The organism is Vibrio sp. ER1A (assembly GCF_000733315.1).
Lineage (GTDB): Bacteria > Pseudomonadota > Gammaproteobacteria > Enterobacterales > Vibrionaceae > Vibrio > Vibrio mediterranei.
Genome location: NZ_JPJA01000092.1, coordinates 661,144 through 710,291, shown reverse-complemented (window position 1 = coordinate 710,291; position 49,148 = coordinate 661,144). Strand labels below are relative to the sequence as shown.

At 44.3% G+C, this 49,148-nt stretch carries 40 protein-coding genes and 1 pseudogene; 15 read left to right on the top strand and 26 right to left on the bottom strand.

Annotated elements, in window-relative coordinates; translation table 11 throughout:
• Both glgC and topA read right to left on the bottom strand, forming a co-directional pair.
• The coding region (gene glgC, locus HW45_RS21565) for a glucose-1-phosphate adenylyltransferase (RefSeq protein WP_081875872.1) at positions 1-965 on the bottom strand (965 nt) is incomplete at its 3' end.
• A 537-nt stretch (positions 966-1,502) separates the two neighbouring features.
• Positions 1,503-4,130 (bottom strand): type I DNA topoisomerase, encoded by a 2,628-nt coding sequence (gene topA / locus HW45_RS21560; RefSeq protein ID WP_038229594.1) that lies wholly within the window; start codon positions 4,128-4,130, stop codon positions 1,503-1,505.
• 332 nt (positions 4,131-4,462) lie between these two features.
• On the opposite strand from topA, the gene HW45_RS21555 reads away from it, so the two are divergent.
• Complete coding sequence (locus tag HW45_RS21555; protein WP_031494484.1) at positions 4,463-4,711, top strand: YciN family protein; 249 nt, start codon at positions 4,463-4,465, stop codon at positions 4,709-4,711.
• Between the two features lie 40 nt (positions 4,712-4,751).
• On the opposite strand, the gene aroA is transcribed toward HW45_RS21555, so the two are convergent.
• Positions 4,752-6,032, bottom strand: coding sequence for a 3-phosphoshikimate 1-carboxyvinyltransferase (gene aroA / locus HW45_RS21550; RefSeq protein ID WP_038229592.1), 1,281 nt, complete (start codon positions 6,030-6,032; stop codon positions 4,752-4,754).
• Positions 6,033-6,259: 227 nt separating this feature from the next.
• Between aroA and aat the strand changes: the two genes are divergently transcribed.
• From aat to infA, 3 genes are all read left to right on the top strand, one after another.
• On the top strand, positions 6,260-6,985 hold the full coding sequence (aat, locus tag HW45_RS21545; RefSeq protein ID WP_038229590.1) for a leucyl/phenylalanyl-tRNA--protein transferase: 726 nt from the start codon (positions 6,260-6,262) through the stop codon (positions 6,983-6,985).
• Positions 6,985-7,683 (top strand): arginyltransferase, encoded by a 699-nt coding sequence (locus tag HW45_RS21540; protein WP_038229588.1) that lies wholly within the window; start codon positions 6,985-6,987, stop codon positions 7,681-7,683. The genes aat and HW45_RS21540 overlap by 1 nt, the downstream gene beginning before the upstream one ends.
• An 80-nt stretch (positions 7,684-7,763) precedes the next feature.
• Positions 7,764-7,982 (top strand): translation initiation factor IF-1, encoded by a 219-nt coding sequence (gene infA / locus HW45_RS21535; protein WP_006075347.1) that lies wholly within the window; start codon positions 7,764-7,766, stop codon positions 7,980-7,982.
• Positions 7,983-8,067: 85 nt separating this feature from the next.
• Here infA and clpA read toward each other — a convergent pair whose 3' ends face one another.
• Together clpA and clpS are read right to left on the bottom strand one after the other, a co-directional pair.
• Positions 8,068-10,350, bottom strand: coding sequence for an ATP-dependent Clp protease ATP-binding subunit ClpA (gene clpA / locus HW45_RS21530; protein ID WP_006075346.1), 2,283 nt, complete (start codon positions 10,348-10,350; stop codon positions 8,068-8,070).
• A gap of 41 nt (positions 10,351-10,391) precedes the next feature.
• A complete protein-coding gene (gene clpS, locus HW45_RS21525) occupies positions 10,392-10,712 on the bottom strand; it encodes an ATP-dependent Clp protease adapter ClpS (protein WP_031494481.1) in 321 nt (106 codons plus the stop codon).
• A gap of 563 nt (positions 10,713-11,275) precedes the next feature.
• On the opposite strand from clpS, the gene cspD reads away from it, so the two are divergent.
• Entirely contained in the window at positions 11,276-11,497 is a 222-nt protein-coding gene (gene cspD, locus HW45_RS21520; protein ID WP_006075342.1) for a cold shock domain-containing protein CspD, read from the top strand.
• A gap of 97 nt (positions 11,498-11,594) precedes the next feature.
• Here cspD and HW45_RS21515 read toward each other — a convergent pair whose 3' ends face one another.
• The gene (locus HW45_RS21515; protein ID WP_038229586.1) at positions 11,595-13,817 is read right to left on the bottom strand and encodes an NADP-dependent isocitrate dehydrogenase; all 2,223 of its coding nucleotides are present in this window, start codon (positions 13,815-13,817) and stop codon (positions 11,595-11,597) included.
• Positions 13,818-14,130: 313 nt separating this feature from the next.
• Here HW45_RS21515 and HW45_RS21510 point away from each other — a divergent pair, with 313 nt between their 5' ends.
• The gene (locus tag HW45_RS21510; RefSeq protein WP_038229584.1) at positions 14,131-14,853 is read left to right on the top strand and encodes a pseudouridine synthase; all 723 of its coding nucleotides are present in this window, start codon (positions 14,131-14,133) and stop codon (positions 14,851-14,853) included.
• 18 nt (positions 14,854-14,871) lie between these two features.
• On the opposite strand, the gene kdsB is transcribed toward HW45_RS21510, so the two are convergent.
• From kdsB to HW45_RS21485, 5 genes are read right to left on the bottom strand one after another with little or no spacing between them, the layout of a single operon-like run.
• Positions 14,872-15,627 (bottom strand): 3-deoxy-manno-octulosonate cytidylyltransferase, encoded by a 756-nt coding sequence (gene kdsB, locus HW45_RS21505; RefSeq protein WP_038229583.1) that lies wholly within the window; start codon positions 15,625-15,627, stop codon positions 14,872-14,874.
• Positions 15,627-15,806, bottom strand: coding sequence for a Trm112 family protein (locus HW45_RS21500; RefSeq protein WP_038229582.1), 180 nt, complete (start codon positions 15,804-15,806; stop codon positions 15,627-15,629). The genes kdsB and HW45_RS21500 overlap by 1 nt, the downstream gene beginning before the upstream one ends.
• Positions 15,787-16,797: a tetraacyldisaccharide 4'-kinase gene (gene lpxK / locus HW45_RS21495; protein WP_038229581.1), complete on the bottom strand. Its 1,011-nt coding sequence runs from the start codon at positions 16,795-16,797 to the stop codon at positions 15,787-15,789. Before lpxK ends, HW45_RS21500 begins: the two co-directional genes overlap by 20 nt.
• Positions 16,794-18,548, bottom strand: a complete 1,755-nt coding sequence (gene msbA / locus HW45_RS21490; RefSeq protein ID WP_038229578.1) for a lipid A ABC transporter ATP-binding protein/permease MsbA — start codon at positions 18,546-18,548, stop codon at positions 16,794-16,796. Before msbA ends, lpxK begins: the two co-directional genes overlap by 4 nt.
• A 31-nt stretch (positions 18,549-18,579) precedes the next feature.
• Positions 18,580-20,862, bottom strand: a complete 2,283-nt coding sequence (locus HW45_RS21485; protein WP_038229577.1) for a DNA internalization-related competence protein ComEC/Rec2 — start codon at positions 20,860-20,862, stop codon at positions 18,580-18,582.
• A gap of 8 nt (positions 20,863-20,870) precedes the next feature.
• Here HW45_RS21485 and HW45_RS21480 point away from each other — a divergent pair, with 8 nt between their 5' ends.
• Positions 20,871-21,380, top strand: a complete 510-nt coding sequence (locus tag HW45_RS21480) for a DUF2062 domain-containing protein (RefSeq protein ID WP_006075333.1) — start codon at positions 20,871-20,873, stop codon at positions 21,378-21,380.
• A 136-nt stretch (positions 21,381-21,516) separates the two neighbouring features.
• Here the strand turns inward: HW45_RS21480 and lolE are convergent, their stop codons facing one another.
• From lolE to lolC, 3 genes are read right to left on the bottom strand one after another with little or no spacing between them, the layout of a single operon-like run.
• Complete coding sequence (lolE, locus tag HW45_RS21475; protein ID WP_038229575.1) at positions 21,517-22,755, bottom strand: lipoprotein-releasing ABC transporter permease subunit LolE; 1,239 nt, start codon at positions 22,753-22,755, stop codon at positions 21,517-21,519.
• Positions 22,756-22,769: 14 nt separating this feature from the next.
• A complete protein-coding gene (gene lolD, locus HW45_RS21470) occupies positions 22,770-23,459 on the bottom strand; it encodes a lipoprotein-releasing ABC transporter ATP-binding protein LolD (RefSeq protein ID WP_038229573.1) in 690 nt (229 codons plus the stop codon).
• On the bottom strand, positions 23,452-24,660 hold the full coding sequence (lolC, locus tag HW45_RS21465; RefSeq protein ID WP_038229692.1) for a lipoprotein-releasing ABC transporter permease subunit LolC: 1,209 nt from the start codon (positions 24,658-24,660) through the stop codon (positions 23,452-23,454). Before lolC ends, lolD begins: the two co-directional genes overlap by 8 nt.
• A gap of 174 nt (positions 24,661-24,834) precedes the next feature.
• On the opposite strand from lolC, the gene HW45_RS21460 reads away from it, so the two are divergent.
• The 4 genes from HW45_RS21460 to HW45_RS21445 all read left to right on the top strand — a co-directional run bounded on the left by HW45_RS21460 (position 24,835) and on the right by HW45_RS21445 (position 30,381).
• On the top strand, positions 24,835-25,404 hold the full coding sequence (locus HW45_RS21460; protein WP_038229570.1) for a hypothetical protein: 570 nt from the start codon (positions 24,835-24,837) through the stop codon (positions 25,402-25,404).
• Positions 25,405-25,409: 5 nt separating this feature from the next.
• On the top strand, positions 25,410-28,868 hold the full coding sequence (mfd, locus tag HW45_RS21455; protein ID WP_038229568.1) for a transcription-repair coupling factor: 3,459 nt from the start codon (positions 25,410-25,412) through the stop codon (positions 28,866-28,868).
• Positions 28,869-28,976: 108 nt separating this feature from the next.
• Positions 28,977-29,777, top strand: coding sequence for a peptidoglycan binding protein CsiV (locus tag HW45_RS21450; RefSeq protein ID WP_038229565.1), 801 nt, complete (start codon positions 28,977-28,979; stop codon positions 29,775-29,777).
• A 58-nt stretch (positions 29,778-29,835) separates the two neighbouring features.
• Positions 29,836-30,381 carry a GNAT family N-acetyltransferase gene (locus HW45_RS21445; RefSeq protein ID WP_038229563.1) on the top strand — a complete coding sequence of 182 codons (546 nt, stop codon included), beginning with the start codon at positions 29,836-29,838 and terminating at the stop codon, positions 30,379-30,381.
• A 63-nt stretch (positions 30,382-30,444) separates the two neighbouring features.
• On the opposite strand, the gene HW45_RS21440 is transcribed toward HW45_RS21445, so the two are convergent.
• The 8 genes from HW45_RS21440 to hinT form a co-directional block, all read right to left on the bottom strand.
• The gene (locus HW45_RS21440) at positions 30,445-31,734 is read right to left on the bottom strand and encodes an NAD(P)/FAD-dependent oxidoreductase (RefSeq protein ID WP_038229561.1); all 1,290 of its coding nucleotides are present in this window, start codon (positions 31,732-31,734) and stop codon (positions 30,445-30,447) included.
• Positions 31,735-32,130: 396 nt separating this feature from the next.
• Positions 32,131-33,192: an Ig-like domain-containing protein gene (locus tag HW45_RS21435; protein WP_038229559.1), complete on the bottom strand. Its 1,062-nt coding sequence runs from the start codon at positions 33,190-33,192 to the stop codon at positions 32,131-32,133.
• 187 nt (positions 33,193-33,379) lie between these two features.
• A complete protein-coding gene (ycfP, locus tag HW45_RS21430) occupies positions 33,380-33,919 on the bottom strand; it encodes an alpha/beta hydrolase YcfP (RefSeq protein ID WP_006072986.1) in 540 nt (179 codons plus the stop codon).
• 115 nt (positions 33,920-34,034) lie between these two features.
• On the bottom strand, positions 34,035-34,877 hold the full coding sequence (locus HW45_RS21425; RefSeq protein WP_038229558.1) for a phosphotransferase: 843 nt from the start codon (positions 34,875-34,877) through the stop codon (positions 34,035-34,037).
• Between the two features lie 10 nt (positions 34,878-34,887).
• A complete protein-coding gene (lpoB, locus tag HW45_RS21420; RefSeq protein ID WP_006072984.1) occupies positions 34,888-35,478 on the bottom strand; it encodes a penicillin-binding protein activator LpoB in 591 nt (196 codons plus the stop codon).
• A 40-nt stretch (positions 35,479-35,518) separates the two neighbouring features.
• Complete coding sequence (locus HW45_RS21415) at positions 35,519-35,911, bottom strand: YcfL family protein (RefSeq protein WP_038229556.1); 393 nt, start codon at positions 35,909-35,911, stop codon at positions 35,519-35,521.
• Entirely contained in the window at positions 35,911-37,314 is a 1,404-nt protein-coding gene (locus HW45_RS21410; protein ID WP_038229555.1) for a COG3014 family protein, read from the bottom strand. The genes HW45_RS21415 and HW45_RS21410 overlap by 1 nt, the downstream gene beginning before the upstream one ends.
• 77 nt (positions 37,315-37,391) lie before the next feature.
• Positions 37,392-37,742: a purine nucleoside phosphoramidase gene (gene hinT / locus HW45_RS21405; RefSeq protein ID WP_038229554.1), complete on the bottom strand. Its 351-nt coding sequence runs from the start codon at positions 37,740-37,742 to the stop codon at positions 37,392-37,394.
• Between the two features lie 417 nt (positions 37,743-38,159).
• On the opposite strand from hinT, the gene HW45_RS21400 reads away from it, so the two are divergent.
• Together HW45_RS21400 and HW45_RS21395 are read left to right on the top strand one after the other, a co-directional pair.
• Entirely contained in the window at positions 38,160-40,151 is a 1,992-nt protein-coding gene (locus HW45_RS21400) for a methyl-accepting chemotaxis protein (protein WP_038229553.1), read from the top strand.
• A gap of 209 nt (positions 40,152-40,360) precedes the next feature.
• On the top strand, positions 40,361-41,533 hold the full coding sequence (locus HW45_RS21395) for a DUF1887 family protein (protein ID WP_006072978.1): 1,173 nt from the start codon (positions 40,361-40,363) through the stop codon (positions 41,531-41,533).
• Between the two features lie 58 nt (positions 41,534-41,591).
• Here HW45_RS21395 and HW45_RS21390 read toward each other — a convergent pair whose 3' ends face one another.
• Positions 41,592-42,836 (bottom strand): MFS transporter, encoded by a 1,245-nt coding sequence (locus tag HW45_RS21390; protein ID WP_038229551.1) that lies wholly within the window; start codon positions 42,834-42,836, stop codon positions 41,592-41,594.
• A 364-nt stretch (positions 42,837-43,200) separates the two neighbouring features.
• Between HW45_RS21390 and HW45_RS21385 the strand changes: the two genes are divergently transcribed.
• Complete coding sequence (locus HW45_RS21385; RefSeq protein WP_006072976.1) at positions 43,201-44,082, top strand: LysR family transcriptional regulator; 882 nt, start codon at positions 43,201-43,203, stop codon at positions 44,080-44,082.
• Positions 44,083-44,156: 74 nt separating this feature from the next.
• Here the strand turns inward: HW45_RS21385 and HW45_RS21380 are convergent, their stop codons facing one another.
• The 3 genes from HW45_RS21380 to HW45_RS21370 all read right to left on the bottom strand — a co-directional run bounded on the left by HW45_RS21380 (position 44,157) and on the right by HW45_RS21370 (position 47,650).
• On the bottom strand, positions 44,157-45,533 hold the full coding sequence (locus tag HW45_RS21380) for an aldehyde dehydrogenase (RefSeq protein WP_038229549.1): 1,377 nt from the start codon (positions 45,531-45,533) through the stop codon (positions 44,157-44,159).
• Between the two features lie 80 nt (positions 45,534-45,613).
• Positions 45,614-46,678 (bottom strand): butyrate kinase, encoded by a 1,065-nt coding sequence (gene buk / locus HW45_RS21375; RefSeq protein ID WP_006072974.1) that lies wholly within the window; start codon positions 46,676-46,678, stop codon positions 45,614-45,616.
• A gap of 36 nt (positions 46,679-46,714) precedes the next feature.
• The gene (locus HW45_RS21370) at positions 46,715-47,650 is read right to left on the bottom strand and encodes a bifunctional enoyl-CoA hydratase/phosphate acetyltransferase (protein ID WP_038229547.1); all 936 of its coding nucleotides are present in this window, start codon (positions 47,648-47,650) and stop codon (positions 46,715-46,717) included.
• Between the two features lie 683 nt (positions 47,651-48,333).
• Between HW45_RS21370 and HW45_RS21365 the strand changes: the two are divergent.
• A pseudogene (locus HW45_RS21365) lies at positions 48,334-49,148 on the top strand (diaminopimelate decarboxylase family protein); the annotation flags it as partial.

Here is a 49,148-nt window from a genome sequence, read left to right as displayed (position 1 = left end):
CTCGCGGGTGAATAGTTACCAGCAATCAAGCTGTCAGTAATTTTGATTTTTTGATGCTCAGCGTCAACGAAAGTTGCTGGCGGTAACGGAGGATAATAAGTGTGAAGCGGCCATTTACGGTTGTATAGCGAAAACTGAGCATCTTCCTGAAGAAGATCCATGTGAGCCGCCCAGTACGAGTCGATCGTACCTACATCACGCCAGTAAGTAGTGTCTTTCTCACCGCTGATTTTGTTGGTAGAGAAATCATAAACATAGACATCTCCTTCAGGGAACATCTTAGGAATGATATCTTTACCAAAATCATGGCTAGACTCAGTATTCTCGGCATCTATACGTAGCTCATTGCAGAGACTTTCTGCTTCAAAGATATAGTTGCCCATAGACACTAACGCCATATCAGGGTGACCAGGGATTGATTTCGGGTTTTGTGGCTTTTCTTCAAAGCCAATCATTTTGCCTTCTTCATCAACTTCAATCACACCAAATTCAGACGCTTCCGCTAATGGCATTCGCAGTGCTGAAACGGTTAGTTTCGCTTCCTTGCGTTTGTGAAAGTCTAGCATCTGACGAATGTCCATTTTATAGATATGGTCAGAACCAAAGATACATACATGCTCAGGATTGGCTAACTCGATAAAACGAACGTTTTGATAAATCGCATCCGCAGTACCTTCATACCAACGTTTACCATCACGCATTTGTGCAGGAATGGGGTCAATGAATCGATCGGTGATTCCCGTCAGATTCCAACCCTTGCGCATGTGTTGATAGAGTGATTGAGACTTAAATTGAGTGAGGACATAAATTCGCATTAAGTCAGCATTGATAAAGTTGTTCAGAGCGAAGTCAATCAGACGATAGCTTCCTCCAAATGGTACCGCAGGTTTGCTACGTGATTCGGTTAAAGGACGTAGGCGAGAGCCTTCTCCACCAGCAAGAATCATTCCCAATACACCAGCCATTGATATCTCCGTTTTATTACAGCTTTTTCCATTTATTGTCGGGTAGTTAAATTACATTTGGGGGTACCCGACTTCTTTATTAACGGATGACAATGTCGATTATTTCATCGACCATTCAAACGTTGAATCTTGTATATAAAATAGGTTTTAGGCCAAGTTGTTTAATTATTAGCCTTGAGCCAACCATTTTTTTAATATGGTTTTTATCTAAATTATCGTTTTGAAATAAGAATACAATGCATCATGACGCATTATTTGGCATTGAACACAGTTGCATCAAAACTTATGCCTTTAGTCACAGAATGGCATACCGACATCACCTTATCAACACATATTGTTAACATGTAATTCACCTCAACTACGCTTTAGTGAAAACTGCCTGAAAAACAATAAGCTAAACTGCTATGACCAGTTCAATAGATATATAAAGATAATGAATGTACTAAATATATACAGTCATTTACAAAATGAAGGATTTAATAGCGAGGATAAAAAAACAGCACTCAAATGAGTGCTGTTAATTAGAAAGTTCAGAGATTATTTTTTAGGCTTTTTACGCTTATCGGTAATTTCCCATTTACCATCAACATATAGCCCAGTCCAACCCGATGGTTTACCATCGATTTCAGAACGAACATAATTCTCTTTCGTCTTACGACTGAAACGAACTACCGTTGGTCTACCGTCTGGATCTTCTGTTGGTGCATCCGCAAGATAGTGGAACTTCGGCGATAAACGTTCTTTGTATTTCGCAAGTTCACTTACAAGCGGTGCGCGAGTCTCACGAGATTTAGGAAAGTTGCTAGCAGCCATAAATAGGCCTGATGCACCATCACGCAGTACAAAGTAAGCATCCGAGTTTTCACAAGGAAGCTCTGGGAAATGAACTGGGTCTTCCTTAGGAGGTGCTATTTCACCGTTTTTAAGGATCTTACGGGTGTTTTTACAGGTCTCACTGGTGCAGTCCATGTACTTACCAAAACGGCCGTTCTTAAGTACCATTTCAGAGCCACACTTGTCACATTCGACCGTCGGGCCATCATAACCTTTAACTTTAAACTCACCCTGTTCAACCACATGGCCTTCACAATTTGGGTTATTACCGCAAACATGAAGCTTACGCTTATCATCAATCAGATAAGCATCCATTGCCGTCTCACAAATTGGGCAACGTTTCTTAGCACGCAGAGCTGCCGTTTCGACGTCTTCTTCAAGAACGTTAATAATGCCTTCTTCATCACCCAAGTTAATCGTCGTTTTACAACGCTCTTTAGGTGGTAAAGCATAGCCAGAACAGCCCAAGAATACGCCAGTTGAAGCAGTACGAATACCCATAGGACGTGAACATGTAGGACATTCAATTTCTGTCATAACGATATGATTTGGCTTCATACCGCCATGCTCTTCGTCTTGCTCAGCTTTGCCTAAATCAGTAGTGAACTCTTCGAAGAATTCGTTCAATACATTTTTCCAGCTTGCATCACCTTCGGCGATTTGATCGAGCTTCTGCTCCATGCGAGCAGTAAAGTCGTAGTTCATCAAATCAGTGAAGCTGTCATCAAGACGATCGGTCACTATCTCACCCATCTTCTCAGCATAGAAACGACGCTGGTCAACTTTTACATAACCACGATCTTGAATCGTTGAGATGATTGATGCATAAGTAGAAGGACGACCAATTCCACGTTTCTCTAGCTCTTTAACTAAAGCCGCTTCGGTGTAACGTGCAGGTGGCTTGGTAAAGTGTTGCTTAGGATCTAACGCAACAAGGTCAAGCTTATCGCCCAGCTGTACTGCAGGAAGGATAGCATCTTCGTTTTTTCCCATTGGACGCTGAACACGAGTCCAACCATCAAACTTAAGAATACGTCCCTTCGCTTTCAACGTATACTCATCAGCTTTCACGCTGATCGTTGTGGAATCGTACTTCGCTGGTGTCATTTGACAAGCCACGAACTGATTCCAGATAAGTGCATATAGCTTATGAGCGTCGGCTTCCATACCTGAAAGATCATCAACTTTCACGTTAACGTCTGAAGGACGAATCGCTTCGTGCGCTTCCTGAGCACCTTCTTTGCTTCCGTAGAAGTTTGGTTTTTCAGGAAGATAGGCACCACCAAACTCACTATCAATATAGCCACGGACTGCATCAACGGCTTCTGCACTCAAGTTGGTAGAGTCGGTACGCATATAGGTGATATAACCCGCTTCATACAGCCTTTGAGCCAACATCATGGTCTTTTTAACACCATAACCTAGGCGCGTACTTGCAGCCTGCTGCAGCGTAGAAGTGATGTAAGGTGCTGATGGCTTACTTTGAGTTGGACGGTCTTCACGTTTACAAACTTCGTACGTCGCCTTATCCAATACAGAAACAGCGGCTTGCGCTTCTGTTTCATTAGATGGTTTGAACGCCTTGCCCGCTTTTTGAGCAACTAGTAGACGGAAATCTGTCTTATCCGAAGTTTTAGTATCCGCATGAATATCCCAAAATTCTTCTGGGATAAACGCATTAATTTCACGCTCACGCTCTACGAGAAGCTTAACGGCAACTGACTGGACCCGACCAGCAGATAGGCCTCGTGCGACCTTCTTCCAAAGAAGCGGAGACACCATAAAACCAACAACACGGTCTAAGAAACGTCGTGCTTGCTGTGCATTCACGCCATCCATATTCAGTTCACCAGGATCTTGGAATGCCTGTTGGATCGCGTTTTTGGTAATTTCGTTAAATACTACTCGTTTATATCGCTCTTCATCGCCACCGATGATCTCACGAAGGTGCCATGCGATAGCCTCTCCTTCGCGGTCCAAATCGGTTGCGAGATAAACATGGTCAGCGTCTTTCGCAAGTTTTTGTAGCTCGGCAACTACTTTTTCTTTGCCAGGCAATACTTGATAGTTTGCTGCCCAATCATCATATGGGTTAATACCCATTTTTTTAATTAGCGCTTTGCGGTCTTTTTCTTTTTTAATACGTGCTTTTTCTTCAGCACTTAAGCCTTTTGTAGAGACAGCTGCTGCTTTTTTACCAGTACTTTGCCCTGCAGTTGGTAAGTCACGCACGTGACCTACACTCGACTTCACGATAAAGTCTTTACCGAGGTATTTGTTAATGGTTTTAGCCTTAGCGGGTGACTCCACTATAACCAGTGACTTTCCCATAATGACACTAACGTCCTATATCACATTGCGACATTTAATCGCACGATGTTCGAAATTTATGCTTCTTTTTACTATTGAGCGAGAACAAAAGAAGATCAACCAGTTTTTTTGCAATTAGATTCTGATTGCTCGACAAATGTCCGATCAAATAGAACTCATCGCTTGAAAAATGGCGCAATATTAAACGCCATTTAAGATTGTTGCCTAGCAACATTCACCAAAATTTGTTGCTTATCACAAATTGCTGCTAACTATAGCCGAGATATTTGTCCTTGCAAAATGTGTTGGCACTCATACACTACGCGGTAATGTTTTATATAGAGGACATCAATATGTCACAGAAAACCGCCATCACAGAGTTTGATTTGTTGCTCATCGCCAACCAAATCATTCAGGAACATGATGATTTCATTGAAGGAATGCGTGCAGACAGCGTCGAAGAAAAAGACGGTGTCCTAGTTTTCAAAGGTAACTACTTCCTCGATGATAAAGGGCTACCAACCGAGAAAACAACGGCGGTATTTAATATGTTTAAATACCTTGCACACCACCTTTCGAAAGAGTTTACTCTACAGAACTAAATAATAACGCCCCGATTCAGGGGCGTTATTGTTCACTATGTTACTGGCTTAAATCTGCCAATTTATCAAAGTAGTCAGGGAACGTTTTTGACGTACACTTAGGATCGTTGATCGTCACTGGTGTGTCACTCAACGCAACGAGAGAGAAACACATTGCCATTCGGTGATCATCATACGTGTCAATCGCAGCATGTTTTAGGGCATCAGTTGGCTCGACGATAATATAGTCTTCTCCTTCTTCTACTGTGGCACCTACTTTTCTCAATTCGGTAGCCATAGCCGCAAGACGATCTGTTTCTTTTACTCGCCAGTTGTATACGTTACGAATTGCAGTTGTGCCCTTTGCAAAGAGTGCCGTCGTAGCAATAGTCATGGCAGCATCAGGGATATGATTATAGTCCATATCAATACCCACTAATTCACCTTTACGACACAGAATGTAGTCATCACCCCATTCAATCTCTGCGCCCATTTTTTCTAGCGCGTCGGCAAATCGAATATCACCCTGAATACTGTTCTTACCAATACCCGTCACCTTTATCTCACCGCCCTTGATGGCTGCAGCAGCAAGGAAATAGGAGGCTGAAGACGCATCCCCTTCTACCAAAAACTGGCCTGGAGACTGGTATTGTTGACCACACTTAATAATAAACTGTTGATAGTCACGATTTTCAACTTTAACACCAAACTGCTCCATTATATGCAGCGTAATATCGATATATGGTTTTGATACCAATTCACCGACAATTTCGATGGTGACATCAGCCTTCGCCAATGGTGCAGACATCAAGAATGCTGTTAAAAACTGACTGGAAATGGAACCATCAATTTTGACTAGTCCACCTGTCAAACCGGTACCAACGATCTTTAGAGGCGGATAGTTTTCTGCTTCTAGATATTCGACGTCCGCACCAGCTTGCTTAAGCGCATCAACCAAGTGACCAATGGGTCTTTCCTTCATCCTTGGTTCGCCAGTAAGAACATATTCGCCTTCACCAAGGCAAAGCGCAGCTGCTAGAGGACGCATCGCAGTACCTGCATTGCCAAGAAATAGTTCTTTTGGTTCCGAGACACTGAATGGTTGACCTAAACCTTTAACGATGCATTGAGTTTTGTCTTCGGATAACTGATACTCGACACCCAAACTGGTGAGGGCGTTAAGCATATGACGAATATCATCACTATCTAGAAGATTGGTGAGTGTGGTCGTACCTTCTGCCAACGCAGCAAGCAATAAAGCACGATTCGAGACACTTTTTGAACCTGGAAGGTTAACCGTTCCGGATACTTTTTGGATGGGTTGGAGTGTTAAGCTTTCCATTAGTTGAATCTAATCCTTTGTAGACACTTCAGTCCTTGTAATGAAGCGTCTTAAATAATTCTTGGTAGTTGCAGCGTAACTAAAATACAAGGTAAACACCAGAGCTAATACACCTCTAGATGGTCAATATCTCGACACTCAGTACTAGCCGGCTAGTACTAATGAAAATTAATAAATGAGTCGGTATTGCTTATAATTAATAGAAAGGAACGCAACATTACAGCACTATGACGATCTACCTGACAGAACTAGACAGCAATGACTTTACATTCCCCTCTCCTTTCGAAGCGCTTGATGAGCCAAATGGCTTACTAGCGTTTGGCGGTGATCTCAACCCACAACGACTGCTGTCTGCCTATCAACATGGCGTTTTCCCTTGGTTTGGTCCAAATGAACCACTGCTATGGTGGAGTCCAGCCCCGAGAGCCGTATTTGATCCATCTCTTTTCCGTCCATCAAAAAGCCTGCGTAAATTTCAGCGCAAAACAAATTATCGAGTCACGATGAATACATGTACATCGCAAGTCATTGAATATTGCGCAAGTACACGTCCTATCGAAGAAACTTGGTTAAATGAGGATATGCGTTCTGCGTATGGAGAGTTAGCGAAAAAAGGCCACTGTCATTCCGTCGAAGTTTGGAACCATAATGCCCTAGTCGGCGGCCTTTACGGACTTTCCATTGGCCAAGTCTTTTGTGGCGAATCGATGTTTTCTCTGGAAACTAATGCTTCCAAGATCGCTCTTTGGTACTTTTGTCATCACTTTAAAAGCCATGGAGGCAAACTCATCGACTGCCAAGTTATGAACCCGCACTTGAACTCACTAGGAGCACAAGAACTGACCCGTGAACAGTTTATAGCGGCTTTGCATAATTTACGTGAACAAACCGTACAAGATTCCTGTTTTTCTCAACAAGAGCTATCATTTCCTATACAACAGGAGATGAGTTGATGAACATGGCTGTCCAACAGATCCGAATTGGTCTGAGTCGCAAACAAGCTTGTAGTTACTTGCCTGCTCAACAAGAGCGAGTCGCTATAGTTTTGGAGAAAGAACTGCATGAAGCCAATCAATACGAAATGTTATTGGCTAATGGCTTTAGAAGAAGTGGTGACGCCATTTATAAGCCTCAATGTGACCATTGCAGTGCCTGTCATGCGCTCAGAGTAGCTATCGATGATTTTAAGCTATCTAAGAGCCAGAAACGCCTGCTAGCCAAAACCAAATCATTTCGCTGGGAGATCAGACCAACATTAGATGAAGAATGGTTTGACCTTTATTCTCGGTATATTGAGAAACGTCATTCAACAGGCAGTATGTATCCTCCAAGACAGCAAGAGTTTTTTGAGTTTGCACAGTGTTCATGGATGACCTTGCACTATCTGCACATCTTTGACGATGATAAGCTGATAGGGATCGCCATCACCGATATTCTCTCTGATAGCGCCAGTGCTTTTTACACCTTCTTCGACCCTGACTACACGTTGTCTCTCGGCACATACGCTGTTTTGTGTCAAATCGAATACTGCCAACGATATAACAAACAATGGCTCTATTTGGGCTACCAAATCGATGATTGTTCAGCAATGAACTACAAAACACGGTTCCAACGTCATCAAAGGCTAGTAAATCAGCGATGGCGAGGGTAGAATACACCGCAACTTTACTTATTAAGATTTTAACGGCACAATGCCTGCCGTTAAAACGCCGCATTTCGAAAGAGGATTAAATGGCTAAAGAAGACGTAATTGAGATGCAAGGTACAGTCCTTGATACTCTACCAAACACAATGTTCCGTGTTGAACTAGAAAACGGTCACGTAGTTACTGCGCACATCTCTGGTAAAATGCGTAAAAACTACATCCGTATCCTTACTGGTGACAAAGTAACTGTAGAGATGACTCCATACGACCTAACTAAAGGCCGCATCGTCTTCCGTGCTCGTTAATCTCAACGTTTAACCGAACACAAAAAAACGGAGCTTAGGCTCCGTTTTTTGTTATCGACTCACTAACGATTCAGATGAAGAAGCGCTAGTGATGCGCTTCTGCTTCTTCCTTAGCGCCTACATACTCAAACGCTAAATCATCGTCTTTAAGGGACACTTTCACTGTTCCGCCATCAACCAACGAACCAAATAAGAGTTCATTCGCCAGTGGCTTCTTAAGCTTATCTTGGATAACACGACCCATAGGTCTTGCACCCATTGTCTTGTCGTAACCCTTAATCGCAAGCCAATCGCGGGCATCATCTGACACTTCTAACGAAACGCCTCGAGAATCCAACTGCGCTTGAAGCTCGACAATAAACTTATCAACCACTTGATGTATAACCGTGTCATCTAGGCTGTTGAACCAGATGATACCATCAAGGCGGTTGCGGAACTCCGGAGTGAACACACGTTTAATGGCACCCATAGCGTCTGGCTTGTGATCTTGTTGAATCAGACCAATAGATTTCTTCTCAGTCTCAGCAACACCTGCGTTACTCGTCATTACCAATATCACATTGCGGAAGTCAGCTTTTCGGCCATTGTTATCCGTTAGCGTGCCGTTATCCATGACTTGCAGTAGCAAGTTGAAGATATCAGGGTGCGCCTTCTCAATCTCATCCAGTAATACTACAGAGTGCGGATGCTTGATAACCGCGTCGGTTAACAAACCACCTTGATCGTAGCCCACATAACCTGGAGGAGCACCGATTAAACGGCTTACTGAGTGACGTTCACCATACTCCGACATGTCAAAACGAAGCAGTTCGATACCCAATAGCTTAGACAATTGAACGGTCACTTCTGTTTTACCAACCCCAGTTGGGCCAGCAAACAAGAATGAGCCAACAGGTCTATCATCATTACCTAATCCAGCGCGAGTCATCTTGATTGCTTCACAAAGCACGTCAATGGCTTTGTCTTGACCAAAGACCAGCATCTTCATCTTGTCATCAAGGTTTTGAAGAATATCCTTGTCTGAAGAAGATACAGACTTCTCTGGAATGCGCGCCATCTTGGCAACCATCGCTTCGATATCTGCCACACCAACCGTTTTCTTACGACGGCTTACCGGAACCAAACGACTGCGAGCGCCCGCCTCATCGATAACGTCAATAGCCTTATCAGGTAAATGGCGCTCGTTGATGTACTTCGCTGACAATTCAACGGCAGCACGCAACGCTTTGTTAGTGTAACGAACCTCATGGTGCTCTTCATATTTAGGCTTAAGACCCATCAAGATCTTAGTCGTATCATCTAAAGAGGGTTCCACTACATCAATTTTCTGGAATCGACGTGATAGTGCACGCTCTTTATCAAAAATGTTGCTGTATTCTTGGTAAGTTGTAGAGCCAATACAGCGCAATTTGCCGCTGCTTAGAAGAGGTTTAATAAGGTTTGCTGCGTCTACTTGTCCACCAGAAGCCGCACCCGCACCGATAATTGTATGGATCTCATCAATGAATAGAATGGCGTCATCTTCTTTTTCCAGTTGCTTGAGAATTGCTTTGAAGCGTTTCTCGAAATCACCACGGTATTTAGTACCCGCAAGTAGCGAGCCGATATCGAGAGAGTAAATAACACTGTTTTGGATAACATCAGGCACTTGACCTTCAACGATTCTCCAAGCCAAACCTTCAGCGATAGCAGTTTTACCAACACCGGCCTCACCCACCAACAGTGGGTTGTTCTTACGACGACGGCATAGCACTTGAATCGTACGCTCAAGCTCTTTATCACGGCCAATAAGAGGGTCTATGTTGCCCGCTTTCGCCACTTGGTTCAGATTCGTTGCAAAGCTTTCAAGACGATCTTCACCGTTGGCTTCTTCAATATTCTCACTACCACCACCAAGAGAGCCACTCGATGGTTCGTCACCAGTTGGACCGATGTTTTTGGTGATGCCGTGAGAAATAAAATTAACGATATCTAAACGGCTAATGTCATTTTTCTTAAGAAGGTAAGCAGCATGTGATTCTTGTTCACTAAAAATCGCTACTAAGACGTTAGCGCCTGTTACTTCACTGCGCCCAGAAGACTGTACATGGAATACGGCGCGTTGAAGAACACGTTGGAAACTTAAAGTAGGTTGTGTTTCTCGCGTGTCGTCGGCATCAGGGATAAGAGGAGTTGTTTGATCAATGAAAATGTCGAGCTCATTACGCAGATTCTCTAAATTTGCGTTACAAGCAGTTAGTGCCTCTTTAGCCGAGTCATTTTCCAACAAAGCTAAAAGGAGATGCTCTACGGTCATGAATTCATGTCTTTTGTCACGTGCACGAGCAAATGCGCCGTTCAGACTCGATTCTAATTCTTTATTAAGCATAAGTACCTCCTAAGGAATGACAAACGTCATTCATGCGAAAATTAGGCTTTTTCCATGGTACACAAAAGTGGGTGTTCATTTTCCCTTGAATACATGGTCACTTGAGCAACTTTCGTTTCCGCGACTTCAGATGTGTAGGTGCCACAGACAGCTTTACCTTCATAATGCACCGCTAACATCACTTGAGTCGCTTTATCTTCGTTGAGTGAAAAAAAGCGTTCCAAGATTTCTACTACAAAGTCCATCGGCGTATAGTCATCGTTGTTTAACACAACGTTGTACATTGCCGGCGGCTCAACCTTAGTTTTTTCTTTCTCCAGTAAGTCTGAGTCTGGAGTCACCCATTCAAAATTTTTACTCATGGCCAAATGTTGAGAGTTTTCTTTTAATTTCAAAACACTGTGCTGAGTTTCAATGCTCAAAGCTTCGCTAGAAACACCTAAGACCCAACACTCAAAAAACATCTCTATTAAGAGACTAATGCACCAATTGTATCGCTGCAAACAAAACAATGCTATTAGTGTGTGTCACATATGAGCCAAGTTGAAAAAAACTTTCGCCTCCCTCATAAATAGAATACATGAAGCTCATGCAAACAGAAGATAGATTTTACACTTTTGTTAAAACCAAAGCGCATATGTATAGAATATGTAGTTATTTATACGACTTTCCTATTGACTCCGCTCAATGTTTGACTACAGTGGTTAATTAGTGACTAAAATTTAACAAGTTTTGCATCGGTATTCCCCACAGAGTAAGAATACCCTTACAGCAAAAAACACATTCAAAACGGATGAATGTGGAATAGAGCCACGACTTAGGTTGTGGTTAGTTAGTTTGAATCACAGCAAAGAAGAAGCAAACACGATTGGTCAGTGTCTTCAAAGCGACTTCAGTAACAAAAAATGCATGAGGGATGTATAGCATGGCTACAGGTACAGTAAAATGGTTTAACAACGCCAAAGGATTTGGGTTTATTTGTCCAGAAGGCGAAGATGGTGACATTTTCGCACACTACTCCACGATTAAGATGGATGGCTACCGTACTCTGAAAGCGGGTCAACAAGTGAATTACGAAGTAGAAGAAGGGCCAAAGGGCTACCACGCTAGCTCAGTTACGCCTGTCGAAGGTGACATAGCGAAGTAGTTTCACAAAACAATCACCCATTACAGAAGACACGACCTATTAAAAAAACCACCTTTCGGTGGTTTTTTTATGCCTTTCACAATTCGATGTTTAGCGATTAGCCAACAATGTTATTCAATGTAGAGCTTGGACGCATTAACGTTGAAGTCTTCACATCGTCAAATTGATAGTAACCACCAAGGTCGCCTGCAACGCCTTGAGCACTGTTTAGCTCAGAAACAATAACACTCTCGTTTGACGCAAGGTGCTCTGCAATTGGCGCGAACTCATCTGCTAGTGCTTTGTCTTCTGTTTGAAGAGCTAATGCTTGAGCCCAGTATAGAGCTAGGTAGTAGTGAGAACCACGGTTGTCTAACTCACCAACGCGACGTGATGGCGATTTGTTGTTGTCTAAGAACTTGCCTGTTGCTTCATCAAGTGCTTTCGCTAGTACATTCGCTTTTTCTTTACCAGAAACGACCGCCAGATGCTCTAGAGACGCTGCTAGTGCTAAGAATTCACCTAAAGAGTCCCAACGTAAGTGATTTTCTTTTTGAACCTGTTGAACGTGCTTAGGCGCAGAGCCACCAGCGCCTGTTTCAAATAGGCCGCCACCGTTCATCAATGGAACAATAGATAGCATCTTCGCTGATGTGCCAAGTTCAAGAATTGGGAACAAGTCTGTTAGGTAATCACGTAAAACGTTACCAGTGACAGAAATGGTGTCTTCACCTTTCTTGATTCGGTCTAGTGAGAACAGTGTTGCTTCCAGAGGAGCCTTCACATAAATTTCTAGACCTGACGTATCGTGCTCTGGAAGATATTGATTCACTTTTTTGATCAACTCAGCATCGTGGGCACGGTTTTCGTCGAGCCAGAATACCGCAGGCGTGCTTGATGCACGAGCGCGTGTCACAGCCAGTTTCACCCAATCTTGAATCGGTGCGTCTTTCACCTGACACATACGGAAGATATCGCCTTCTTCAACTGACTGCTCGATAAGCACATTACCGGCTGTATCGATAACTTCGACTTTGCCATCACCTTTTAGAATGAAAGTCTTATCGTGTGAACCGTACTCTTCTGCTTTTTGAGCCATCAGACCTACGTTTGGCACACTACCCATCGTCGTTGGATCAAATGCACCATTCTCTTTACAGAAGTCGATAACTGCTTGATAAATACTTGCATAGCTACGATCAGGGATCATTGCTTTGGTATCTTTCTGCTTACCATCCGGGCCCCACATTTGGCCAGATGAACGAAGCATCGCTGGCATAGAAGCATCAACGATAATGTCACTTGGTACGTGTAGGTTGGTAATACCACGGTCAGAATCAACCATTGCAAGTGCAGGTTGAGTTTCATAAACAGCTGCTAGATCGGCTTCAATCTCAGCTTTTTGAGCGGCTGGTAGTGAGGCGATTTTTGCGTATACATCACCAATACCGTTGTTTACATCAACACCTAGCTCTTCAAATAGCTGACCGTGTTTTGCAAATACATCTTTGTAGTAAACTTTAACTGCGTGACCAAAAATAACTGGGTCAGAGACCTTCATCATCGTCGCTTTCATGTGCAATGAAAGCAGAACATCTTGCTGTTTCGCTTCTGCAATTTGCTCTTCAAAGAAAGACACCAATGCCTTCTTGTTCATTACAGATGCGTCGATGATTTCACCCGCTTGTAGAGCAACCTTCTCTTTAAGAACGCTGGTCTCGCCAGTAGCTGAAGTAAATTGAATCTTCACATCCGTCGCATCAGCAACAGTGACCGATTTTTCACTACCGAAGAAGTCTTTATCTGCCATGCTAGAAACATGAGACTTAGAATCTTTCGACCATGCTCCCATTGAATGCGGGTTTTTCTTAGCATAGTTCTTAACAGATAGCGGTGCGCGTCGGTCTGAGTTACCTTCACGTAAAACCGGGTTTACCGCACTGCCTTTGATCTTGTCATAAGTCGCTTTGATAGCTTCTTGTTCTGGCGTGCTTGGCTCTTCTGGGTAGTTTGGTAAATCATAGCCATTTGCTTGAAGTTCTTTAATAGCAGCCTGTAGCTGTGGGATAGACGCAGAGATATTTGGTAGCTTGATAATGTTCGCTTCTGGTGTTTTCGCCAGCTCACCAAGTTCAGCTAGTGCATCACCAATACGTTGCTCTTCTTTTAGGTATTCAGGGAAGTTAGCAATAATACGCCCTGCTAGTGAAATGTCTCTCGTTTCAACACTGATACCAGATGAAGCAGTAAATGACTGAATGATTGGCAGCAACGAGTATGTTGCGAGCGCTGGAGCTTCATCAGTAATGGTATAGATAATTGTCGGCTTTTCTGTAGGCATGAAATTTCCCTATCGTTCTAATTGGGTATGAGTACCCTTATTAATCAACGTGCCTTCATCAAGGACACGTAAACGTTATGACGGAACGCGATTGAGTGGTTGATACAAAAAGTTTGTACATGAAAACCCTCTCAATTGGGCTTTTTTTGTTCAGTCAAACGAAATCCTAAGCACTTATAATTAAACAAATTTGGGTAATTAGTCTATTATCTTGTGCGTTATTCCTGTTTTTGAGCGCGCTTATGATAGCTCAAAACAACCGTAGACAAAACTACACCACACAGTTTGTTTACATTTTTGCAAGGTAGTTAACATGACGAATAAAACAGCGGCACCTCGTAGTAAGTCGAAAAGCCGCGCTGCTTCTACACGTTTCAAACAGCACTCAGGTCCAGGAAGTAGACCGCGAAAGTCCACTTCTAAACCGGCGGTTAAACGAAAACCAGACACCAACCGAAGCAGACTACCCATTGAAGAACGTAAAGTTATCCTCTTCAACAAACCTTATGACACTTTAAGTCAATTCACAGACGGTGACGGACGTAAAACCCTTGCCGATTACATACCTGTCAAAGATGTATACGCCGCCGGACGCCTCGACAGAGACAGCGAAGGGCTGATGGTTCTTACCAACGATGGTATTTTGCAAGCTAGACTGACTCAACCAAAATCCAAGTCAGAAAAAACCTATTGGGTTCAGGTCGATGGAGCGCCCAGTGAGGATGACTTAGATAAACTGCGACGTGGTGTAGTGCTTAAAGATGGGCCTACATTGCCTGCGAAAGTAAGCCTTATGGAAACGCCTGAAGTTTGGGAGCGTCACCCACCTGTGCGCTTTCGTGCCAACATTCCTACCACATGGTTAAGCATTACAATTATTGAAGGAAGAAATCGACAAGTGCGTCGAATGACAGCCAATATTGGTTTCCCAACATTAAGGCTTATTCGTGCTTCGATGGCTGGGTTTGAGATTGGAAACCTGCAACCGGGTGATTGGTTGGAAATCCCCACCAATCACCCGGCTTTAAAGAGATAAGTAATTTAAGCAAAGCTCTTATTGCTGAGCGACAATCGCCCTAACATGCTCAAGATCTTCAGGAGTATCTACCCCCGCTGGTGGTGCTTCCTGAGCTGCTGCAACGTGGATTTTCTCTCCATACCAAAGCACTCGAAGCTGCTCTAGGCACTCAATTCGTTCAAGTGCACTCGGCTCCCATTCTACATAAGTCTTAATAAACCCAGCACGATAAGCATAGATGCCAATGTGTCTCAGTAGAGGGCTAGTTGCATGTTTTTTCGGCTCTGAAGCGTAAGCATCACGATCCCAAGGTATCGTTGCTCTACTGAAGTACAGCGCATAACCTTGCTCATCCGTCACTACTTTTACCGCATTCGGGTTAAAGACTTCCGATTCATTCTCAATCGTTACACCGAGGGTAGCCATTGGCGCCGTGCTGCTCTCAAGATTATTAGCGACTTGCTTAATAATGCATGCTGGAATCAAAGGTTCATCACCTTGCACATTCACAACGATGTGATCGGGTGCGATTTTCATTGACGCTACCACTTCCGCTAAACGCTCGGTGCCAGACTCGTGAGTCGGAGAAGTCATACAAACTTCGGCACCAAATTGTTTTGCTGCGAGCTCCACTCTTTGATCGTCGGTTGCAATGATTACGCGATCGGCACCAGATTGTAGCGACTTCTCATAAACGTGCTGGATCATCGGTTTGCCACCAATATCCGCTAACGGCTTACCTGGTAAACGAGAAGATTCATACCTTGCTGGGATAATGACGGTAAAAGACATTAGCGTCCCTCTTCCATACTCATGTGTCTCGCTTCAGGCTCTAGTAAAACCGGAATACCCTCTTTAATCGGATAAGCAAGACGATCAAGCTTACAGATAAGCTCTTGCTTATCTTTATCAAAAGTGAGTTTTCCTTTACATACTGGGCATGCCACGATTTCAAGAAGTCTGTGATCCATAACTTTCTATTACCTTGTTTATTTTTTTGAGTATTTCACTACCATCCTGCTCGGTAAATTGAGCAGTGACAGGTAAATACCACCAATTGTTTTGTGCAAATGAACGACATTTTACGGCATCTTTCTCCGTCATAATGACGTTATCAGACCCATCACTTAGGGCATATAATTGTTCCGGTTGAAAATCTTTATGGTCTGCAAAGCCTTGGCTGCGCACTACATCTGCATCAAGATCATTCAACGTATTAAAAAAACGTGGAGGATGGCCAATACCAGCAAACGCAGTGAGTTGCCCTAGCTCGGTCACAGCTTTACGCTCATTGGTTGTTAGATTGATAGCAAGCTCAGGCTGTAATTCAAAACGCTTCTCTTGCCCTAAACCAGGCTCCCCGCCATTGGTAACAATAAGGTCTACTTCTTCCAAGCGAGACAGCGTTTCTCGTAGTGGTCCTAGTGGAATAGATTGCTCATTACCAAAGCGGCGTACTCCATCAACCACTACAATTTCCATTGCTCTATCAAGCGCATAGTGCTGTAGACCATCATCGGTGATAATCACATCAACACCAAGACTTTCTAGTGCCTTGACTGCATTCGATCTTACCGGATCGACAACAACAGGGACTTTGGTTCTTTCATAAATAAGCTTCGGCTCATCGCCACAGGCTTTAGTACTGGTCTGGGTTTCCACTTGCAAAGGATAATGGTTAGATTTACCCCCGTAACCTCGAGAGACTACTCCAGGTTTGAAACCCTGACGTTGCAAATTCTCAACCAGCCAAATAACGATCGGAGTCTTACCATTACCACCAGCGGTAATATTGCCAACGACAATCACAGGCACAGAAGCGCGGTAGCAATCTTTTGAACCATCACTGAAAGCCTTCCTGCGTCGCTTCGCAATCGCTCTATATAACGCACTAAGTGGCCACAAAAGCGGCCACCATAAATAGTTTAGTGGATTACGACCAAACCACAGTTTCTCTATCACTCGTTGTCACCAAACTGAATTTTATGCAGTTGAGCGTACGCACCTTTATGTGTAAGTAACGTATTGTGATCACCTCGTTCGATGATCTCACCGTCATCAACAACGAGAATTTCGTCAGCTTCTTCGATTGTTGATAAGCGGTGAGCTATCACCAACACCGTTTTATCCTTTTGAAGTTCATCCAACGCAGATTGAATCGCTCGCTCAGATTCAGTATCGAGTGCAGAAGTCGCCTCATCCAAAATCAGAACGGGTGCATCACGCAACAGAGCTCGTGCAATCGCGATACGTTGTCTCTGACCGCCAGACAAGCTTGCGCCATTTTCTCCAATCACGGTATCAAGCCCGTTGTCGAGACCATTAATGAACTCCATAGCATGAGCTAATTTCGCCGCGTGCTCGATTTGCTCTCGGCTATATTCTCCATCAGTTGCATAGGCAATGTTGTTGGCAATAGTATCGTTAAACAAATGAACATTTTGAGAAACCAATCCGAAATGCTTACGCAAGTTGGTCAGCTTGATATCATCAATCTTGTGACCGTCAAGTTCAATATGTCCGCTATCGACGTCATAGAAGCGTGTAAACAAGTTCGCGATGGTACTTTTACCCGAACCCGAACGCCCTACAAGCGCAATGGTTTTACCCGCAGGAAGATCAAAACTAACATGACGTAACGCTGGCTTTTCGGTTCCCTGATAAGTAAAAGTGATATCGTTAACTTTAATGTCGCCTTTCACTTTCGACAGCTCAACTTTACCAGTATCGCGCTCCGTATCTAGGTCCATTAACCCAAATAAAGTTTGGCTTGCTGCCATACCACGCTGGAACTCAGCCGTAACACCAGTCAGTGCTTTCAATGGACGCATCAATGAGAACATAGCCGAGAAAATAACCGTAAAAGTACCCGCGGTAAGTTGCTCACGAATCTCATCGAAACTCGCCAAATAAAGGACCGCAACCAATGCTAATGAGGCAATCATTTGAATCACAGGATTCGCTACCGCTGAGGCTGCTACCATCTTCATGGTTTGCTGCCTCATTTGGTTACTCATCTGATCAAAACGCTCTTTCTCAACTTGCTGACCACCGTAACTCAACACTACCTTATGACCTTTTAGCATCTGCTCGGCTGAGGTGGTCATATGTCCCATCGAGGTTTGCATGTTGCGAGAGATCTTTCTAAAACGCTTAGATACAAAGCTAATCGCCCAAGCTACGACAGGAGCGACAGCGAAAAGAACCAGAGATAACTGCCAGCTGCTCCAGAACATCAGTATCAATAGACCAATGATACTTGCTCCTTCTCGAACAATACTGACTAACGAGCGACTCGTCGCTCCTGCAACTTGTTCTGAGTCATAAGTAATCCGAGAGAGCAGTCCACCAGTTGACTCTTTATCGAAAAAGGAAACTGGCATGTGCATAAAGTGACTGAATATTTTGCGTCGTAGTTCCATGACGACTTTGCCGGATACCCAACTCAAACAGTAGGTCGAGACAAATCCACTGGTACCACGTATGAACATCATTCCAAGAATGATTAAAGGAAGGATTTTCAAGAAATTCGATTCGACATCACCAAAGCCTTCATCAAGTAGAGGCTTAAGTAGTGATAGCATGTAGGTATCTGCAGCAGCATTGATCACCAGTGCGATCACCGCAACGACGAGACCCGCTTTGTACTCTCGAATATAAGTCCAAAGACGCTTAAAGGTCTGCAGCGTCGTTTCATCTTGATTTAGCGACATAATTATTGTTCGTTTTCTTTTATCTATCTGTTCATTCTACTCTGCTTCGCAACATCTGCCTATACCAAGGGTCGAGGTTCTGGTTACGAAGCGTTGAAACGGTTAATTCTCCATCAAAAAAGACGAAATTAACCTGCCCCTGCTTACCTGTTTCATACCATTGAGCACCTCGTTCTAGGTATCGTTGTTTAACCAATTCGTTAGGCAGTTGCCAGTGGGAACGAAATTTCGTAGAGGCCACAACGTGCTCAGCCTGAATCAATTGTGTCAAAAACGTAGAAGAGGAGGTCCGGCTGCCATGATGAGGAACACTCATAACATCAACATCTATTTCAGAGAGTGTTCTGGCGATCAATATTTCACTGACTTTCTCAATATCGCCTGTAAGCAATATTCGATGAACTGAATTGTCTCCCTGAACAAAACTAATCAGAACCACACAAGAGTGTGGGTTGTAAGCTCTATCCACTCTCTTCGGAGGCCACAGTGCCTCAAATCGAACTGCCTTCCATTGCCAAGTTCTACCTCGAATACAGAGTTGCTCTTCTGTCAATCCATCAGGCTTCTTGACCCAATCAGGCTTCCAATAATTACGGAGTTCAATTTCACCACCAGCGTGGTCATTATCAGCATGACTAATAATAACTCCATGCAGGTCTCTAACTCCTATAGCTAAAAGATTGGGAGTCACTACTGCGCTCGCCATAGAGAAAGTTGGGCTCGCGCGTCCTGTATCATAAAGTACCGCTTGTTCTCCCTGTTTGATGGCAACAGAGAGCCCGTGGGCTACATCAAAAAAGTGGACACTAACTTTTTGCCCGCTTTGTTTTAATGGCAATGTGACAGCACATAATATCAGTAATAGTGCCAGCCACTTCAATGACACTACTTTTCTCAGGACCAACGTGAAAATTAAAGGTATTGCATAGAAAGCAAAATAAGCTGGAGCGTTAAGCCAGAACCAGTTTGATAGGTTCAAAGAGTAATCAAAGGGCATCATCAGCATATCGACCAATGCCCAGATGAAATTCCCCTTCTCCGACAGTACGGTCACTACAGTCGCTAAGAGCAATAAAGGAACGACTAAAAAACTAAACCATGGGACAAACAACAAGTTATAGAAAGGCGATGCGACAGCAACCCCTTGAAATAAGCTGACCACAATTGGAATGAACAGTAAGCAGAGCAAAATATGGGTATACAACACAGTGCGAACACCAAATTGATAGGAAACAACCGAGTTGGTCACCATGAGTGCGGAGACAGCGAGAAAGGAAAGCCAAAAACTGGCACTTGCGGAAGAAAAAGGCATCAAGGTGAGTATGAGAGAGGCCGCTACTAATAAAGTGGTCATACTCATTATCCGGATGTGAATAATGCAAAGCGAGTTGACAATGACAAGCATGAGTAGAGCGCGAACTGTTGATGTAGCAAACCCACCTAAAGCAGCATAAAAAAACGCTAACACCAACCCTGTAAAGATGCCTAACAATAAACAGAACGGTGTCGTTTTATAACGTAGTTCTGTCGGTAGGAGCAAGGTCACGACCAGCAGTGTTCCCCGCCCGACAAGATAGCCAACGGCAAAAACTATTCCAATATGTAGACCAGAGATAGCAACTAGATGAGACAGTCCGCTCTGTTTTAATCGCAACCAGTCTTCAGCCGCGAGTTTGCTTCTGTCACCGAAAATTAACGCTAAATAATAACCTTGATGTAGGCTGTTTGCGGTCACAGACGTTACCAACCGATGTATTTTCGAACGCCAATCATACGTACTACGAACCATAAAATGACTGTCATCCGATAGAACACCATCGGCTAAAAACCGATTAGAAAAATAGTATCGCTCTTTGTCGAAGCCAACCTGATTAAGAACACCAACAACGGGTTTGAGTTGAACCAAAGCTTGAAGTTCATCGCCCATCGTTAATGCTATCGGTGCATATAACTTAACGCTAGGTCTCTCAAAGAATGACAATTTTTCTCCATTAATCGATAAAATCGTCAATTCAACCTCATATCCACGAGTTATTTTTTTAAAATAGCTGTCAACTCGTCCTTTTATGGTAATATCTGTGCCAAATCGGTAAAGCACCTCCGATTGGTGCTTGTAAAGATTCCCTTGTATCAAAGCCACGGACATTGCAATAAAAACCACTGCGATTATCGAGCAGCGTTTTATTAGTAAGGCTATGCTAATTAAGGATGTAGGAATCAACCAGTAGTAATGAGGCATCATTGGCCACCACGCAACACTGATAAGTGTTAGTGAAAAAACCAACGGTGCAACAATGCCTGTTAAGAGAGTCATGTTTCCCTATGCCAAGAAAGTTCATTAAACGTTTCATGCCCGATCACGAGATGATCAAGCGACAAAAGGCATTGAAAGTGTTCGGCAATGTCCTCTATAACCCAAACCTTTGGTGTTTAAATCGACGCTCAGCGGCAGGCGCTTTTGCGGTTGGTTTGTTTATGGCTTTTGTCCCTCTACCAAGCCAAATGATTATGGCGGCAGGGTTAGCTATCCTGTTTGGTGTTAACCTTCCATTATCGGTTGCACTTGTTTGGATTAGTAACCCTGTGACCATGCCAGTACTGTTTTATTTTGCGTACAAGATCGGCGCGTTTTGCTTGAATACGCCTCCACAGCCATTCCATTTTGAGTTGTCTTGGCAGTATTTATCCGACCAAATGACCACCATTGGCCCCCCGTTCCTCTTAGGATGCGCCATATGTGGTATTGTTGCTTCTGTTGCTGGGTATTTCGGCATTCGTGGCCTTTGGCGTTACTCTGTGGTTCGCAGTTGGCAGCAACGCGCTACAAGATAACGTTAGCTTGGAACCGACAACAGAGTCGTAAACAGAAACTACGAGTGTGACGACACTTCTAAGTAACAAGACTGTCGACCAAATATGAAAAAGCCCGTCAATGAATATCATTGACGGGCTTTTTCTTGAGATTAAATTACTTGGCGCTCAGCACTGAAGCAGGGTTTAACTGACTTGCCTTTGTTGCTGGATACCATGTCGCAATCAGACTTAACACCGTTGCAGTCCCCGCAACTAAAGCCACATCACTCCAAACCAACTCAGATGGCAGAAAGTCTACAAAGTAAATGTCGCCAGATAAAAACTTATGACCAATGAGAGACTCGAGGCCAGAAACTAATGGCGTGAGATTCAGTGCAACTAAACTGCCCAGCATACCACCGACAATACTACCCACTACGCCAGAAAATACACCTTGCCAGATAAAGATGCGTTTTATGAGGCCATCTGTGGCGCCCATCGTGCGTAATATTGCAATTTCAGATGCGCGATCTTTTACCGCCATCATTAGCGTTGAAACAATATTGAAGCACGCAACACCAATAACCAAAACCATCACCAAATACATAATGGTACGAACTAACTGAATATCTCGATATAGGAAACCATATTTCTGTTTCCAGCTACGTAAATAGACGTACTCCGTTAAGGTATTACCCACCTCTCTAACAATCAAAGGGGCATTGAATACGTCATCTACTTTTATAGAAACGCCAGTAACTTGATTACCTAGTCGAGCATACTGCTGAGCATCTGCTAATGGAACAATCGCCAAGCTATGGTCAATCTGTCCATTTAACTCGAGCAAACCAGAGACTTGGACTCGAACTCTTCTTGGCGCTTGCACTTTGCTGGTGTTACTAGTGGTTGGGATCATTAACGTTACGTAGTCACCTACTTTTGCATCCACTTGATCTGCGACCCCTTTGCCGAGAATCACTTGCTGCTCACCGGCATGAAAACTTTGCCAAGCTGTGCCTTTGACAAAGCCCGGTAGTGTCGACACTTTGGTTTCAAGCTCAGGGTCAACGCCACGAATTTCAACAGCTTTGAGTAGGCTGCCCTTTTCAACCAGCGCTGTCATTCGAATATAGGGCGCAGCCGCCTCCACTTTTGAATGTTCCATTGCCGAGTCCATCACCTTTTGCCAGTTTTTGATAGGAGCATTCACACCTTCAAACTCACCATGGGCAATTACGGATAACACTCTATTCTTCAGCTCGCGCTCAAAGCCATTCATCGCAGACAAACCAATGACAATCACCGCCACCCCAACAGCGATGCCAACAATGGATGAAATCGAAATAAACGACACCATTTTGTTACGTTGTTTGGCTTTGCTAAAACGTTTACCAATAAAAAACGATAGTGACACGTTAGCTCCTTGAATTACGCAATTTTGGCATCGAGTAGCAGGCCGTCTTGCATATGCATCTGCCTATCCATTTTCGCGGCTAACTCATTATCATGAGTCACCACTAGAAAAGCGGTTCCGTATTCTTGGTTAAGTGTTCGCATCAAGTCATATATAGATAAAGCCGTCGTGTGGTCAAGGTTACCGGTCGGCTCGTCAGCCAACACCAACGCAGGCTTATTGACCAAGGCTCTAGCGATGGCAACTCGTTGGCGCTCTCCCCCCGAAAGCTCAGAAGGTCGGTGCTCTAAACGATGTTTTAGCCCCACTCGCTCAAGTAATGCACTCGCTTCGGCCTTCGCTAGTTTAGTTCCCATACCACCAATAAGTAACGGCATCGCCACGTTTTCTACCGCTGTAAAGTCACTGAGTAGATGATGGAACTGATATACGAACCCTAAGTGCTCATTACGAAGCTTGGCTTGTTGGTTGCTGCTTAAAGTCAGTAGAGGCTCACCAAGGAAAGTAACCTCCCCTTCCGTTGCCTCATCCAAAGCACCTAGTACGTGAAGTAGCGTTGATTTACCGGAGCCAGAAGAACCAATTATAGACACCAACTCACCTTTGGAGATCTCAAAACTCACGCCTTTAAGTACCTCGGTATCCACCGCCCCATCGTGATACGTTTTTCGGATGTTTTGACAGGCGATTAACGGACTACTCATATCTTAAAGCCTCTGCTGGTTTAACGGATGATGCTCGGAAAGAAGGAAACAATGTGGCTGCTAGACTCAGCAACACAGCACAAATAACAACGACAATAATTTGGCTAGGATTCACCACTATCGGTAACTGTCCGCCAAAGCTAAATAAAGCGACACCCATGACTTCCAGTAGGCTATTAAGGTTGTTTGCCAACAACACGCCAAGAATGCCACCAACAATGGCTCCGAGTGCGCCACTGCTGGCACCCTGAACCATAAAGATGGCGAGCACTTGACGATCAGTCATGCCTTGCGTTTTCAAAATGGCAACTTCTGATTGTTTCTCCATCACCACCATAATCAGTGCGGAAATAATATTGAACGCCGCTACGCCGATAATGAGCCCGAGCATCAGCCCCATCATATTCTTTTCCATTTTTACAGCTTGGAACAATTCGCCACGTTGATCACGCCAGTCACTCCATAACCAACCGTCCGGCAATGGCTGCTCACTTAAACTGGAGACCACAAACGGGTCATTGAAGAACAGTCTCCACCCACTCGCTTCATCGGCTTTGTAACGCATCAACTTGGCGGCATCTTTCAAATGAGTTACGACTAACTGACCATCCACATCAGAGCCGGTGCTATAAAGCCCAGCAACAGTGAACATTCGCTGACTTGGGATTCGACCAAGCGGCGTATACTGGCTAGCACTGGTAACCATTAGTCTTACTTTATCGCCAACGCGCACATCGAGCTCTCTGGCAAGCGTATGACCCAACAAAACCTGATACTTTCCTGCTTGCAAATTATCTAAGCTGCCACTTACCAGACGATAGCGAATCGGATCATCAGTTTCGGGCTCAATTCCAATCATAATGGCAGCAGACAATCCTTGATGGCTTTGAACCACAGCCTCACTGCGGACAATAGGGGCCGCTGGCTGACTAGTAGCAAAGCTATTAAGCAACGCATCTGGCTTGTCATTTAAGTCAACTCGACCTGAATCATGTGAAATAACCGCTTGAGGCAAAACGCCAAGAATTCGACCTTTCAGTTGAGCTTCAAATCCGTTCATTACTGAGAGAACAGTAACAAGCGACAAAACACCGATAGTGATTCCTGCGGTCGACATATAGGACACGAACCGACTAAAGCGATCGCCAGAGCGACCTCTTAGGTAACGTAATCCAATAAAAACGGGCAAAGGGTGAAACATAATAATGGCCATGGGACGAAATCTATGAGTAATGTAACCAGAAAACCCATTGGGTTGTAGCCCCGATTGTAAATTTCCTTTTAAATTACGTACTTTTGACCTTTCATTCGGTCATTTTCTTGATAACTCAGACATACACAGAGATAATTAATTCAAGTCGATTAGGAAAAATGTATGCAGCAGAACGAATTCTTCACCGTAAATGGACCTTTAAAAGCCAACATTGAGCCACTAGCACCTGGTAGTACTCTACCCGACCTAGACCAATACATTGCTGAAATTCCAGCTCCATTTATGGCATCGAGTGAATTTAGTCTACTCGATCAGCAAAATGATGCTGCAAAGCACGAACTGAATCAACATAACCTCAAGCACGTTGCCGAGTTAATTGAACAGCAAAACAGCAAGCTTAATTTGCTGCTTAATTATATTATTTCGCAACAAGATGACCCTGCACAACGCCATGTCACTCACAGTTTTGGCGCAGGTCAACTTACCTACATCGCTTCAGAAGCACCGAAAGTTGGTCAAATAGCCAAGGTGAAGCTTTTCCTAGATCACCCACCTGCTGGTATTTATTGTTATGCAGAAGTCACCGATATACAGAACTCCGAATCAGGCCAACTGGCTACGTTGAGTTTTGTACGAATCCTTGAAGAACACCAAGACCTACTAATTAAAGCTGCTTTGTACCAACAACAGAAATTGCTTCGACAGCGCTCGCTAGACAGAGACAACCAATAAATACTATGAGTAATTGTCAACTACTTCCTCTTAATGCACCAACGGGTGCCGGTGATAAAAAGTTTCTCGGTAACCTGATTGGTGGCGCATTAGCCCTTGCTATCAGCGAGCATGCTAACGCCTATACTGATCATACTTTACTGGTTGTGCCAGACCCACAGCTTGCTCTTAAACTTCAAGGTGAACTAGAACAGTTCTTTCCAGGAGAGGTTGCGCTATTTCCTGACTGGGAAACCTTGCCATACGATAATTTCTCGCCACATCAGGATATAATTTCAGATCGTATTGCACGGCTATACGCCCTACCGCAAAAGTCAAAAGGGATCACTATCGTCCCGGTAAGCACTTTGTTGCAAAGGCAAAGTCCTCGCGATTTCTTAATGCAACATACCTTGATGGTAAAAACTGGTGATTTGTTTTCACTGGATAAACTACGTCTACAGCTAGAAAACTCTGGCTACCGACATGTAGACCAAGTGTTTGGTCCCGGTGAATATGCAAGTAGGGGTTCAATTCTCGATCTCTTCCCCATGGGAAGCTCTGCGCCTTATCGCATTGATTTCTTTGACGATGAAATCGACACTATTCGCACCTTTGATCCGGAAAACCAACGTTCCATCGAAGATATTAGCGAGATTCGACTCCTCCCAGCTCATGAGTTTCCTACGACAAAAGACGCGATTGAAGAGTTTCGTGTTCGCTGGAGACAACAATTCGACGCAAGGCGCGAACCAGAGTCAGTCTACATGCAGGTAACAAAAGGCACTTGGCCAGCGGGTATAGAGTATTGGCAGCCTCTGTTCTTTGAGCATACTGAAACGCTATTTGATTACATCAGTCAAGACTCCCAAATTATTGCGGTGGGTGATATTGAGTCCGCCATAGATACCTTTTTGTCTGACGTGGAAACACGTTATGAGCAGCGAAAGGTCGACCCTTTGCGCCCACTGTTAGAACCGAGTGCGCTTTGGCTGCAAAAAGATGAGTTCTATTCACAGCTAAAAGCCTATCCACAATTGCTGTGCTCCGTTGATTCCGTGGATGAAAAAGCAGGACGCGTCAATGCTCCCGTCGAAGCACTTCCTGATTTAGCAGTACAGCATCAATTAAAAGAGCCGATGGTTCAAATCCGTCAGTTTACGGAGCAGTACGCTGGTAAAGTGATTTTCTCGGTGGAATCTGAGGGCCGTCGAGAGGCGCTACTCGAATTACTGCATCGCATAAAACTGAGGCCACAAGAGAAAGAACATTTTCTCGATGCGCTGAAGAGCGACGATAAGTTCACACTTGTTATTGGTCAATGTGAACATGGTTTTGCTTATCAACAGCAGTTCGCACTGATCTGCGAAAGTGACATGCTCGGCGATCGCGTTATTCAACGACGCAAGAAAGAAAAACGCTCGATTAATAGTGACACCGTCATTCGCAACCTTGCTGAGCTCAAACCAGGCCAGCCCGTTGTTCATATTGACCACGGTATTGGCCGCTACGTCGGCTTGCAAACACTCGAAGCCGGTGGCATGACGACAGAATACGTCACACTCGAATATCAGAACGACGCCAAGCTGTACGTCCCTGTCGCTTCACTGAACTTAATTGGACGCTACTCTGGTGGCGCGGAAGAATCGGCACCACTCAACAAATTAGGCAGTGAATCTTGGGCTAAAGCCCGTAGAAAAGCCGCTGAAAAAGTGCGTGATGTCGCGGCAGAGTTGCTCGATGTATACGCCAAGCGCGAGTTAAAACCTGGCTTTAAATTCAGCTTAGATCGTGACCAATATGCGACCTTTAAAGCTGGTTTCCCATTTGAAGAAACTGACGACCAAGCACAGGCCATCAATGCTGTCATGTCTGATATGTGTCAGCCTAAAGCCATGGATCGTTTGGTTTGTGGTGATGTTGGCTTCGGAAAAACAGAAGTCGCAATGCGCGCAGCATTTGTGGCAACCGACAACGGTAAACAAGTCGCAGTGCTGGTTCCTACCACACTGCTGGCACAGCAACATTTTGAGAACTTCCGCGATCGATTTGCCAACCTGCCTATCCGGGTTGAAGTCTTGTCGCGCTTTAAATCGGCCAAAGAGCAAAAAGCCATCCTACAAGACGTCGCCGATGGAAAAGTGGATATTGTCGTTGGCACCCACAAACTGCTCTCTAGTGACATTCGGTTTAAAGATCTTGGCCTACTCATCGTTGATGAAGAACATCGATTTGGTGTGAGGCAAAAAGAAAAAGTGAAAGCGATGCGTGCCGATGTCGACATTCTGACCTTAACAGCAACGCCTATTCCACGAACACTGAATATGGCCATGAGTGGCATGCGCGATCTTTCCATCATTGCTACACCGCCAGCGAGACGTCTTGCCATTAAGACCTTTGTGCGTCAAAGCGAAGACAGTGTTGTACGCGAAGCAATACTTCGTGAAATCATGCGTGGTGGTCAGGTCTATTTCCTTCACAATCAGGTTGAAACCATTGAAAAGGTCGCGGCAGACTTAGAAAAGTTAGTCCCCGAAGCACGCGTCACAGTTGCCCACGGCCAGATGCGTGAACGTGAACTAGAGCGAGTTATGAATGATTTCTATCATCAACGTTTTAATTTACTAGTATGTACGACCATCATTGAGACGGGCATCGACGTGCCAACCGCTAACACCATCATCATGGATCGTGCTGATAACCTTGGCTTAGCGCAGCTTCACCAACTTCGTGGACGTGTGGGTCGCTCACACCATCAGGCGTATGCTTATCTGCTGACTCCTCATCCAAAAGCCATGACAAAAGATGCAGTGAAGCGATTAGACGCTATCGCCTCGCTCGAAGATCTTGGGGCCGGCTTTACTCTAGCGACTCATGACCTTGAAATTCGTGGCGCTGGAGAGCTTTTAGGAGATGAACAGAGTGGCCAAATTCAGTCCGTTGGATTCTCACTCTATATGGAAATGTTAGAGCAAGCCGTGGAAGCGCTAAAAGAAGGCAAAGAGCCCTCTTTGGACGATCTACTTCGCGAACAAACGGAAGTGGAATTACGTATCCCCGCTTTGCTCCCTGATGACTATATTCCGGATATCAATACTCGTCTATCCATGTATAAACGAATCGCAAGCGTTGTAGATAACGAAGAACTCGACGAGCTAAAAGTGGAACTTATTGATCGATTTGGCCTGCTGCCAGATGCTGCCAAACACCTTCTTGCCGTCTCACAAATGAAGCTTCGTGGTAGAGCACTGAAAGTTAAAAAAGTAGAAGCCCATGATAAAGGTGGCTATATTGAATTTTATCCGGATGCTGACATTAACCCAGCCTTCTTGGTTAAACTACTTCAAGCGCAGCCAACGAAATTTGCGATGGAAGGGCCAACTAAGTTCAAGTTTATGGAAGCGCTAACCGATAGGCGTAAACGCTTAAGCTACCTCAATAATATGCTTGACGAGTTTGAGGCCAATCGACTTCCTAACGCATAATTGCTTACAGCTGCAACGATTTTTCACCGTGAAATGTTTCAGCAACATCCTGTATTAATTGATATAATGGGATTGCACTCAATGATAGTGGCAATCAATGGAGAAACAATGAAAAAACTGATCCCACTGCTACTCCTATTGGTTTCTATGCCAAGTTTGGCGCAGAGACAATTTGATATAGAAGTGATCGTTTTCAAACGTGCGGTAAACCCTGAAAAAGTAAACGAGTCTTGGCCAAACACCATGCCGCAAATAGACTTTAGCCGCGCTGGTTCAATGAACGATGCCAGTTATCGCGCGTCGAAAGGCGTTCAGATGCTGCCTTACTCTTCATACCAATTGAATGATGAAGCGGCAAAACTAAAAAATCATGCAGGCTATACGGTGCTCATGCACAAAGCATGGCGCCAAGGCGATAACGGTAGAGGCTCTGCTCCAATTTTCCATATTCGTGCAGGGAAAGATTACTCAGCTGGTTTTAATGCCGATGGAACAGAGAAGGGCAGCAACAGCAACACCACAAGCCCGGTTGATGGCGTAACGGAAGTGGCCATAGATAAACCGTTGTACGAGCTTGACGGTAAACTACAGATATACGTGCAGCATTATTTGTATGCTGAAGCCCAACTAGACCTTCGCTCGCCAAGCACAAAAGAGGTGATTGTTACTGATTCAGTCACGGCAACAGAACCGATGGAGCCGTCTGTTGACAATTCTGTAGCGACAGGGACTGCAGATAGTAACGTCATTGCTGGCAACTTACAGGCCATAGAGCCTCAACGTGAAGTTCAAACCTTTCTCAAGGACTATCGATTTGAGCAGAAACGTCGCATGAGAAGTAGTGAAACGCACTACCTAGACCATCCGTTAATGGGCATGATCATCCAAGTTCGAAGAGTACAGAACTAATCCAGAAAGGGCCTAAAATAAGGCCCTTTTTTCAATTCCTGTTCCATTCCAAGGCATTATGAATACACATTACACTATCTACACAAAAAGATTATGCCTTCGACTATTGAATCTTAACGATGCCGAGCAACTGACAGTCGCAATCCAAGAATCTCCCTCATTGCATCAATGGATAGATTGGTGTCATAAAGACTTTACTCAACATGAAGCGATGGATTTCATTGGCGCGACTCGAGTTAACTGGGTGAAAGCCGTGGCATTTGGCTTTGCATTGTTTGACCGAAAAACCGAACAGTTTCTAGGTATGGTGGCGCTCAATGAGTTTTATCATACCTTCAACATGGGAAGCCTCGGCTATTGGCTAAGAGACGATGCTCAAAAGCAGGGCTATGCCTTGGAAGCGCTCGATGCGTTGGTGGAATTCAGTTTTGCCAATTTATTACTCACCCGACTAGAAATTGTTTGCGACCCAGACAATACCGCTAGCCATAGGCTTGCTGAACGTATCGGAGCAACCTACGAATGTTTAGCGCAGAATCGCTTTATTTTTGATGGTAAACCAAAAGCTGGACTGGTCTATTCCCTCATTCCCCCTACCCGATGAACCAGTGGCTCTGAGATAAAAAAAGAGGCGCTTTTCAGCGCCTCTCTCTGTAATCACTAGGTATTAGTGCAATTTCAAGTTTGGTCTCAATACACGGTTAATACGACCAACCAACATCATTAATCCGGTCTTTAACACGCCATGTAACGCCATTTGGTGCATACGATAAAGCGAAATATAAACCACACGAGCGATTCGGCCTTCTACCATCATAGAGCCCTTGGTTAGGTTACCCATTAAACTACCTACCGTTGAGAATCGACTCAATGATACTAAGGAGCCGTGATCATTGTATACGTAAGGCTTTAATTCTCTGTCTGTCAGTTTAGCAACAATGTTACTAAACGCACGACTCGCCATTTGGTGCGCAGCTTGAGCACGTGGTGGCGCAAATTTACCATCAGCTTGGGTACACTGAGCCAAGTCACCGATAACGAAAATATCGTCATCACGCGTGGTTTGCAGCGTGTCTTTTACTACTAACTGGTTGATACGGTTAGTTTCCAAACCGGCAATATCTTTCATAAAGTCTGGCGCTTTGATTCCTGCCGCCCAAACCATTATTTGTGCCGGGATTTTTTCGCCATCTTTAGTAGTTAAGCCATCTTTGTCCGCTTGAGTCACCATAGTGGCAGTGCGAACAGTTACACCCAGTTTTGTCAGTTCAGAATGCGCTGCGCTTGAAATACGTGGAGGAAGCGCTGGAAGAATGCGCTCACCCGCTTCAATTAAGTTTACGTTCAGCTTACTCGAATCCAGGTCACCGAAACCATAAGTACGAAGCTCTTTGACCGCGTTATGCAGTTCAGCAGACAGCTCTACACCTGTTGCACCAGCACCAACGATCGCAATATCGACAGTACCGTGACCATTTTTCGCATGCAGTTTTAGGAACTCATTGTTCATCTCTGTACGGAAACGGTGTGCCTGTTCTGGGCTATCTAAGAAGATGCAGTTCTCACGAACACCAGGAGTATTGAAGTCGTTTGATGTTGAGCCAATCGCAAGCACTAAGATGTCATAAGCGATCTCACGGCTCGGCATCAATAGCTCATCGTGCTCGTCTCTCAATTCACTTAGCGTAATGCTTTTTCGCTCACGATCAATCTCTTTCAGACTGCCCATTTGAAAATCAAAATGATGATTTTTCGCGTGGGCACGATAGCTTAGCGCATCAACCCCTTCGTCCAATGAGCCGGTCGCTACTTCGTGTAGAAGTGGCTTCCATAAATGGCTTGCTTTACGATCAACAAGCGTAATATTGGCGCGCCCTTTACGTCCAAGTGTTCGGCCTAATTTGGTCGCAAGCTCAAGTCCGCCTGCGCCACCACCAACAACGACAATATTAGTCACAATGGCTCTCCTAAAAAGTGAAATTTGAAAGTTAGAAAATGGTCTTACATCCCGCCCAAAGTCGAAATGCTTAAAATTTGGTCATTATGCGCAAGTATGGACTCCAAGTGGCAGCCCCTAGCGCGGTACAATCATGGTTTCACTTCACAAATTTGTTCAAAATCGTCTTTGTTTGAACATCTTAGGGCAAGTTCTCTTCTTGCTCTCAACTTTTTTTGATATTTATCAAATAATGTAGAGTGGTTTTATTATATAGGGCAAATCAATGTCCGCAACTATTCAATGGAATTATTTTTGTTAAGTGAATTAAATGGCCATTTGTTAGTCGATAGTTCCATCACTAAAAACGGCTCCTCAAGGGAGCCGTTTTTAACTTCATAATATCAAGGTCAATACCTAGGGCGTTACCGTCACTAACGCATCACCTGTGACATTTTCAAATGATGCAGTGATGGTAGCGGTACCTGCCGAAATACCACTTACATATTGCTTGGAAGGGTATGCCACATTCATGTCTGAGCTGCTCCAAGAGACATATTTGGCGTAGTTCTCAACACGACCATCAGAGAAAGTGACATTAACAGTTACCTCAACAGTATCACCAGTAGCAACCGTGATATTTTGTGGCACAATTTCTACCTTTGTCGTTGTGGCAGGGTAGGTTTGCGTTTCAACAAAATCTGTCATGCCTTGGTATGACATCGTAATCGTCGCGCGCCCTCCTTCATAGACACCTTGCGCCAAACCCGCCTTGGCATTTCCGGATTCAATCGTCGCGGCAGTGGTATCGCTGCTCGACCACTCAGCATCTAAGGTAACATCTTTGCTCGACCCACCTTGATAGTATGCAATAGCATGGTATTGGAATGGTGTTCCCGAATAAAGGATATCCTGTCTTGGTTCTATTGCGACTTGTGCTAGAACTAGAGGAGCAACCGTGGTAGTTACCTCATCCTCAACCCCATCAAACTCAGCTTTGATCTGCGCGCTGCCTGCGGATAACGCTTCACCACTACCTCCTAATTCCCCTGTGGTGACCACTTGAATCAAAGTAGGGTCACTAGAAGACCACGTCGCTTTTGAAGTTACATCTTCATCAGGCAAGCCTTGATGATATTTAGCAATCGCCTTATATCGTCCTGCAGTTCCTTCTGGAACTGTCTCATTGTCCGGCGTAACGACTAGCTGCCTGATATATGTGTCAACAACACTAACCTGACCTGCTCCTTCGATGTTTTGATAGATCGCATACACTTCACTGTTACCCGCAAATTTTCCTTCTATCAACCCCGTCGTATTCACGGCAAGTTTATCTCTCTGTTGCGCCCGCCAATCACTTAACGCTGTTACATCTTTAAATGAAACCTTATTAGTATTAACGTCTTTGTATATTGCATAAGCATTAAGTTGCTTTGTATCCCCTACTTTGACCGTAGAATCGGCAGGCTCAACGTTCACGCCTAAGTAGGTCAGGCTACTGAAGAGTGTGAGAATGACCTTGTAAGAGTAACCAACCTAAATTAACTGGGCGTACCATAATAAAATCTTAATGTTGTGTGAAAGTTGTTACCGTATTGAACAAAAAAAGCAGCGAAATCCGCTGCTTTTGTAAAAAGTAGTACACGCCACTCGGACGTTTCTTACATTACGATTCTTTAAACGCCTTCATTGTTTGAAGGTGCTGAGAGATCTTTTTGAATTTATGTGTTTGAGTTTCATCCCACACTACATCGTAATAATCTTTAAGGGCATCCGCCGTTTTTTGGTTATCGTGAATTTCGTCTTCTTTGGACAAAATGACCATACAACGACCCGCATTTTTACTGCGGAACTTTTCAACACACTTAGTGGCAATGTCTTCATATTCTTCTGGCCGATCAATACGACCTTGCATATTTACTTCAGGGTGCAAATTGGGGTTGAAGATAACTTGTTTAATGCCACATAAGAAGCCTATGCGCTCTGACCAGTAGCCTCCCAGACCTACACCGCAAATAATCGGCGCTTCATCTTTTGACTCTTGAACCAGCTTGTTCACTTCTTTAAGAAGGTGCTGCATATCATGCTTGGGGTGAAGTGTGCTGTAGTTGACGAAACGAACGTCTTCGTCAATGAATTGCAACTGAAGCACTTTTTCATGGTTGCCTGGGCTTGTTGAATCGAAGCCGTGAAGATAAATAATCATAGTACCTCTCAATCCGTCCTTATTGGTACGCTTTCGTTAAATCTACCACGAAAGCCCTAGTTTCATAGGGGGTAAGATGATTTTTCAGAAAAGATAACGTTAAACAGTGATCCCCTCAACATAATCGTAGATAAATAGCCTCAGCTTCGACTAAAAAACCATCATCTTGCCACACCTGCGCTGCAAGTAGATACCAGAGCATAGCCATCATCTGCGAGTGTCTTTGCCAAATCTCCACATCCTTTTGCCAAGATCTACTATCTATCGTGGGCTGGTGCTGTTTGTAGAGTTCAATTCCTGTAACGACATCCATTTGAAGCATATCCAAGGTCATTGTTAGGTCCAGAACGGGACTGGCAATTGCAGCATATTCCCAGTCAATTACCGCAAGGCCCGTTTCAATCTGCACTAAGTTATGAATGCCAAAATCAAAATGACAAAGCGCTTGTTGCGCACAGCTTAATTTTGGTAGCGTTCGAAGGCTTTCGTAAATCGGACGAAAGCGCCGCTTTAGAACAGAATCGTCAAGCTGAGACCAGTAATGATCCACTTTTTCTTGGTAATCAAAACGTCGCACCTGACTGATAGGTTGAATGGTATGGATATTCGCAAGAAGCGCGATAACCTTTGAATGATCGTCTAACTGACTAACAGGAATACCATTACACCAACTGAGCGCGATACCCTTTGGGCCGCGAGCAATTACTTTGTTAGTAGGGAGGTGTCCGGCAATCGAGTTCAAAACCTCAGCTTCATTGTCGCGACTGATATCAAATGACTGACATAGCGATGAGTTGGCACGCCAAATCACCCAACCATGAGATGGAGTCAATACACGCCACGCCCGATTTGTCAGGCCGCCAGATAACGGAAGTGCCCCTAAGGGCACTTCGTTTAACAAGGAAGATAATCCAGCCAAATCTGGTGATTGCTGGACCGCATCAATCCAATTAAGCATTGAGCGCTTGTTATAGACCTAGTACTGAACGAGACTCTTGCTTACGAATTTCAGTTTCGTCAGCCCACTCAATCAGACCCGTTTCTAGATCCATAAGACGCATTGTCATTTTGTAGTATACGTCTTTATCGCTGCCCGCTTCTTTAACGATACTACTTAGGTTACCGTAAAGCATATATTGCGCACCAACCATTTTACCGAATTGGATAGCTGTGCTTTGGTTCACTAGCTCATCATTGTTTTGGAAGTTAAGCTGTTCACGTACAGACTCAACACGATCCATATCTACGAAACGGAACTTACCAGAGTTCAGCATTTTGGTGCTGATGCTGTCAGTGATAGACTCGGTATCAATGTGCTCCGTTGTTTTGTTCTTGATACGTTCAACAAATACAATTGGGCGACTGTCGCGCGTGATTGCCGCAACTGAACCAGACATCAGCATGCTATCAACCATATCACCAGCGATCTTCTGTAGGTCAGTTGAACCGAAGTCGATTGTTGTCGTTTCAGTAGCTTGCGCGTCGCCGTAACTTACTTTATTTGAACAGCCACCGAGAATGACAGCCAAACCCAACAAAGCAATAATACTTTTTTTCATTTTGTTTCCTTAGTGTTACTTACTTTCCAACGGGTGGAAATTACTCATCCGCTCCGCGCAATTGCACACGGAATTCTTTACCATTCGGATTTACAGACACCTCAGACAGGGTAATAGTTTCATCACCGCGTAAGATGGCTCTTTTCCAAGGGGCTTGTTTGGTATTTACTTCAAGTCCTTGCGCATCATACCAATAGAATCGATATTGGATGATTTGGTCCGTAGATGTCGTGTTAGACAATCGCACCACGCCTCTCGCATGACCATTGGTATCAATGGTCGAAATATCATCAATAGAGAATTTTTTACCCATTTGTGCGTCGCCATAAAGCACAGCCTGAGTTTGGCCTTCGATTTTGATCCCTGAGGTTTTACTTGCAGCACAGCCAAACAACGTCAACAGCACACCAATACTCACTAACCATTTTTTCATTACATTCTTCCTAATTGTTTATGCCAAATGGTGGCATTGCCGCCCTGGCGCGACACCCAAACCAAAGTGGTCTGTCTATCTCTCACATCAAAAGTATAGTCTTGACCATCTAACGTCATTTTGTGGCTGCCCGCTTTAACGATTTGACTTGCACCGTTCACAACACCCGGTAATGTTTGCCAACTTCGAGTATCAGGCTGTTCCGTCAAAGTGTTCCACACGTTGAAGATAAGGTTACCGACATCATCGTCTTTCGCCGTACTCTTACGAATTTGGTCTTTGGCATAAACGCGCAGTGCTTGTCGCAACAAGATGGTCGGCATATTCTCGGTAAGCTGCTGCTGCGCCATTAAATTAGTATCCACTAATTCATCCGACTTCAGGGGCTTACCATCCAATATAATATTCGAAAATTTAGGCGTCACCGCTGGAACATAATACGGCAGTGCCACAGTATACAACGCAGTATTACCTTGGCTGTCATAAACAGGCAAAGTCAGATTCCAAGATTGCATGGCGCTCACAACCCCCTGCTCTTCGAGCAAGATGACACGACCTTCACCAGCTTTAACACCTGGTCGATCACCATATTGCTTTTTAAGCTTCGTAAGATCTTGATTACGACTTGAGCGTTTAGCCACACGAATTACCGCGTCGATAACGGCTTCATTATCTGGTGCAACAGCAAGTGCGCGAGTGTAGTCAATATAGGCCCCATTGAGGTCATTTGAAGCTTCATACATCAAGCCTGACAAAAACAACAAATAGCCATTTTGGATCGCTTTCAGTTGATTTCCCGCATCAGGATAACGCGACAACACCGACCCTAGATTAGGTGATAACCCCTTCTGCTTCATTTCAGCTTCAGCAGAACGTAAGTCTTTCTCTCGCGCTTGGCGAGCACGCTGTTGAACTTGGTTTGCTCGACGCACCTCAACCAGAGCACCCTCTAGGTCGTTTTTTTGAATATAGTTGAGCCCTAGATACAGGTGTAAATAACCGAGTTCATAATCTGGCGGTACATACTCAGTAATATTGTCATTGACCGCTAAAGCACCAACACTAGTCGCAGTATCAGTAATAGAAATAAGTGCCTTATCTTGCTGGACTCTAACGGCCTTATCACTGACTTCAAGTGCTGACTTACTTTGCGGATAGGATTGGTTTAAGAACTCGACCCTGCCGCGTTCAAAATTATCTAAGATATCACCCGCAACGACATCTTCAGCTTGAGGCAATGCAGCCTGCGCTTTTTCATATTGGCCAGTTTTTACCGCTTGATACACCACCGTATTTTGTTGGGTATAGTGGCTAAACAGATTACCTGCACTTAGTCCCGCACAAGCGGTAAGTGAAGCAGCAAGAACGACGATGAATGCGTGTTTGACGCTACGTATTAACATATGTTTTGAAGAGAATAGATACCTTTTGTGAGGCTTTGACAATTACGTTAGTACTAAGTTGCCAAAGCCTCTCGAAATTAGCTCATCAACAATGGGCCAAGCGGGCGACCACCAACGAGATGCATGTGAATATGGTACACCTCTTGACCGCCGTGAGAATTACAGTTGACGATCAAACGATAGCCATCCTCTGCGATACCTTCATCATGAGCGATTTTCCTTGCAACGGTGAACATTCGTCCCATCATCGCTTCATCATCAGCTTCAACTTCATTAACAGTGGGAATCAGTTTGTTTGGAATGATCAATACGTGGCTTGGAGCACGCGGATTGATATCACGAAATGCGGTAACAAGATCGTCTTGATACAACACATCGGCAGGAATTTCTTTACGAATAATTTTGCTAAAAATGGTTTCTTCAGCCATGAAGTTCTCCAATTACCAAACCAATAATACTGACACAGGATCGCCAGCACATACATACTTTAGAAGTATGCACTAAGGTCTATAGAATCACAATTTAAAGCAAAGCCAACATAGCTTGTTGTTTTCATTATTGTTCGATTCTCAACCTATATCTCGCTAGAAGTACTTTTTTTAGATAACACTTCACGCCAAAACCTTGGCTTTTATTACATTTTTGACGAGTGCGTCATAAAACGTAGCACGACAAGTCATATATATTTCAGTTTTTGTTATTTGTAACGATAAAGAGACAAAAGCGCCAAACCTCAATTCCGACCTGATGTTACGAGTGGACGGATAGTGCAAGGTTTAGCGCAAAGCGTCCAGTTAAATTTTGTATGATTTTTGTATTGCTGCAACATTACTAGGGAGAGATATATGCAGGGTTCCGTTATACGGAGGATGTACGCTGGGTTCACGCTCATCGTCATTCTTTTTGTTATCACCATTATGATTATGCTCAGTGGCATGAACCAAATTCATCAGTATTTTGGCTCTGTTTCTAAGTCCTCTCTCCCACTAGTTTCTCTTTCGAATCAAACCAGTGTGCAATTGTTGTCTGCGGACAAATCCTTCAAAGATTTCCTCACTACGCAGAACGAAGAAAGAATGACTATCCGTCGCGAAGAGTTTTCCGCTTCAATGGAAGAGTTTGGTCGTGACTTAGAACAACTCGCTAGCGCTAGTGCCGGTTTCCCCGAACTAGAAAACCGAATTGGCGAACTGCGTGAGGTTCAAGCTCGCTATAGCGAAGAAGCTCAAGAAGCAATGGATAACTATCAATCCATGTTCTCAGCTCAAGAACAGGTTCAACTCTCCACACGACGATTCCAAAAACTCCACTCAGACCTCTCTGTTGGCATGAAAGAGTATGTAGATGACGCTTCGAGTATTTCTGTCAAAGTGATGGCAAAAAGTTACTTTATCAAACTAAAAGACGCCGAACTCATCACTTCAGATGCACTAGCCAGTAGCGATACCGTCTTCGTTCAAGAAGCCGTTAATAAAAACCGCAAAGCCGTCACTCACCTCAACTACGCTTACCGCGGCTTAGTTACACAAATGCCAGAGTTGAAGAAAGTGTTTGAGAGCTCTGTGGAACAATTTACCAAAGATGTCGGCCAGAAAGGCGGCGTGTTAGATCAACATAATAATTATTTGATCGCCAGAGCTGCTCTGTATCAAAACATCGAAAATCTAGCTCTGGAAGTAGACGGCGCGATGGCGACCCTTAACGGCTTCACCGAAACTGCGACAGCCAATCTAAACCAATCTCTTGAACAAGCTGGCACTATCTATGACGAAGGCGTAATAAAAGCCATTGGTATCGGTGTGGTCGTTGTCTTAATTGCAGTCGGTATTGGTTACCACATTGCGCAAAGTGTACGTCAACCACTAAACAGCACACTCAAAACACTAGAAAGCTTAACCGAAGGCGACATGACGCAGCGCATTGAAGTGAAATACAACAATGAGTTCCGCCGTCTAGGCAACCACATTAATACGCTTGCAGACAGCCTGCACAACGTGTTGGTCAAACTGAATGATGCATCGGACAACCTAACAGATACTGCAAGCAACAACCAAAGCACGTCTTTGAGTGCGCAAAGCCAACTTAGTGCGCAGCGTGAGCAAACCGCTAACGTCGCGACGGCAATGACCGAAATGTCTCATTCAGTACAGGAAGTGGCAAACAGTGCGCAAAACTCGTTAGAGAAGGTACATCAAGTCGAATCAGCCTCTGAATCTGGTCGTCAGATCATGAGTACCAATATCAGTACCATCAATCAGTTGGAGCTTCGTCTTAATGAATCGGTTGAAGCGGTTGGCGAACTTCAGAAGATGAGCAGCCAAATTGGCAGCATATTAGATGTCATTCGCAACATCGCTGAGCAAACCAACCTACTCGCCCTCAATGCCGCTATTGAAGCAGCACGTGCAGGTGAGCAAGGACGTGGGTTTGCAGTGGTGGCAGACGAAGTTCGCGTACTGGCTCAGAAGACCACTGAATCTACCACTGAAATCGAAACCATGATCAGTAACTTACAAACCAGCTCTAAAAGTGCAGGACAAGTCATTGAAAGCTGTATGAAGGATATGGAACTGTCGGTTGAGCAAGCCTCTACCGCTAATGGAGCCATGGAAGAGATACAAGCGTTGATCATTGAAATCAGCCAAATGAGCACGCATATTTCTCAAGCCGCAGGCGAACAAAGTGAAACTACCGTAGATATCGCTAAAAACATCGAGGAAATCAATCATATTGCCGATGAAAGCTATCAAGCTATGTCGCAAATTGCGGCAACAAGTGAAAGCTTAACTAGCCTAGCTAATCAGCAAAGTGAACTAGTACACCGCTTCAAACTTTAGTTTTCGTGTAAGAAACGCGTAAATTCTCCCCCTAAGAGCAGGTTTCGTTGAGACCTGCTCTTGTTTTTTACAAGTAACGGCATTATATCTGAATTATGGCTTGCTTCACTTTTCCATGACCTTTGATTTTGAAAGCCCAAGTTTCGATATCAATGACGAATGTCATGCTCTCATTTTCTTCAGCAAGCCAATAGTTGAAGGAAACTATAATGGCCGTTCACGTAGGCATAATTGATCAAGATCCCATTCGTTTGGTAACTCCTTTACTGGATGACCGAACCGTTAGTCGTCACATCATCTTTATTGGTGACGAATCCCAATTTGAAATGTATGAGCGTTTGAGCTCAGTATTGGCGGAGCGCGACATTACTGCAGAATTTTATGAAATTCCCAATATCGTCAATACGTCTGTTATCAAACAATCCATTCTCGGTTTAGCTAAGCAACTTAAAGAAAAGAATGTCGAAGTTAAATTGAATGCCAGTTGCGGCTTAAGACATCGACTGCTTTCTGTCTATGAAGTATTCCGTACCTTCCATTGGCCAATCTTCGTTGTTGAACCGAACAGCGATAAGATGTGCTGGTTATACCCGGAAGGCGCAACCGATGCGCAAGTACAAGATCATATCACCATCGGTGATTACCTAACGATTTTTGGTGCTCGTGGCGAATTTACTGACTACGATCTTCCCCCACAGCTTGACAGAAAACTTTATGAGCTGGGTGAAAAGTGGGCGAGTAACGCACTGGAATTAGGTCCGGGTCTAGCGACGCTAAACTACTTGGCAACCACATGCCGAAAAGAACAGAAACTCGATGTTGAGCTTTCCGAAAAACAACAAGGTTATCGCGAACTCAATATGCTACTTAGCGATTTGGTAGAATCTGAAATAGCGACATATGACAACGGCATTTTGACCTTTATCAGTGAAGACGCACGTCGCTTTTCCAATGGGGAATGGTTAGAGAACCTAGTTCATAGCACAGTCAAACAAATCCAAGACGACTTACCGACCATTCAAGATCGTTCTTTGAATGTTCAAGTATACCGTCAGCTTGGTGAGCGAGAAGTTCGCAACGAACTGGATGTCGCATCCGTCGTAAACAATAAATTGCACATTATTGAATGTAAGACCAAAGGCATGCGCGACGATGGTGACGACACTCTATACAAACTGGAATCGCTGCGTGACTTGTTAGGTGGCCTGCAAGCCCGTGCCATGTTGGTCAGTTTTAGGCCACTACGTCACAACGATATTACTCGTGCAGAAGATCTTGGCTTAGCACTTATTGGACCGGATGAGTTGAAGGATCTAAAACTGCATCTAACCAAATGGTTTAAAGGTGCCGGCGGTATCGATGAGAAAGCTCACCTTTCTTAAGCAGATAGAAACAGAAAAAGCTTGGCCATCGCCAAGCTTTTTTACTTTGATTTTGCGTTTACGCTGCAGCTTGTTGCTGCTTATGCTTTACCGACGCTTTGTGTTTCGCGCCAACAATGACAATACATACATATGCAGCAATCGTCAGGGCTAAAATAGAAAATGGCAACGCTGCCCAACCAAACCCATCTACAGCAACACCACTGATAACGCTACCAGCAGCAAAACCTAATGAGATGAAGAACATCATTAAGCCTTGAGTCAGACCACCACCTACTACGGTCAAGCGAGCAGCAATCGCTGGTGAAATCATATCGGTGATAGTGATACCTTGCAGATAGATTAGGAACAAGCCTAGGGTAATAATGTAGTGCACACTCATTCCGGCTTCAGCTATCACGTAAAGCAAACCAATCACGACGATAGACGCAATCGCTGACACTTTGAATAAGCTAAGATTGCCGTAGCGTGCCACAAAGCGCTCAGCCGCGATTAAGATAAACAGACCTACAACTGACGCCACCGAGAGATTCGCAGCTGATAGAGATTGCGCGACACCGTAAGCGTTTTCTAGTAGGTTCGGATATTGAGCCTGAAATGCCCCTTGTCCAGCACATAGCAAACCAACGGCCAGTAGGAACAAACCGAAGTTTGAGAATAGTGATTTTGCTAGACCAACGTCTTCTTTACCATCGACATCCGCTTCGGCACTCGCCTCAGCGTTATCCAGTACTCGTTGAGCTGCTGTTTTATTGGTAAACATGGTTATAACGAACAGTACAGCAACAATGGCCATCATAACGCCAAAACGTTGTTCGTAAGACCACCCTAAATCAGTGATATATGCCAAGGCTACACCAGATAGTAAAGCACCAATAATAAGGGTTTGAGCCATACGACCAAGCTTCATCGCTTCAGTTTTTGTATCGTAGCCCGCAAACGTAATAAAAACTGGGTTTAGCATAAGAAGAATAGCTGAGCCTACACCGAAACATGCAGCACCCACCAACATCAATGGAAAGCTTTCACCCGCGACGACAAAACTTGCCCCTGCAAGCAGATAACAGATCATACCGAAAAGCTGCGCATGTCGATGCGCTTTATACTTATCAGCTAGGCCCCCAATAATTGGAGCTGCAAGACCCGCCATACCAAATACAGCCATTGCCAGACCCGCTTGAGTCGCACTACCAGTGCGAGCAAGAATAAAGGAAGGCATTAACATAGGAATAAACACGATTTGCACAATGCCATATGCAAAGTGCGCCGCAAACCAGCCCTCTAAGCCAAGTTTTTTCAACATGATCACAGACCTCAATAGATCATTACCCTTAGTGTTGTGGGTAACAAATTAAACCACAGCAAAAAGATCCGTTTTCTACTGAGCGAATAGCCAGCCCACGCCAAATCTAGGTAAATTATCAACTGAGTAAACACTCTGTTTGACCCGTTGTTAACCATAAAAATACTGGGCTTATTTATAGTGATGATAATATCAGCCTACCTACAAAGTCGTAATAGCCCAAAGCCTCCAGTGTTAAGCCCACACTTCTCTCAGCGTCAAGTTTGTTATACTCTAATCATGCTGACAGAAAGAATAGTTGTCATCTACCCAGTCGTGTTGGGTATATACTTTGCCGCTAATTATTAAGGTAGGAGTTTGCCTTATGAATCTCACCAAACTTAGAGTGTTTGCGTTAACTGCAGAGCATGGTTCATTGACCAAAGTTGCTAATATTATGGGTAAAACGCGCACCTCACTAAGTATGGCGCTATCCAGTTTAGAAGATGAATTGGGTGTAGAACTGTTTGAACGGACTCGTAATCGTCTGGTATTAAATGACGCGGGAAGTGCTTTACTGCCCGATTGTCGAAACATCCTCAATATGGCAGAAAGTCTGTACTCAAAAGCCGAGCAGTTTCGACAAGGTGACAGTGACAAAATACGCATCGCCTATGACGACACACTACCGTCTTCATTCTGGCGAAAACAACTTGTTGCTTTGTCTGATGAATTTCCACATGTCTCCCTGACCGTAATCAAAGCCTCCAGTGCCGATATCCCGACACTCGTTCGCGAAAATCACGTAGATCTTGGCTATGGTTTGGTCTTTAGCTCAGGCGATGATCCTCAAGTTAAGGTTCGTGCTCTGCATCGTATTCGAATGATGGCGGTATGTTCCCCTAAGCATGAGTTGGCTAAACTCACCAACGTAACCAGTACCGACATCAGTGCCCACCGGCAAATCGTGCTTTCTCACCTGTTTGAAGAGATTCATCAAGACTTTCGCCCCATTTCGAGTAGCACAATGAGCTTTTCTAATTACCAAGAAGTATTGGATGCGGTTATCGATAATTTGGGTTGGGCGATCATTCCTGAGACATTGGTAAAACAAGAGTTACGCCAAGAACATTTAGTGGTCGTGAAGCATCCGAACGGCATGTATTTTGAGAGCTTTGGCGAGATGTCACGCCCGAACGATCATGCGGTAGAAACAAGACAAGCACTGATCGATGGCATCGAAGAAGGTATCTACGACTTGTTTTAACGATCCGCTTTCATAAACGAGAAAAGCCGAAGCAAATGCTTCGGCTTTTTCGTTTCTCGATTGGGGTAAATCGATTAAACGATGCGCAGACCGCCTTGAGCGATTGCGAAACGACGTGCACGAGTGAACGAGTACGCGTTTGTAATACCTTCACCAGTTGGACCAGCGATTGTGAACGTTGAAGTACCTTCAGCGTTGTAACCTACACCAGATAGTGTTGGACCGTTGTGTGCGAAGATAGTTGTGTTGATAGCACGACCGAACTTAGTTACGTTCTCGATGTTGCCAGAGTAGATACATGCAGAGTGCTTGTTACCACGCTCAGCTGCAACAGCGCGCTCGATAGCTTCGTCGATGTTCGCACAACGAACAACTGGAAGTACTGGCATCATTTGCTCTACGTGTACTAGTGGGTGATCGTTCTCAACAACCATAACCGCTAGACGAGTCTCAGACTCAACGCCGATAGACTTAAGGATCTCACCAGCATCTTGACCAACGTGTTGCTTAACTGGATGCCATACGCGAGCAATTTCTTGTGCAGTACATGGCTTAGCACCGTCGATTTCATCCATAGTTAGGATTTGTGCAGTTAGCTTCTCAGCTTCTTCTGCAGAAAGAACGTAAGCACCTGTTGCTTCTAGCTTAGCTAGGAACTCGTCAGCTACTGAATCTTCAACGAAGACTTCTTTCTCACCGATACATAGTAGGTTGTTATCGAAAGATGCACCGCCGTAAACGCCTGCCGCAGCTAGGTCTAGGTTAGCAGAAGCATCAACGATTACAGGTGGGTTACCTGCGCCAGCGCCTACACCTTTTTTACCAGATTGTAGGATTGCTTTCACTAGACCTGGGCCACCAGTACCAACTAGCATGTTTACTAGTGGAGATTTAGCGATTTCGTTAAGAGTTTCTAGCGTAGGCTCTTTAACCATAGTAACTAGGTTAGCTGGGCCGCCTGCTTCAACGATAGTCTTGTTGATCATGTCGATCATTACCGCAGAAACAACTTTTGAAGATGGGTGAACATTGAACGTTACCGCGTTACCAGACGCTAGCATAGAGATAGCGTTGTTAACGATAGTTTCAGTTGGGTTAGTTACAGGAGTAACAGCACCGATAACACCGTATGGTGCACGCTCTTCTAGAGAGATACCGTTGTCACCAGACCATACTTTAGTTTCTAGAACTTCAGTGCCCGGAGTCTTAGCAGCAGTTAGCTGGTGCTTAGCGATCTTGTCTTCAACACGACCTAGTTTAGTTTCTTCACGAACCATTTTCGCGAAGTCTTCAGCTTTAGCTAGAACCGCACCACGGATAGCAGTAAGGATAGCTTCACGGCCTTCTTTGGTAGAGTTAGCGTAGAATTCAACTTGAGCTTTGTGAGTTGCTTCGATTGCTGCTTCAACAGTTTCGAATACACCTTGTGCGTTATTGATATCGAATGACATTTTAATTACCTTCTGTAAAGTATTCAGTGGCGAGCCACTTCTACAGAGCAGGTTGATGACCTGCCCTAATCTTTAATTCATTAAGCGTATGTTTTCGCCGCTTCTTCGCCATTAGCCACACGCAGTGTGCCTAGTACAAGTGCTTCTAGTTCAACTTCACCTGGGAACTTAGTTACCGGAGCAATGAACTCAACGCGCTTAGTGATTTCAGCTGTGATGTATTTGCTGTAAGCGATACCACCTGTTAGCAGGATTCCATCAACTTTCTCACCACCGAATACCGCGCCCATTGCCGCGATTTGCTTAGACACTTGGTAAGCCATTGCATCAGTGACTAGTTTGAACTCAGCGTCTCCTGCTTCCGCTTTCTCTTCGATTTCACGCATATCAATGCTACCTGTGTAGCTAAAGGCGCCGCCTTTACCTTGGATGAATGCTTTCATCTCAGCATGCGTGTACTCACCGCTGAAGCAGATGTCAATTAGCTCACGAGTTGGCAGATCACCAGAGCGCTCAGGAGTGAAAGGGCCTTCAGAAACCGCGTCGTTTACGTCAACAGTACGACCGCCCATGTGAGCACCAACTGTGATACCGCCACCCATGTGACACACGATAACGTTCACGTCTTCGTATTTCTTACCTTGCTGTTCAGCAAACTGACGAGCGATCGCTTTCTGGTTAAGCGCATGGAAACGACCTTTGCGTTTAATGGCTTTGTGACCAGAGAAAGCAGCTAGCTCAGATAACTCATAAGTCACTGGTGCGTCAGTGAAGAACGCTTCAATACCGTTCTCGTCTGCAATCTCTTTACCGATGATGCCTGCGAGGCTTGCTGGGTGTTGAATTTGTGCTTCAAGAAGATCAGCGATGACTGCATCGTCAACTTTGTAAGTACCACCAGCGATTGGCTTAAGAACACCTCCACGACATGCAATAGCACCTAGTTCAGACGCTTTAACACCAGCTTCTTCTAGTGCCGCTAGGATCGCTTCTTTACGGAATGCTTTCTGGTGAGCAACAACCGCGCCAAACGGTGCCAACTCTTCAGCACTGTGACGTAGTGTTTTCTCGAACAGCTCAGTAGTGCCTTCGAAAACACCGATTTTTGTGGAGGTAGAGCCAGGGTTGATAGCTAGAATTTTCATCACTTATAAACCTAATTTAGTTATTGCTATTTATGATTAAGCAGACGCTTCTGCGGCTGTTTTCTGTTGGCTCATTGCAGCAACAGAACAAGCAAGCGCGATAGAGACTGTCTTCTCTGCTTCGCCGTCAGCGCGAGACACAAGAACAACAGGAATACGAGCACCAAGTAGAACACCCGCCATGCTAAAGCCAGCCATGTACTGAAGTGCTTTCGCAAACACGTTGCCTACTTCGATGTTTGGAACCATTAGGATATCGGCGTTGCCCGCTACTGGAGACTCATAACCTTTTAGGTTTGCAGCGTACTGAGATACCGCGATATCTAGAGAGATAGGACCAGAAACGATACAACCTTCGATTTCACCGTTTTGGTTCATTTTTTGAAGCTCTGCCGCGTCCATCGTCGCTGGCATCTTGTCGTATGGCTTCTCTTTCGCACATAGATTAGCGACTTTAGGCTCTTCGATACCTACAGAGTGCGCTAGGCTTACAGCGTTTTTGATGATGCCCGCTTTTTGCTCAAGCGTAGGCATGATGTTCATCGCTGCGTCAGTAAATACGTGGAAGCTGTCGCCACCTTCTTTGAATAGAACGCCAGCATGGCTAAGTACATTACCAGTACGAAGGCCGTGCTCTTTCTTTAGGACTTCTTTAAGTAGAACAGAAGTGTCAATAAGACCCTTCATTAGTAGGTCGCCTTTACCTTCTGCAATAGCTGAAACTGATGCGGTTGCAATTGCTTCAAGACCATCGGCTTCGATGATCTCAAAGTTGGCTAGGTCAACTTTTGCTTTCGCCGCTGCTTCGTTAATTAACGCGCGCTCACCAACAAGAATGACGTCTGCCATGCCTTCTTGGAATGCATTGTTTGCTGCATCAAGCGTTGCATCATCGTGCGCTGCCGCAACAACCATACGTTGTTTCTTGCCGAATTTTTTAGCTTGCTGAATAAAGAAATCTTTATTGTACATAGGGGCGATACCTTTTAATTAAGAAGAAGGAAACAACCTTCTTTTTATCTTCGATAAATATTCATCAAAGGGAGTAATCAATTATTGTGGAGCAATAAATTGAGACTATTTTTAACCCTTTCAAAGGATGGAATTAATCTATCTCAGGTATCGTCGAAATAAACTTCACTCAGAGTCAGGTTTTTTGACCGTTTTACGGTAACAATGATTTGACGATGAATAATTGAAGCAATGAAGTATCAACCAGGGCTATAACTGGCGATCTTCATCACAAAAACAACTTATATTTTCGCGTAGAAAAATAGACTTTTTACTGTCCTAGCCTTAGGTAACACTACAAAGTAACCGAGTAATTTACTTTATGGCGAATAGGTAACAATTACTGGTTATTGCCTTTATTAGTGGAATTTATGGATTGTCACGCTCTAATAACCACTTCAACACCAAAGTCAGAAAGCCATATTCATTCATCAGAGGAATGATTTTGCTTCCTGATGCAAGTTGTTATTTTTCGCTAGCGTAAGTTTTTTTGACGCTGAGTGATGTGCTTGGGGACAACGTCCAAGAATATACTCAACAGCAACAAATCAATACCGCATTCGAGCCTTTGTAGAGTCCAAAACTCAGTAAATAAATCGAATGTAACTTCATGATAATCATTGACTAAATAGTAAGGGTCGAAGATGACAATTCAAAGCCGCTTAGAAGAAAGTGTAAACAACCTTAGCGTTGTTCTTGAAGAACAAAAACAACTACTTGCAGAACACAAAGCTAACCAAAACTACGCTGAACGTCTAAACAACCTATTGACTCCAACTGACGAGTTAACCACACAGGGCGACGATCTATTGATTGGTGGTTGTAAAGCGACTGACCTTATTGAACAATATGGCAGCCCGCTATTCGTTCTAAGCGAAGACACTCTGCGTGGTAACTTACGCCGTGTGAAAAACGCCTTCGGGAACTACTGGCCAAAACCAGTAAACGTTATGTTTGCTATCAAATCGAACACAAACTTTGCGGTTCGCGCTATCTGTAATGAGGAAGGTGTTGGTGGCGACTGTTTCGGTCCAGGTGAAGTTGAAGCAACTCACATTGCGGGCGCTGATCCAAAAACTATCGCACTAAACGGTACAGTGAAACCTGAGCTTGCCATCCGCAAAGCCATTGAATACGGCTACGCTATTCACCTAGATTCTTACGAAGAGATCGAGATTGTTGAGCGTATCGCTCGTGAAGTGAAACCTGCTGAGAAAGTACGTATCGCGGTACGCCTAAAAGTCATCCCTGAAGATTTCTTCAACGACTTCGAACCAGACGCCTACCCGTTCCCTAACTTTATCGGTGCGATGAAGTGGATTAAATTCGGTCTACTTAAAGAAGAAGCGAAAAAAATCATCAACCGCGTTAAAGAAATCGATATCTTCAAATTCTACGGCTTCCATACTCACCTAGGTCGCTTCTCTAAGCAGCCTGAAGGTTGGGATGCGCTATACCG

Excerpts from the sequence above, each read along its gene's own strand:
- topA (WP_038229594.1), bottom strand. The coding sequence starts at position 4,130 with ATGGGAAAGTCACTGGTTATAGTGGAGTCACCCGCTAAGGCTAAAACC.
- mfd (WP_038229568.1), top strand. The coding sequence starts at position 25,410 with ATGAGTAATTGTCAACTACTTCCTCTTAATGCACCAACGGGTGCCGGT.
- clpA (WP_006075346.1), bottom strand. The coding sequence starts at position 10,350 with ATGCTTAATAAAGAATTAGAATCGAGTCTGAACGGCGCATTTGCTCGT.
- aat (WP_038229590.1), top strand. The coding sequence starts at position 6,260 with ATGACGATCTACCTGACAGAACTAGACAGCAATGACTTTACATTCCCC.
- HW45_RS21395 (WP_006072978.1), top strand. The coding sequence starts at position 40,361 with ATGGCCGTTCACGTAGGCATAATTGATCAAGATCCCATTCGTTTGGTA.
- HW45_RS21460 (WP_038229570.1), top strand. The coding sequence starts at position 24,835 with ATGCAGCAGAACGAATTCTTCACCGTAAATGGACCTTTAAAAGCCAAC.
- HW45_RS21450 (WP_038229565.1), top strand. The coding sequence starts at position 28,977 with ATGAAAAAACTGATCCCACTGCTACTCCTATTGGTTTCTATGCCAAGT.
- hinT (WP_038229554.1), bottom strand. The coding sequence starts at position 37,742 with ATGGCTGAAGAAACCATTTTTAGCAAAATTATTCGTAAAGAAATTCCT.
- HW45_RS21515 (WP_038229586.1), bottom strand. The coding sequence starts at position 13,817 with ATGCCTACAGAAAAGCCGACAATTATCTATACCATTACTGATGAAGCT.
- HW45_RS21540 (WP_038229588.1), top strand. The coding sequence starts at position 6,985 with ATGAACATGGCTGTCCAACAGATCCGAATTGGTCTGAGTCGCAAACAA.
- aroA (WP_038229592.1), bottom strand. The coding sequence starts at position 6,032 with ATGGAAAGCTTAACACTCCAACCCATCCAAAAAGTATCCGGAACGGTT.
- HW45_RS21510 (WP_038229584.1), top strand. The coding sequence starts at position 14,131 with ATGACGAATAAAACAGCGGCACCTCGTAGTAAGTCGAAAAGCCGCGCT.
- msbA (WP_038229578.1), bottom strand. The coding sequence starts at position 18,548 with ATGTCGCTAAATCAAGATGAAACGACGCTGCAGACCTTTAAGCGTCTT.
- lolC (WP_038229692.1), bottom strand. The coding sequence starts at position 24,660 with ATGTTTCACCCTTTGCCCGTTTTTATTGGATTACGTTACCTAAGAGGT.
- HW45_RS21385 (WP_006072976.1), top strand. The coding sequence starts at position 43,201 with ATGAATCTCACCAAACTTAGAGTGTTTGCGTTAACTGCAGAGCATGGT.
- HW45_RS21380 (WP_038229549.1), bottom strand. The coding sequence starts at position 45,533 with ATGTCATTCGATATCAATAACGCACAAGGTGTATTCGAAACTGTTGAA.
- HW45_RS21480 (WP_006075333.1), top strand. The coding sequence starts at position 20,871 with ATGCCAAGAAAGTTCATTAAACGTTTCATGCCCGATCACGAGATGATC.
- HW45_RS21415 (WP_038229556.1), bottom strand. The coding sequence starts at position 35,911 with ATGAAAAAATGGTTAGTGAGTATTGGTGTGCTGTTGACGTTGTTTGGC.
- HW45_RS21425 (WP_038229558.1), bottom strand. The coding sequence starts at position 34,877 with ATGCTTAATTGGATTGATGCGGTCCAGCAATCACCAGATTTGGCTGGA.
- HW45_RS21410 (WP_038229555.1), bottom strand. The coding sequence starts at position 37,314 with ATGTTAATACGTAGCGTCAAACACGCATTCATCGTCGTTCTTGCTGCT.
- HW45_RS21370 (WP_038229547.1), bottom strand. The coding sequence starts at position 47,650 with ATGTACAATAAAGATTTCTTTATTCAGCAAGCTAAAAAATTCGGCAAG.
- HW45_RS21555 (WP_031494484.1), top strand. The coding sequence starts at position 4,463 with ATGTCACAGAAAACCGCCATCACAGAGTTTGATTTGTTGCTCATCGCC.
- HW45_RS21390 (WP_038229551.1), bottom strand. The coding sequence starts at position 42,836 with ATGTTGAAAAAACTTGGCTTAGAGGGCTGGTTTGCGGCGCACTTTGCA.
- kdsB (WP_038229583.1), bottom strand. The coding sequence starts at position 15,627 with ATGTCTTTTACCGTCATTATCCCAGCAAGGTATGAATCTTCTCGTTTA.
- lpoB (WP_006072984.1), bottom strand. The coding sequence starts at position 35,478 with ATGAAAAAAAGTATTATTGCTTTGTTGGGTTTGGCTGTCATTCTCGGT.
- cspD (WP_006075342.1), top strand. The coding sequence starts at position 11,276 with ATGGCTACAGGTACAGTAAAATGGTTTAACAACGCCAAAGGATTTGGG.
- ycfP (WP_006072986.1), bottom strand. The coding sequence starts at position 33,919 with ATGATTATTTATCTTCACGGCTTCGATTCAACAAGCCCAGGCAACCAT.
- infA (WP_006075347.1), top strand. The coding sequence starts at position 7,764 with ATGGCTAAAGAAGACGTAATTGAGATGCAAGGTACAGTCCTTGATACT.
- buk (WP_006072974.1), bottom strand. The coding sequence starts at position 46,678 with ATGAAAATTCTAGCTATCAACCCTGGCTCTACCTCCACAAAAATCGGT.
- lolD (WP_038229573.1), bottom strand. The coding sequence starts at position 23,459 with ATGAGTAGTCCGTTAATCGCCTGTCAAAACATCCGAAAAACGTATCAC.
- clpS (WP_031494481.1), bottom strand. The coding sequence starts at position 10,712 with ATGAGTAAAAATTTTGAATGGGTGACTCCAGACTCAGACTTACTGGAG.
- HW45_RS21445 (WP_038229563.1), top strand. The coding sequence starts at position 29,836 with ATGAATACACATTACACTATCTACACAAAAAGATTATGCCTTCGACTA.
- HW45_RS21485 (WP_038229577.1), bottom strand. The coding sequence starts at position 20,862 with ATGACTCTCTTAACAGGCATTGTTGCACCGTTGGTTTTTTCACTAACA.
- HW45_RS21400 (WP_038229553.1), top strand. The coding sequence starts at position 38,160 with ATGCAGGGTTCCGTTATACGGAGGATGTACGCTGGGTTCACGCTCATC.
- HW45_RS21500 (WP_038229582.1), bottom strand. The coding sequence starts at position 15,806 with ATGGATCACAGACTTCTTGAAATCGTGGCATGCCCAGTATGTAAAGGA.